Source organism: Neisseria sp. S1, from assembly GCF_048060015.1.
In the GTDB taxonomy this organism is placed as follows: Bacteria; Pseudomonadota; Gammaproteobacteria; order Burkholderiales; family Neisseriaceae; genus Neisseria; species Neisseria arctica.
In genome coordinates, this window is sequence record NZ_JBLUPI010000003.1 from 173,015 (window position 1) to 230,179 (window position 57,165).

General features: G+C 44.6%; 52 protein-coding genes, 3 tRNA genes and 1 CRISPR repeat array (2 of these 56 only partly in view). Of the genes, 28 read left to right on the forward strand and 27 right to left on the reverse strand.

The genetic code is table 11. The features are described from left to right. On the reverse strand, window positions 1–385 hold the 5' portion of the coding sequence (locus ACEPPX_RS03590) for a GNAT family N-acetyltransferase (RefSeq protein ID WP_416622967.1). Its footprint begins 461 nt before the window's first position; only the first 385 of its 846 coding nucleotides appear in the window; its start codon is at window positions 383–385; its stop codon lies beyond the left edge, outside the window. Between the two features lie 462 nt (window positions 386–847). On the opposite strand from ACEPPX_RS03590, the gene ACEPPX_RS03595 reads away from it, so the two are divergent. The 9 genes from ACEPPX_RS03595 (at window position 848) to csm6 (ending at window position 8,714) form a co-directional block, all read left to right on the forward strand. After that, a complete protein-coding gene (locus ACEPPX_RS03595; protein ID WP_047761390.1) occupies window positions 848–1,186 on the forward strand; it encodes a P-II family nitrogen regulator in 339 nt (112 codons plus the stop codon). Between the two features lie 53 nt (window positions 1,187–1,239). Further along, complete coding sequence (locus tag ACEPPX_RS03600; protein ID WP_416622968.1) at window positions 1,240–2,559, forward strand: ammonium transporter; 1,320 nt, start codon at window positions 1,240–1,242, stop codon at window positions 2,557–2,559. A gap of 243 nt (window positions 2,560–2,802) precedes the next feature. Continuing rightward, on the forward strand, window positions 2,803–3,816 hold the full coding sequence (locus ACEPPX_RS03605) for a hypothetical protein (protein ID WP_416622969.1): 1,014 nt from the start codon (window positions 2,803–2,805) through the stop codon (window positions 3,814–3,816). A 55-nt stretch (window positions 3,817–3,871) separates the two neighbouring features. Further along, window positions 3,872–4,465: direct repeats of the CRISPR family, unit length 36 nt; unit sequence GTTTAAAAAAAGCCCCATAAAATCGGGGATTAAGAC. A gap of 24 nt (window positions 4,466–4,489) precedes the next feature. After that, window positions 4,490–4,768: a CRISPR-associated endonuclease Cas2 gene (cas2, locus tag ACEPPX_RS03610; RefSeq protein WP_416622970.1), complete on the forward strand. Its 279-nt coding sequence runs from the start codon at window positions 4,490–4,492 to the stop codon at window positions 4,766–4,768. Next, complete coding sequence (cas1, locus tag ACEPPX_RS03615) at window positions 4,768–5,772, forward strand: CRISPR-associated endonuclease Cas1 (protein ID WP_416622971.1); 1,005 nt, start codon at window positions 4,768–4,770, stop codon at window positions 5,770–5,772. The genes cas2 and cas1 overlap by 1 nt, the downstream gene beginning before the upstream one ends. Continuing rightward, window positions 5,750–6,028, forward strand: a complete 279-nt coding sequence (locus tag ACEPPX_RS03620) for a hypothetical protein (protein WP_416622972.1) — start codon at window positions 5,750–5,752, stop codon at window positions 6,026–6,028. The genes cas1 and ACEPPX_RS03620 overlap by 23 nt, the downstream gene beginning before the upstream one ends. Window positions 6,029–6,147: 119 nt before the next feature. Continuing rightward, complete coding sequence (csx16, locus tag ACEPPX_RS03625; RefSeq protein WP_416622973.1) at window positions 6,148–6,438, forward strand: CRISPR-associated protein Csx16; 291 nt, start codon at window positions 6,148–6,150, stop codon at window positions 6,436–6,438. A 28-nt stretch (window positions 6,439–6,466) separates the two neighbouring features. Then, on the forward strand, window positions 6,467–7,600 hold the full coding sequence (locus tag ACEPPX_RS03630; RefSeq protein WP_416622974.1) for a Card1-like endonuclease domain-containing protein: 1,134 nt from the start codon (window positions 6,467–6,469) through the stop codon (window positions 7,598–7,600). After that, window positions 7,593–8,714 (forward strand): CRISPR-associated ring nuclease Csm6, encoded by a 1,122-nt coding sequence (gene csm6, locus ACEPPX_RS03635; protein ID WP_416622975.1) that lies wholly within the window; start codon window positions 7,593–7,595, stop codon window positions 8,712–8,714. Before ACEPPX_RS03630 ends, csm6 begins: the two co-directional genes overlap by 8 nt. Window positions 8,715–8,794: 80 nt before the next feature. Here csm6 and ACEPPX_RS03640 read toward each other — a convergent pair whose 3' ends face one another. Further along, complete coding sequence (locus tag ACEPPX_RS03640) at window positions 8,795–9,910, reverse strand: methyltransferase (protein ID WP_416622976.1); 1,116 nt, start codon at window positions 9,908–9,910, stop codon at window positions 8,795–8,797. A 300-nt stretch (window positions 9,911–10,210) separates the two neighbouring features. On the opposite strand from ACEPPX_RS03640, the gene ACEPPX_RS03645 reads away from it, so the two are divergent. After that, complete coding sequence (locus ACEPPX_RS03645) at window positions 10,211–12,001, forward strand: 2-isopropylmalate synthase (protein ID WP_416622977.1); 1,791 nt, start codon at window positions 10,211–10,213, stop codon at window positions 11,999–12,001. Window positions 12,002–12,325: 324 nt separating this feature from the next. Here ACEPPX_RS03645 and ACEPPX_RS03650 read toward each other — a convergent pair whose 3' ends face one another. The 6 genes from ACEPPX_RS03650 to zwf all read right to left on the reverse strand — a co-directional run bounded on the left by ACEPPX_RS03650 (window position 12,326) and on the right by zwf (window position 19,784). Then, window positions 12,326–13,546 (reverse strand): sugar MFS transporter, encoded by a 1,221-nt coding sequence (locus ACEPPX_RS03650; RefSeq protein ID WP_416622978.1) that lies wholly within the window; start codon window positions 13,544–13,546, stop codon window positions 12,326–12,328. A 254-nt stretch (window positions 13,547–13,800) separates the two neighbouring features. Next, complete coding sequence (gene pgi / locus ACEPPX_RS03655; RefSeq protein ID WP_416622979.1) at window positions 13,801–15,468, reverse strand: glucose-6-phosphate isomerase; 1,668 nt, start codon at window positions 15,466–15,468, stop codon at window positions 13,801–13,803. Then, window positions 15,468–16,334 (reverse strand): MurR/RpiR family transcriptional regulator, encoded by an 867-nt coding sequence (locus tag ACEPPX_RS03660; RefSeq protein WP_047761441.1) that lies wholly within the window; start codon window positions 16,332–16,334, stop codon window positions 15,468–15,470. Before ACEPPX_RS03660 ends, pgi begins: the two co-directional genes overlap by 1 nt. Window positions 16,335–16,554: 220 nt before the next feature. Further along, a complete protein-coding gene (locus tag ACEPPX_RS03665) occupies window positions 16,555–17,562 on the reverse strand; it encodes a glucokinase (RefSeq protein WP_416622980.1) in 1,008 nt (335 codons plus the stop codon). Then, the gene (gene pgl, locus ACEPPX_RS03670) at window positions 17,543–18,241 is read right to left on the reverse strand and encodes a 6-phosphogluconolactonase (protein WP_416622981.1); all 699 of its coding nucleotides are present in this window, start codon (window positions 18,239–18,241) and stop codon (window positions 17,543–17,545) included. Before pgl ends, ACEPPX_RS03665 begins: the two co-directional genes overlap by 20 nt. Before the next feature lie 85 nt (window positions 18,242–18,326). Then, window positions 18,327–19,784: a glucose-6-phosphate dehydrogenase gene (gene zwf / locus ACEPPX_RS03675; RefSeq protein ID WP_416622982.1), complete on the reverse strand. Its 1,458-nt coding sequence runs from the start codon at window positions 19,782–19,784 to the stop codon at window positions 18,327–18,329. Window positions 19,785–20,191: 407 nt separating this feature from the next. On the opposite strand from zwf, the gene edd reads away from it, so the two are divergent. Together edd and ACEPPX_RS03685 are read left to right on the forward strand one after the other, a co-directional pair. After that, window positions 20,192–22,030, forward strand: a complete 1,839-nt coding sequence (gene edd, locus ACEPPX_RS03680; protein WP_416622983.1) for a phosphogluconate dehydratase — start codon at window positions 20,192–20,194, stop codon at window positions 22,028–22,030. Window positions 22,031–22,112: 82 nt separating this feature from the next. Then, window positions 22,113–22,739: a bifunctional 4-hydroxy-2-oxoglutarate aldolase/2-dehydro-3-deoxy-phosphogluconate aldolase gene (locus ACEPPX_RS03685; RefSeq protein WP_047761380.1), complete on the forward strand. Its 627-nt coding sequence runs from the start codon at window positions 22,113–22,115 to the stop codon at window positions 22,737–22,739. A 105-nt stretch (window positions 22,740–22,844) separates the two neighbouring features. Here the strand turns inward: ACEPPX_RS03685 and hemH are convergent, their stop codons facing one another. Then, entirely contained in the window at window positions 22,845–23,861 is a 1,017-nt protein-coding gene (gene hemH / locus ACEPPX_RS03690) for a ferrochelatase (protein WP_416622984.1), read from the reverse strand. A 239-nt stretch (window positions 23,862–24,100) separates the two neighbouring features. Further along, a complete protein-coding gene (locus ACEPPX_RS03695; RefSeq protein WP_416622985.1) occupies window positions 24,101–24,949 on the reverse strand; it encodes a c-type cytochrome in 849 nt (282 codons plus the stop codon). 274 nt (window positions 24,950–25,223) lie between these two features. Here ACEPPX_RS03695 and ACEPPX_RS03700 point away from each other — a divergent pair. The 5 genes from ACEPPX_RS03700 (at window position 25,224) to porB (ending at window position 30,859) form a co-directional block, all read left to right on the forward strand. Continuing rightward, window positions 25,224–25,299: transfer RNA gene (locus tag ACEPPX_RS03700), tRNA-Arg, on the forward strand. 376 nt (window positions 25,300–25,675) lie between these two features. Then, on the forward strand, window positions 25,676–27,457 hold the full coding sequence (ilvB, locus tag ACEPPX_RS03705) for a biosynthetic-type acetolactate synthase large subunit (RefSeq protein ID WP_416622986.1): 1,782 nt from the start codon (window positions 25,676–25,678) through the stop codon (window positions 27,455–27,457). Then, on the forward strand, window positions 27,454–27,945 hold the full coding sequence (gene ilvN / locus ACEPPX_RS03710; protein WP_047761376.1) for an acetolactate synthase small subunit: 492 nt from the start codon (window positions 27,454–27,456) through the stop codon (window positions 27,943–27,945). The genes ilvB and ilvN overlap by 4 nt, the downstream gene beginning before the upstream one ends. Before the next feature lie 201 nt (window positions 27,946–28,146). Then, window positions 28,147–29,160 carry a ketol-acid reductoisomerase gene (ilvC, locus tag ACEPPX_RS03715; protein WP_416622987.1) on the forward strand — a complete coding sequence of 338 codons (1,014 nt, stop codon included), beginning with the start codon at window positions 28,147–28,149 and terminating at the stop codon, window positions 29,158–29,160. A 604-nt stretch (window positions 29,161–29,764) separates the two neighbouring features. Next, window positions 29,765–30,859, forward strand: coding sequence for a trimeric porin PorB (gene porB, locus ACEPPX_RS03720; protein ID WP_416622988.1), 1,095 nt, complete (start codon window positions 29,765–29,767; stop codon window positions 30,857–30,859). Window positions 30,860–31,621: 762 nt separating this feature from the next. On the opposite strand, the gene pnp is transcribed toward porB, so the two are convergent. The 4 genes from pnp to ACEPPX_RS03740 form a co-directional block, all read right to left on the reverse strand. Continuing rightward, window positions 31,622–33,748: a polyribonucleotide nucleotidyltransferase gene (gene pnp / locus ACEPPX_RS03725; RefSeq protein ID WP_416622989.1), complete on the reverse strand. Its 2,127-nt coding sequence runs from the start codon at window positions 33,746–33,748 to the stop codon at window positions 31,622–31,624. A 359-nt stretch (window positions 33,749–34,107) separates the two neighbouring features. Then, entirely contained in the window at window positions 34,108–34,644 is a 537-nt protein-coding gene (locus tag ACEPPX_RS03730; RefSeq protein ID WP_416622990.1) for a glutathione peroxidase, read from the reverse strand. 196 nt (window positions 34,645–34,840) lie between these two features. Continuing rightward, window positions 34,841–35,497 carry a protein-L-isoaspartate O-methyltransferase family protein gene (locus tag ACEPPX_RS03735; protein WP_416622991.1) on the reverse strand — a complete coding sequence of 219 codons (657 nt, stop codon included), beginning with the start codon at window positions 35,495–35,497 and terminating at the stop codon, window positions 34,841–34,843. Window positions 35,498–35,548: 51 nt separating this feature from the next. Next, window positions 35,549–36,085, reverse strand: a complete 537-nt coding sequence (locus tag ACEPPX_RS03740; protein WP_416622992.1) for a GAF domain-containing protein — start codon at window positions 36,083–36,085, stop codon at window positions 35,549–35,551. Window positions 36,086–36,448: 363 nt separating this feature from the next. Between ACEPPX_RS03740 and tpiA the strand changes: the two genes are divergently transcribed. The 4 genes from tpiA to ACEPPX_RS03760 all read left to right on the forward strand — a co-directional run bounded on the left by tpiA (window position 36,449) and on the right by ACEPPX_RS03760 (window position 38,186). Beyond that, the gene (tpiA, locus tag ACEPPX_RS03745) at window positions 36,449–37,213 is read left to right on the forward strand and encodes a triose-phosphate isomerase (protein ID WP_047761861.1); all 765 of its coding nucleotides are present in this window, start codon (window positions 36,449–36,451) and stop codon (window positions 37,211–37,213) included. Between the two features lie 6 nt (window positions 37,214–37,219). Continuing rightward, complete coding sequence (gene secG, locus ACEPPX_RS03750) at window positions 37,220–37,570, forward strand: preprotein translocase subunit SecG (RefSeq protein ID WP_047761862.1); 351 nt, start codon at window positions 37,220–37,222, stop codon at window positions 37,568–37,570. Between the two features lie 19 nt (window positions 37,571–37,589). Beyond that, a tRNA-Leu gene (locus tag ACEPPX_RS03755) sits at window positions 37,590–37,675 on the forward strand. Window positions 37,676–38,000: 325 nt separating this feature from the next. Continuing rightward, window positions 38,001–38,186, forward strand: a complete 186-nt coding sequence (locus ACEPPX_RS03760; protein ID WP_416622993.1) for a hypothetical protein — start codon at window positions 38,001–38,003, stop codon at window positions 38,184–38,186. Between the two features lie 161 nt (window positions 38,187–38,347). On the opposite strand, the gene ACEPPX_RS03765 is transcribed toward ACEPPX_RS03760, so the two are convergent. The 3 genes from ACEPPX_RS03765 to ACEPPX_RS03775 all read right to left on the reverse strand — a co-directional run bounded on the left by ACEPPX_RS03765 (window position 38,348) and on the right by ACEPPX_RS03775 (window position 42,771). Continuing rightward, a complete protein-coding gene (locus ACEPPX_RS03765; RefSeq protein ID WP_416622994.1) occupies window positions 38,348–40,738 on the reverse strand; it encodes a DNA translocase FtsK in 2,391 nt (796 codons plus the stop codon). 426 nt (window positions 40,739–41,164) lie between these two features. After that, window positions 41,165–42,268, reverse strand: coding sequence for an anhydro-N-acetylmuramic acid kinase (locus tag ACEPPX_RS03770; protein WP_416622995.1), 1,104 nt, complete (start codon window positions 42,266–42,268; stop codon window positions 41,165–41,167). A 179-nt stretch (window positions 42,269–42,447) separates the two neighbouring features. Then, window positions 42,448–42,771 carry a rhodanese-like domain-containing protein gene (locus ACEPPX_RS03775; RefSeq protein WP_416622996.1) on the reverse strand — a complete coding sequence of 108 codons (324 nt, stop codon included), beginning with the start codon at window positions 42,769–42,771 and terminating at the stop codon, window positions 42,448–42,450. A gap of 140 nt (window positions 42,772–42,911) precedes the next feature. On the opposite strand from ACEPPX_RS03775, the gene ACEPPX_RS03780 reads away from it, so the two are divergent. Beyond that, a complete protein-coding gene (locus tag ACEPPX_RS03780; RefSeq protein WP_047761866.1) occupies window positions 42,912–43,115 on the forward strand; it encodes a hypothetical protein in 204 nt (67 codons plus the stop codon). Between the two features lie 101 nt (window positions 43,116–43,216). Here ACEPPX_RS03780 and ACEPPX_RS03785 read toward each other — a convergent pair whose 3' ends face one another. Continuing rightward, entirely contained in the window at window positions 43,217–44,656 is a 1,440-nt protein-coding gene (locus ACEPPX_RS03785) for a phospholipase D-like domain-containing protein (protein ID WP_416622997.1), read from the reverse strand. A 257-nt stretch (window positions 44,657–44,913) separates the two neighbouring features. Between ACEPPX_RS03785 and trpA the strand changes: the two genes are divergently transcribed. Next, complete coding sequence (trpA, locus tag ACEPPX_RS03790) at window positions 44,914–45,699, forward strand: tryptophan synthase subunit alpha (RefSeq protein ID WP_416622998.1); 786 nt, start codon at window positions 44,914–44,916, stop codon at window positions 45,697–45,699. Window positions 45,700–45,777: 78 nt separating this feature from the next. Then, a complete protein-coding gene (gene accD, locus ACEPPX_RS03795; RefSeq protein WP_047761869.1) occupies window positions 45,778–46,641 on the forward strand; it encodes an acetyl-CoA carboxylase, carboxyltransferase subunit beta in 864 nt (287 codons plus the stop codon). A 457-nt stretch (window positions 46,642–47,098) separates the two neighbouring features. On the opposite strand, the gene ACEPPX_RS03800 is transcribed toward accD, so the two are convergent. The 3 genes from ACEPPX_RS03800 to ACEPPX_RS03810 all read right to left on the reverse strand — a co-directional run bounded on the left by ACEPPX_RS03800 (window position 47,099) and on the right by ACEPPX_RS03810 (window position 49,241). Next, window positions 47,099–47,773 carry a hypothetical protein gene (locus tag ACEPPX_RS03800; RefSeq protein ID WP_047761870.1) on the reverse strand — a complete coding sequence of 225 codons (675 nt, stop codon included), beginning with the start codon at window positions 47,771–47,773 and terminating at the stop codon, window positions 47,099–47,101. Between the two features lie 300 nt (window positions 47,774–48,073). After that, window positions 48,074–48,412, reverse strand: coding sequence for an iron-sulfur cluster insertion protein ErpA (erpA, locus tag ACEPPX_RS03805; protein ID WP_416622999.1), 339 nt, complete (start codon window positions 48,410–48,412; stop codon window positions 48,074–48,076). A gap of 142 nt (window positions 48,413–48,554) precedes the next feature. Continuing rightward, window positions 48,555–49,241: a S24 family peptidase gene (locus ACEPPX_RS03810; protein WP_416623000.1), complete on the reverse strand. Its 687-nt coding sequence runs from the start codon at window positions 49,239–49,241 to the stop codon at window positions 48,555–48,557. A 369-nt stretch (window positions 49,242–49,610) separates the two neighbouring features. Between ACEPPX_RS03810 and ACEPPX_RS03815 the strand changes: the two genes are divergently transcribed. Continuing rightward, the gene (locus tag ACEPPX_RS03815; RefSeq protein WP_416623001.1) at window positions 49,611–49,736 is read left to right on the forward strand and encodes a hypothetical protein; all 126 of its coding nucleotides are present in this window, start codon (window positions 49,611–49,613) and stop codon (window positions 49,734–49,736) included. A 151-nt stretch (window positions 49,737–49,887) separates the two neighbouring features. On the opposite strand, the gene argC is transcribed toward ACEPPX_RS03815, so the two are convergent. From argC to ACEPPX_RS03835, 4 genes are all read right to left on the reverse strand, one after another. After that, window positions 49,888–50,931, reverse strand: coding sequence for an N-acetyl-gamma-glutamyl-phosphate reductase (argC, locus tag ACEPPX_RS03820; RefSeq protein ID WP_416623002.1), 1,044 nt, complete (start codon window positions 50,929–50,931; stop codon window positions 49,888–49,890). Between the two features lie 117 nt (window positions 50,932–51,048). Next, window positions 51,049–52,917 (reverse strand): potassium transporter Kup, encoded by a 1,869-nt coding sequence (locus tag ACEPPX_RS03825; protein ID WP_416623003.1) that lies wholly within the window; start codon window positions 52,915–52,917, stop codon window positions 51,049–51,051. 124 nt (window positions 52,918–53,041) lie between these two features. Next, the gene (locus tag ACEPPX_RS03830; RefSeq protein ID WP_416623004.1) at window positions 53,042–54,199 is read right to left on the reverse strand and encodes an NnrS family protein; all 1,158 of its coding nucleotides are present in this window, start codon (window positions 54,197–54,199) and stop codon (window positions 53,042–53,044) included. A gap of 99 nt (window positions 54,200–54,298) precedes the next feature. Then, a complete protein-coding gene (locus ACEPPX_RS03835) occupies window positions 54,299–54,682 on the reverse strand; it encodes a hypothetical protein (protein ID WP_075968096.1) in 384 nt (127 codons plus the stop codon). 200 nt (window positions 54,683–54,882) lie between these two features. Here ACEPPX_RS03835 and ACEPPX_RS03840 point away from each other — a divergent pair, with 200 nt between their 5' ends. After that, window positions 54,883–55,311: an RrF2 family transcriptional regulator gene (locus tag ACEPPX_RS03840; protein WP_047761877.1), complete on the forward strand. Its 429-nt coding sequence runs from the start codon at window positions 54,883–54,885 to the stop codon at window positions 55,309–55,311. Between the two features lie 149 nt (window positions 55,312–55,460). Here the strand turns inward: ACEPPX_RS03840 and ACEPPX_RS03845 are convergent. Then, window positions 55,461–55,535, reverse strand: a tRNA-Arg gene (locus tag ACEPPX_RS03845). 43 nt (window positions 55,536–55,578) lie between these two features. Then, on the reverse strand, window positions 55,579–56,550 hold the full coding sequence (locus ACEPPX_RS03850) for a polyprenyl synthetase family protein (protein ID WP_047761878.1): 972 nt from the start codon (window positions 56,548–56,550) through the stop codon (window positions 55,579–55,581). Window positions 56,551–56,819: 269 nt separating this feature from the next. Here ACEPPX_RS03850 and rplU point away from each other — a divergent pair, with 269 nt between their 5' ends. Continuing rightward, window positions 56,820–57,128: a 50S ribosomal protein L21 gene (gene rplU, locus ACEPPX_RS03855; RefSeq protein ID WP_152667084.1), complete on the forward strand. Its 309-nt coding sequence runs from the start codon at window positions 56,820–56,822 to the stop codon at window positions 57,126–57,128. 26 nt (window positions 57,129–57,154) lie between these two features. Beyond that, window positions 57,155–57,165, forward strand: partial view of a 50S ribosomal protein L27 gene (gene rpmA, locus ACEPPX_RS03860; RefSeq protein WP_416623005.1) — the beginning only. It continues 262 nt past the right edge of the window; only the first 11 of its 273 coding nucleotides appear in the window; it begins with the start codon at window positions 57,155–57,157; its stop codon lies off the right edge, out of view.

Below are 57,165 nucleotides of genomic sequence, written 5' to 3' on the forward strand. Positions count from 1 at the left end.
CTTCTTCTTTGGCGGGCATTGCTTCGGCGGCTTGCTTTTCCTGAATGGCCTTAGCCAAAGACAGCTCTGCTTCTGCTGAGGCTTGTTGGTCCCGCTCTGCCATCAGAGCTTGGCAATCCATAACCCGCAAGTCATTATCGGCTGCGAAGTCCATCAAAAAGCGGAACATGGCCGGATTGATTTCTTCCAATTTTTTATCCACTGCTACGCAGCGGACTTTATCAACCAAAATCGGGCGCACCCATTGGTGATATGACAGCCGGTTGCCTTTGTCGAATGAAGACAAAATACCGCACAAGCGTTCGGCCCAATCACTGGGGCGGAACGTTTTGCCCTTACTGGTGGTGCCGTGAATCACAATTTCATACGGATTGCAGACTAACATAGCAGGTTCTCTGATAAAGGAAATGAGAATAGTGTGCCAAAGCGCACAAGGCTGAAATGTTGATTATACCTGAGTGCCGCCTTACTCCAAAATATTGTATGAATATGTATTTGACTATGTTGTTTTCCAACATTGTGATACTGCAAACATTTTAAAAATAGAAAATAAATTTTGAAATTTTTATTTACTATAATGAAAAATCATAATGTTATTTTCCATTTGTTCGTCTGTTCAAAAGAATATTCATTCAAAAAAATATAAAAACAGACAGATAAATTTATATTTTTGCTTGATGAAATTATTTAACAAAAGGCGTGGGTGAAATTTAACGCATAATCCTGCTAAATAGTTTTTTAATGATGAAAATTGTCAACAATACTCTTGCGAAAAAATAACTTTGGCAGTAATGTTCGAGGCATGGATTTTCGTAAAAATTGTCAACATTTTTAAAAGGAGAGGGCAATGAAAAAAATTACTGCGATGATCAAGCCGTTTAAACTTGATGATGTGCGCGAGGCCTTGAGTGATATAGGAATTCAGGGGATGACGGTGAGTGAGGTGAAAGGTTTTGGCCGCCAGAAAGGCCATACCGAAGTTTATCGTGGTGCAGAATATGCAGTCGATTTTTTACCTAAAATCCAGCTTGATATCGTGTTGCCTGATGAGCAGGTGGAACGGGCGGTAGAGGCGATTATTGAAACGGCGCGCACAGGAAAAGTAGGTGACGGTAAGATTTTTGTAACACCGGTAGAGCAGGTGATACGCATCCGAACGGGAGAAACGGGCGAAGTTGCTGTGTAATTAAATTTCATTTTATTGTGTGGGCGTTAGGCGGTTGTTAAAAGGAAAATATCATGAGAATAATTCGACAAATCCCGGTAGTGGCTTTCTCTCTGCTGCCGGCAGCGGCAATGGCGCAGAATACGGCAGATTGGTGGAAGCCTTTTTCTGCCATTAATTCAGGTGATACCGCCTGGATTATGACTTCCTCCGCTTTGGTGTTATTTATGACATTACCGGGCTTGGCTTTGTTTTACGGTGGTATGGTGCGTAAGAAAAATCTGCTTTCCACTATGATGCACAGTTTTTCAATTGCGGCTTTGGTAAGCGTGTTGTGGATGGTGGCGGGTTATTCGTTGGCATTTACACCCGGCAATGCTTTTATCGGCGGTTTCGAACGGTTGTTTTTAAACGGTATGAGTGTGGATATACACAAAGAAATGCTGACGGTATCGCCTAATGCGGGAACCATACCGGAAACCGTATTTATGTTTTTTCAGATGACGTTTGCTATTATTTCAACCGCCATCATTACGGGTGCATTTGCCGAGCGTATGAAGTATTCGGCCATGATGCTTTTTTCAGGTTTATGGATGATGCTGGTGTATGTGCCGACGGCTCACTGGGTATGGGGCGGTGGTTTTATGGGTGAGGGCGGGGTACTTGACTACGCGGGCGGTACGGTAGTGCATATCAACGCCGGTATTGCAGGTTTGGTTGCCGCCGTGGTTTTGGGTAAACGTGTCGGTTACGGTAAAGAAGCCATGCCTCCGCATAATATGGCTTTAACTCTTACCGGTGCGGCCATGTTGTGGGTAGGCTGGTTTGGTTTTAACGCTGGTTCTGCAGTGGCTGCCAATGCTTCGGCGGGAATGGCGATGGCGGTTACCCAAATCGCTGCCGCATTTGCAGCATTGGCTTGGCTGGTATGTGAAAAAATTGCCGGTAACCGTCCATCAGCTTTGGGATTGGCATCAGGTGCTGTAGCCGGCTTGGTGGGCATTACCCCGGCCGCCGGTTTTGTTGATCCGCAAGGAGCTATGTGGATTGGTATATTGACCGCAATTGCCTGTTATTTTTCATCAGTTGTATTGAAACACAAATTGGGCTATGACGATTCGCTTGATGCTTTTGGCATTCATGGTTTCGGTGGCTTAGTGGGTGCCGTATTAACAGGTATATTTTTTAGTAACCAAATTTTTGGCGGAGACACGACCATAGGCAGCCAGTTGTTTATCCAAGTAAAAGATGCGCTGACTACCGTTATATACAGCGGCGTGATGAGCTTGATCATTTTGAAGGCAGTCGGTTTGGTATGCGGAGGACTGCGTGTCGAGCGAGATGTTGAGCGTGAAGGGTTGGATTTGAATGTACACGGCGAGCGTGTCGAATAAATAACATTAATTAATAGTGCTGATTTTTGGGTTTGTTTGAAGAAGAGGCCGTCTGAAAAATTTCAGACGGCCTCTGATATCATACGGAACAATTAGTCTATAAATAGGTAGTATTTGCATATAGGTTTATCAGCGTTATACTCTTTTATGAAAATAAACAAAATAATGATTTTTCAGTAAGTAGCAAGATAAAAACGATATGTTCTACACTGTGAATCAAAATAATAGGCAGAGGGTGCAACTATGAAGGCAAAAGTAAAAATATTACCGTCTTTTTCTTTGGGTTTAGTGTTGTGCAGTATGACCGCATGGGCTGAAAATACTCCTGTCAAGGGCATTGATACCGTTTCCAATCCGATCGAGCAGCAAAAGAGCAACTGGGTTGATAAACAACATGATGGCATCAGTAAAGGAGTAGACCGTATCGCAGAGAAAATGGACGGTTGGTTTGGAGCACCGGATCCGAATAATCCCGCTACGGCTACTCTGCGGATACTTGTGGATACCGAATGGAATAAATACGATGATTTTTCGGTAAAGCCGCGGATTAGAGGCCGTGTCAAGCTGCCCGTGTTGGAGAGAAAACTAAGCGTAGTGTTCGGTGATGATGAATTAGATAATCAAATGGCCGACAATGCCCATTTAGGTAAAGATGGTTTGCAAAACAATGATCCGGATAAAACTTTCAACGGCAGCCGTACACGGGAAAATAATTCTTCCTTAGCATTACGGTGGTCGGACATATCTAGGCTTACAGGGTTGGACACGGATTTTGACATAGGTATCCGCTCCGGTGATGATCTTTATGCGCGTGTAAAGGCAGGGAAAAATTGGCAGTTGGCGAATAACTATACTACTTCGGTCGAGCAGATTTACCGTTATGGAATTGACAGCGAGCATTATGCCCGTACCAATTTCGAAATACGTAAAGCTCCACCGGGCAAACCTTTTATTGCAAACCATTTGCACACCCAATATACCCATACCGATGGTAATGAAGCATGGAGTTGGGGCAATAGTCTGTACCGCCAGCATGATTTGGCACCCGGTAAATGGTTTAATTACGGGCTTTACGCAGGTGGCCCAATTAAAAGTAAAAAAGCCGATATTAATAGCTATGGCCCCTTTGCAGGTTACCGTCAGCCTATTTACCGCGATTGGTTGTATGCACAAACCGAAGTAAATTATTACAATGACCGAAGTGCCAAACGAGATCACCATATAGGTGCTTTGTTTAGACTGGAAGCTTTGTTTTAAATAGGACGGATCAACGGCGAGAGCGTATGCGACGGTATCTTGGGCAAAAGTAAAAGTTTAAAAAAAGCCCCATAAAATCGGGGATTAAGACGCAAAAGAATTTTCTCTTCTAGCAGCTTTTGAACGTTTAAAAAAAGCCCCATAAAATCGGGGATTAAGACCGTCCACCGTGATACTAAGTGGGTATCGTTCACTGTTTAAAAAAAGCCCCATAAAATCGGGGATTAAGACTTACTTCAGGTTTTCTTGATTTAAATGCAGCATGGGTTTAAAAAAAGCCCCATAAAATCGGGGATTAAGACAGTTCTGTACCGTCAGCATATTGTTCCGTTACAAGTTTAAAAAAAGCCCCATAAAATCGGGGATTAAGACATTTTCGAGGCACTCTCTGTAGAGATGATACCTGTTTAAAAAAAGCCCCATAAAATCGGGGATTAAGACGCCTTTCAGCTTGCTGTACAGGCTTTTCATTTTGTTTAAAAAAAGCCCCATAAAATCGGGGATTAAGACTTTTAATCCTTTTTATATTTATCAAGGCGTATTGAGTTTAAAAAAAGCCCCATAAAATCGGGGATTAAGACGCATTTGGTTTTCAGATTTCATTTTTTTCGACGTTTAAAAAAAGCCCCATAAAATCGGGGTCTGAATCTTTAAAACTTAACAAGGGGAAATGATGGCTAAACGGCATTTATATTTATTTGCCTATGATATTTCGGATGCACGCATGCGGCGCCGGGTAAGGGAGATACTGCGCGGTTATGCCGTAGGCGGACAAAAATCGTTATTCGAGTGTTGGCTCACGGCAGGCGAGTTGGCAGATTTGTGCCGGCGCTTGCCTAATATGATTGCCAGTGGGGATAAATTGCAGGTGGTTCGTTTGTCTGAAAGCGAGCCGCCTGTTTTGTTTGGTATTGCGAAACCTTTGGCTTTTGATGTCTTTATGGTGGTGTGATGACTGTTTTGTTTATCGATCGAAAGGGTTTGACTTTACGGGCCGATGGGGCGGCTTTGGTGTTGTACGATGGTGATGAAAGGGTGGCGACGGTACCTTTACGGATTCTGGAAAGGGTATGCATCAGGGGAAACGTTTTACTGTCTGCTGCGGTATTGGGCAAGTTGGGCGAGCAGGGGGTGGGTGTATTGGTATTGGGAGGGCGTAAGCGCGAACCTGTATTGATGATGCCCAGCTTGAGGGTAGATGTGAAGCGGCGCGCGGCTCAATTTGCTTTGGCACAGGATACGGCGTTTTGTTTGAAGATGGCGCGCTTATGGGTGGCGGCAAAGGTGGGGCGGCAGCTGGCCTTATTGGAAAAGTTTGCGGCGGAAAACGAAAGCTGGCGGGCACGGCTGCACAATATGATTGAGACATTGCGTACGGTTGCCGCTCAAACGGAGCGGGCGTCGGATATCGGAGCTTTACGCGGTTTGGAGGGTGCGGCCGCGGCACATTATTTTGCTGCTTTGGCTGTGGTGTTGCCGCCTTCTTTGGGCTTTTCGGGCAGAAACCGCCGTCCGCCGAAAGATGCTTTCAATGTGGTGCTTTCGTTGGGTTATACGATGTTGCATTTTGAGCTGGTGCGGCAGATTTATTTGGTTGGGTTGGATCCTTTTTTGGGCTTTTACCATACGGTGGCTCATGGGCGGGAGTCGTTGGCCAGTGATTTGCTTGAGTCTGTCCGCCCACTTTATGATGAGTGGGCGGCGGGCTTGTTTGCCGGAGGCGTGCTGAGGCCGGAGGATTTTTTGATGCGCGGCGAGGCATGCGAAATGGGGAAAGCAGGAAGAATGCGTTTTTATCCGGCTTATGAGAGGGCAGCCAAGGAATGGCGGCCTTTGCTTTATAGTTTGTGCGTAGGGCTTTTGCGTGATTTGGGATATGCCGCCGAAGGTAATGAAGCGGTGTTGGTGCCGTCTGAAATATATCGGGTGGATGATGCGGTGGCTGATTGCGTATGATGTTGCCTGCCCGCGCCGTTTGCTGCGTGTTTACCGTTTTGTGTGCGGCTATGCTTTGCCGTTGCAAAACAGTGTGTTTTTGCTGGTCGGACATCGTGAGGATTTTGAATGTTGTATGCAGGGCTTGATGTCGTTACTGGATCCGAAGGAGGATGATTTGCGGGCGTATTGCTTGCCTCAGGGCGGTGTGTGCCGTGCTTTGGGAGGGGATTGGATGCCGGAAGGGGTTTGGTTGTCGATAGTTGATTCGGGCTGAGGGTTGTTTCAGACGGCCTGTGTAGACGATTGGTATCGGTGTCACAAATTTGTCTGTGCTGTTTTTGGCAATTTTGCCGGGTAGAATATGTTTTTATTTTCAGTAGATACATAAGGGCTATGATTTATTTTGTATCCCGTCATGAGGGAGCCATTGAGTGGATGAAGCAGCAGCCGGAATGGCGTGTGGATCGTTTTGTGCGCCATTTGGATCCGGTGTATGTGCGGCCGGGCGACGTGGTATTGGGTACGCTGCCGTTGCATTTGGCAGCCGAAGTATGCGCGCGCGGTGCGGCTTTTTATTTTTTAACCCTGCCTCAAACGGAATCAAGGCGTGGTTCGGAATATTCCGTTGAGGAGATGGAGCGTTTGGGCTGCCGTTTGCAGCGGTTTGATGTACGGGCTTTATAAGGCCGTCTGAAAAAGGAAAATAGAGATTATGAAGAAGTTTGATGTACATGTGTGTTTGGTATCCGATCAAGCTGTGCCGAATTTTGTGCCCGTGCTGGATAAAGATTTCCGCCCGGGCAAGGTATTGTTGCTGGTAACGGAAAAAATGCAAGCAAAGGCAGATGCTTTGGCGGGTGCTTTAAAGAAGCGTTGCCCAGAGGTGCAAGTGGAGAAAATTGCTTTGCCGAGCGAATATGATATGGCCGGTGTTGAGGAGCGTTTGTTGGAGTTGTTGTGCGATGTAGAGAATGATCAGATTGCTTTGAATGTTACCGGCGGCACCAAGTTGATGGCTATTGCAGCTTATGGCATGTTTAAAGAGGTAGGAAGGTCTGCTTTTTACTTTACTGCTGATAGTAATGAGGTATTGTTGCTTGGTGCGGGAGATAAGGAGCGTTTTACTTTGCAGCCTCCGAAAATGAAAATTGAGGATTATTTGGCCTTACATGGCTATCCGGCCAAGGCTCCTTTGCAAAAGCAGGTAAGTCATAAAACATGGCTGCCTTTTGCCCAGGATTTGGTCAGGCATACGATTTTGGCAGAAGGTTTGCCGGCATTGAATTATGCAATTTCAAAGGCGATAAAGGAGAAAAAAGAGTATGTAACAGTATGTGATATACCCAAGAGCGAGGAGAGAGAGCAGTTGTTGGATCTTTTGGAAAAACACGGGTTGGCTGAGGTGGATGATGGCAAGCTGTGTTTTCCCGATGAGGATGCTCTCCGCTATGTAGCAGGAGGCTGGTTTGAGGATTATGTATTTGATATCGCCAAATCGTTGCCGGGTGTGCAGGATATCGCTATAAACGTGCAGATTGTTAATGCCAAGGCTGGTATTGAGGCGCACAATGAATTGGATGTTGTATTGTTGGCGAATAATGTTTTACATGTGATTGAATGTAAAACGGCTAATTTTGCCAAGAGGGAGGAGAAGGCCGAAGATGCTCTGTATAAGCTGGAGTCATTAAAAAAACTTGGCGGATTGCGCACACGGGCCATGTTTGTTTCTTATCACGGGCTTCCGTCTCATTCTCGCGACCGTGCCCTTAGCTCACAGATTGATGTGATTGAGAAAAGTAACCTGACGGGCATGAAAACTATAATGGAAAAGTGGATTTATGGTTGAACGGCGTAAAATTTTGGTAGCGGTAACGGGTATGTCGCCGCAAATCGTTACGGAAACGATATATGCTTTATATTGCCGGGATGGCTGGCTGCCTGAAAAAGTATATGTTCTGACCACACAAACGGGAGCCGATAATATCTCAGCTTCATTATTGGGTAGGGAAGGTTTTTTTGAAAATCTCTGTGCGGAATATGGGTTGGGGAATATTGATTTTAATGCGGATAATATCCGGGTGATCCGTGATGCTTTGGGGCAGCCTCTAGTTGATATCCGAACTCCCGAGGAAAACAGCTTGGCGGCCGATCAGATTGTGCGCTTCATTCATGATTTGTGTGCCGATGAATATACGGAGCTGCATGTATCAATAGCAGGCGGGCGTAAGTCGATGGGCTTTTATATAGGTTATGCGTTGTCTCTTTTCGGGCGAAGGTGGGATAAATTATCACATGTATTGGTAGAAGAGGCTTTTGAGCAGAACCGTGATTTTTTCTACCCGCCGAAAAGTTCGCGGATTTTGGATACGCCTTTAGGTCTGCGTGATGCCGCTGCGGCTAAAGTGATGTTGGCAGATATTCCTTTTGTACGGATGCGGGAGGGGATGCCGCAATTGGCTTTGGATGAGGAGTGGAGTTTTTCCCAAGCGGTGGCGTTAACCCAACAAAACTTGGCTGATTTCCGTTTGGTGATTAATTGTGCCGATTTAAGCATAGTGTGTCATGGTACGGAGCCAATCAAATTGCCTGTGAGGGAATTTTGTTTTTATTTGGCTATGGCTGAATTCAAATTGGATGGCAAGATATTGGTGAAGAAACGAACTCATCAAGATTATGAGCTGTTAAAGAAAAAATATTGGCATCACTACCAGAATTTGAATAAAAAATTTAAGGGAAAGGGCCGAGCAGCCGTGCAAGCCAGGGAAGAGGAATGGGAAAGATTGGATAAGGCAGATAAAATACATGATATTTGGAAAGAGGTGCCCAGTACAATTAAGAAAAAATTGAAAAAGCGATTGGGGGATTTTTCTAAGTATTTTGAAATTACCAGTAGCGGAAAGCGCAATAAAATGGAATATCAACTTGCCGCGGATAAGGAAAATATCGAAATCAGATATTAGGTTTTGTTTGAGGTTGTGGATAAGAGAAAAGCCGGAGTGGAATATCGCTCCGGCTTTTGTGTTTTGCAGGCCATTTTTTGTTAAGTAAGGCTAAGCCGGTACAGATAGGTAGTTTCTTGGTTGCGGGCAAAGGAAAGCGGGTCGGTTGTATCAGCTGCTTTAGCGTGCCGGGGTTTGATGCTGTGCACTGCAAGCAGTTTTAGAGAGGCCGTCTGAAAGGATTGGTGTAAAAATTGGGGTGTGCGTAGCCCCAGATGTTCGGCAAGGTCGGAAATAATCAGCCATGCTTCACCTTGCGGATTAAGGTGTTTTCCAATTCCGGCCAAAAAGCCTTTCAGCATTTGGTGGTCTGGATCGTATAGGGCGGTTTCTATTGCGGAGGTAGGTTTGGCAGGCAGCCAGGGTGGGTTGCAGATAATTAAATCTGCTTTTCCTTCCGGAAATAAATCAGTTTGCTGCAAGGTGATTTGCCGGGCGGTGCCGGATTGTTCGATGTTACGGCGGGCGCAGTTGATAGCATTCGGATTAGTATCTGTAGCGGTAATATGCGGGATGCCGCGCTTGGCTAGTAGAATTGCTAAAACGCCGCTGCCTGTGCCGATATCAAATGCGGTTTGGCATTGGTTGGGCAATGGAGCTTCTGCTGCAAGTTGCAGGTATTCGCCACGTAGTGGCGAGAATACGCCGAAGGGAACATGGATTTTGCCTCCGATTTGGGCAATATCGACACCTTTTTTGTGCCACTCGTGCGCGCCGATTAGGCCGAGTAATAAATTAAGCGGCATGGCGAAAGGCTGTTCATTTGGGTGCGGATAAATATCGGTTAGGGCGGCGTGGATATCGGGTGCCCGCGGCAAATCGAGTTGGAAACCGGGTTGTATTTCTATTGCCAGCATGTTTAGTAAGCGGCTTTGTTGTGCTTGCTGCATGCGGTGGTGATGAAATGCGATGGCGGGAGCTTGTTGGATTATTGTGGATTTAGCGGGTTTGCGTATGCGCTTTTTGATGGCGGATAAAACCTGTTTGGCATTATGGAAATCCCCCTGCCAAATGCTGGCGGTATTTGTATATGCGTTTTTTAAAATGGTTGCGGCGCTTTGTTCGCGGATATAAACGGCATGTACGGGCGGTTTTTGCAGGCTTTCGGTGCGCCATTCGATAGTAGTGTTCTGATCGGTAGGAATATAGGTAGGCATTGTGTTTTTATAAGGTATGGAATAAATATTAAGAGGCAGTTTACTATAAATCTATGGAAGCCTTACATAAAAGGATAAGTGTGAAGAGGATTGGCGAATAAGGCGGTATGGTTTGGAGCATGCAGTCGAATTGCTAAGGCCGTCTGAAAATTTTACCCAAATTGGACAAAATGTATATTTATGATTAAATAATTTGGAGTGTTTTTTATTTTTTCTAAAAAATATTGCCGTTTTGTCTGATTTGCGTATAATCAGTGGTTATCAACGTTGAAAATTATTTATAAAGATTAAAGGTGCATCATGCAATTGGACATTGACCGCTTAATTGCTTTTTTCGGTGGCGTTAATGCCTTGGCCGAGGCATTGAAGAAGTTTGACCCGCAAAATGCAGCCAGCACGGCAGCTATTTATAAATGGCGTGCCCGTGGCTCACTGCCGTTGAGCCAATTGCAGAAGCTTAGTGCTTTGGCTGATGCACAAGGACGACCGTTGGACTTGAATGCTTTTATGCAACAGCATTCTTCATTGGAGAAACAAACTATGCCTACCGATAACCGTATTATCATTTTCGATACCACTTTGCGTGATGGAGAACAGTCGCCGGGTGCGGCAATGACCAAAGAGGAAAAAATCCGTGTGGCACGCCAGCTGGAAAAATTAGGTGTCGATGTGATTGAGGCAGGCTTTGCTGCGGCCAGCCCGGGTGATTTCGAAGCGGTAAATGAAATTGCCAAAACGCTGACTACGGCAACCGTATGTTCCTTAAGCCGTGCGGTAGAACGTGATATCCGGGCAGCGGGAGAGGCGGTGGCTCCGGCTGCCAAGCGACGCATCCACACTTTTATCGCTACCAGCCCGATTCATATGGAATATAAACTGAAGATGAAGCCGAAGCAGGTGATTGAGGCGGCTGTTAAGGCGGTAAGCATTGCTAAAGAATATACCGATGACGTAGAGTTTTCGTGTGAGGATGCGTTACGTTCCGAAATCAGTTTTCTGGCGGAAATCTGCGGAGCCGTTATCGAAGCAGGAGCGACGACTATCAATATTCCGGATACGGTGGGATATTCTGTGCCACACCGCACCGAGGCTTTTTTCCGTGAGTTAATTGCGAAAACGCCGGGTGGCGACAAAGTGGTATGGTCGGCACACTGCCACAATGATTTGGGCTTGGCCGTTGCAAATTCCTTGGCTGCCGTACAAGGCGGTGCGCGCCAAGTGGAATGTACGATCAACGGCTTGGGCGAGCGTGCAGGCAATGCTAGCTTGGAAGAAATCGTGATGGCGTTTAAAACCCGTCATGATGTTTTCGGCTTGGACACCGGTATTGATACGGTGCAAATTGTGCCGACTTCCAAACTGGTGTCTACTGTTACCGGTTATCCGGTACAACCTAATAAAGCAATTGTGGGTGCCAATGCTTTTGCCCACGAATCAGGAATTCACCAAGACGGGGTGTTAAAGCACCGGGAAACATATGAAATTATGTCGGCAGAATCGGTAGGGTGGGCGGCAAACCGTTTGAGTTTGGGTAAGCTTTCAGGTCGTAATGCTTTTAAAACCAAGTTGGCTGACTTGGGAATCCAGTTGGAAAGCGAAGAGGCATTAAATGCTGCATTTGCCCGTTTTAAAGAGCTGGCCGATAAAAAGCGCGAAATCTTTGATGAAGACTTGCATGTGTTGGTATCAGATGAACTGGCTACCCTTTCACAAGACCACTATAAATTTATTTCACAAAAAATCTCTACCGAAACAGGCGAATTGCCGACGGCTGAAGTGGTATTCAGCGTAGGTGGACAGGAGCATCGCGCCGTCGCCAACGGCTCTGGCCCTGTTGATGCCATTTTCAGGGCTATTGAGAGTATGGCAAATAGTGGCGCGGTATTGCAGCTTTATTCAGTTAATGCTGTTACCGAAGGTACGGAAAGTCAAGGTGAGACTTCTGTACGCTTGGTTCGTAATGGTCGGGTAGTGAGTGGTCAAGGTGCGGATACGGATGTATTGGTAGCGACGGCAAAAGCGTATTTGTCTGCTTTGAGCAAGTTGGAGTTTGGTACGGAAAAAATTAAAGCCCAAGGCGGCGGTATTTGATTTTAGTTTGAAAAGGGGCGGCTATCCGATATGGTAGCCGCCCCTTTTTATTTTGATATTGTACGATTTGCAATATGGCGCTTAAGTTTAAAGATGCCGGTAAGATCAGATTTATGTAAAAAGATGGGATAAGGTTATTTTATTTGGTATAGAGTTTGCGGATTGAACTCGGGTGAAAAAGGCCATCTGAATTGTTTTCAGACGGCCTTATTGTAGATGGGGAATATTGTCGGTTCTGTTGAAAAAATATTTGGAAAAGCAATAAAAAAACACCGCCCGAATATACTCGGGTGGTGTTTTTAAACTGGCAAAAGATTAATTTTATCAGTATGCACGATCTGCTTTGTAACCTTTTACAGCGAAGAATACGATGTAGAGGTAGCAAAGGGCAGATACGATAAATGATAACAACAGGCCAACATGGTCGGCAGCAAAGCCTTGGATCAAGGGAACCACGGCACCACCTACGATAGCGGTACAGATAATGCCTGATGCCGTACTGGTGAATTTACCCAAACCTTTGGTTGCCAAAGAGAAGATAGTTGGGAACATGATTGAGTTAAAGAAGCCGATTGCCAGCAAGGCCCACATAGAAACTGCGCCGCCGTTTGCCAAAATGGCAATAGTAATCAGGCTGATGGCCATCACGGAGTTGAACGCCAAGTATTTGTTGGGCGCAATTTTGTTCATTACGGCAGAACCCAAGAAACGGCCTACCATTGCACCGCCCCAGTAGAGAGCCAGATATTTGGCACCGGTAGAGTGGCTGAGACCTGCGGTTTCTTCCATAACACTTACTAAAAGCGAACCGATGGATACTTCGGCACCTACATAGCAGAAGATTGCGATGGCACCTAATACCAAGTGTTTGTATTGCCAAACGCTGGTTTTACCATCCGGGTTGTGTTCGGTTTCTGCCTCGGCGATTTTACGCGCGTCGGGCAATTTGATCATTTTGACAAAAATCGCCAGCAATACCAGTAAGCCGGCCAAGCCGAGATAGGGGATTTGTACGGATTCTACTTCTTGGGCTTTAGTGAGTTGCTGGGTTGCGTCTGTCAAAATCAGTAAAGAGCCGAAAAGCGGAGCAATAGTGGTACCCAGAGAGTTGAATGCCTGCACCAAGGTCAGGGTAGAAGATTCTTTGCCAGGTTTGGCCAGTAAGGTTACATAGGGGTTACCGGCCACTTGCAGCAGAGTAACGCCGGAAGCAAGAATAAATAATGCGCCTAAGAAAATCGGATAAGACGCGCTGCCGGCAGCCGGGTAAAACAGCAAGCAACCTACAGCAGTCAGCAAAAAGCCGCCGATTACGCCGTTTTTATAACCGAGTTTTTCAACTAATTTGCCCATGGGAATCGACATGATGGCATAGGCGGTAAAGAAGCAGAATTGAATCAGCATCGCTTGCGCGTAGGTGAGTTCAAAAATCGCTTTCAGGTGTGGAATCAGGATATCGTTCATGCAGGTAATAAAACCCATCATGAAGAATAACGCGGTCAATACCGATAAGGCGGTATTGTTATTTTGTGATTGCGTAGACATGATTTCGTCCTTTAGTTGAGATATATAATATATTAATGTTTGTTAAGAAAGGTATGAAATGATACTGCTAAAAAAGTATCTTGCCTATCATTATTTACTGCTATAGCATAAATTAATCAAATAATCGGCCGGTATAAATAATCCGATTTTTATAAACATTCGGCGTTTTCATTGAAAAATGCCGTCTGAAATTTTCAGACGGCATCAGGTAATGGCTTATGCGGCATTTTATGCTGTATAAGTAAAACTGCGCTTTAGCATCCGCAGTCTTTATCTTTGTCACAGTTGGCATTACGGTAGAGGCGTACCAAACGCTCGGTAGAGCTGTCGTGTTTCTGAACCGGGGTTTCTCCGGTGAGCTCTGCCAAAATCGTTTTGGCCAGTTGTTTGCCCAATTCGACACCCCATTGGTCGAAACTATTGATGCCCCAAATGATGCCTTGCACAAACGTTTTATGTTCGTAAAGTGCGATCAGGCTGCCCATATTACGCGGATTTATTTTATCCATCAGAATCATATTGCTGGGGCGGTTGCCTGAAAAAGTTTTATGCGGTACCAATTCTTCGATACGGTTGTTGTCTACTCCTTGGGCGGTTAGCTCCGCACGTACTTCGTCGGGTGTTTTGCCGCGCATGAAAGCTTCTGCTTGGGCGAAAACATTGGCCAAAAGGATTTCATGATGGCCGGGCAGATTACTGCGTTTTTCCAGTGAGGCAATCAAATCGATAGGGGTGATGTGTGTGCCTTGGTGCAGTAGTTGGAAAAAGGCATGTTGGCCGTTGATGCCTGTTTCACCCCAAATAATCGGTGCGGTTTCATGTTCTACCGGCATGCCGTCGAGGGTAACTTGTTTGCCGTTGCTTTCCATATCAAGTTGCTGGATAAATTTGGGCAATCGGTGCAAGTGTTGGTCGTAGGGGGCGATAATATGGCTGCCGCCGCCATAGTAGTTGATATACCAAACGCCTATCATGGCGAGTAATACGGGCATATTGGCTTCAAGCGGCGCATTAATGAAATGTTGATCCATCAGGTGTGCGCCGTTGAGCATCTCAATAAAATTCTCTTCGCCCAAATAAAGCATAATGGGCAGGCCGATGGCCGACCACAGGCTGTAGCGTCCACCTACCCAATCCCAAAATTCAAACATATTGGCTGTGTCGATACCGAAGTCGGCAACCGCTTTTTTATTGGTGGAAACGGCAACAAAATGTTGGGCAACCGCGGCCTCATCATTGGCGTGTTTTAGAAACCACTCGCGTGCAGTAAGGGCGTTGGTAAGCGTTTCCTGAGTGGTAAAGGTTTTGGAGGCGACAATGAATAGAGTGGTTTCGGGGTGCACTTTTTCCAATACGTCACGCAGTTGGGAACCGTCAACATTAGAAACAAAGTGCATATTCAGCCGCGGATGGCCGAATGGTTTGAGTGCGGTACACATCATTAAAGGGCCCAAATCCGAGCCGCCGATACCGATATTTACAACATCGGTAATCACTTGGTTGGTATAGCCCAACCATTCTCCGCTGCGTACTTCGTGTGCAAACTCGCCCATGCGGTGGAGAACGTGGTTGACTTTGGGCATAACGTCTTCGCCGTCTACAATAATTGGGGCGTTGGTACGGTTGCGTAAGGCGATATGAAGTACGGCACGGTTTTCAGTAGTATTGATTTTTTCGCCGTGAAACATTTGTTTCATACGCTCGGGTACACCGGCTTCCCGCGCCAGCTGCATCAATAGGGCTAAAGTTTCATCGGTGATGCGGTTTTTAGAGTAATCGAGTTTGATGCCCCCTACCTCCAGCCAATAGCGTTCTGCACGGCCGGGGTCGGTAGCGAATAATTGGCGCATATGGTCGCTTTTGGTTGCATCGAAGTGTTGCCAAAGCCGCCGCCATGAAGGTAAATCTTGAAGGTGTTTCATTATTGAGGATCCTTTTGGTTTTCTTGTTCTTTGCGTTTATGTTTGTTGTGAATGCTACGTTTGCTTTTTTCCAATTGCAGACTGGCGGTTTCGCCTAAACGTAAGGCAAGGCCGATGGCGAGAATATCGATGACAACCAATTGCAGCAGGCGTGAGATCATAGGGGTATAACGTTCGCTATCTTCTTGGGCGACAACGCTCAATACACAATCGGCCAGTTGTGCCAACGGCGAATCGCTGCGGGTGATGGCGATGACTTGGGCGCCGTTTTCTTTGGCGATGCTGACCGCATCCAATACTTCGATGGAGGAACCGGAATTGGAAATCACGACCAGTACGTCCTGGTCGCTTAAGACGGAAGCGGCCATCAGTTGGATATGGGTATCAACATAAGCAACGGTGGAGATACCGAAGCGGAAGAATTTATGTTGGGCATCTTGTGCCACGATGCCTGAGTTACCTACGCCGTAAAATTCAATCCGGCGGGCATGCGTAAGCATGGCGATGGCGTTTTCGAGATCGGTTTCCTTCAAGGCGCGGCGCGCTCCCAAAATGGAAGCTGCAGTGTTACCGAGCACTTTTTCCATCACATCGTTCATATCGTCGTCTGCATTGAGCTCCTCGTGGACGTAAGGCATGCCTTCGTGGCCGATACTGGCAGACAGTGCGAGTTTGAATTCGGGTAGCCCTTTATAGCCCAAGCTTCGGCAAAAGCGGATAACTGTAGGCTGGCTGACTGATGCATGTTCGGCAATTTCGGCTACGGCAGCATGCACAAACCATTTGGGTTCGGCCAATGCGCATTCGGCCACTTTACGTTCTGCACCGGAAAGATTATTTAGAGATTCGCTGATTTTGCTTAACATCATGTTGTATTCCATGGCGGTTAAATCAACCGGGCGGCTTTGCGGTGGATATTTGTTTGCAGGCCGTCTGAAAGCTTTGCCGGTATGATGGTTTGTCGTTTTCCCTAACTATACGGCAGCGCGCCCGGCTACCGCAGTTAAGTCTATATTATAGTTGTGAAACAAGAATAAAACAGCCTGCCCGGATGACGTTTTTCACAATTGGGCAGGCTGTTGTCTGTTAGGAAGAAGCTGTGGCGTCGGTTTCGCCCAAATGGTTGGACAGGGCCACCGCGGCTCCCGAAATGCCCGGATATTCGCTTAAGACCACGTACACTGGAATGGCAGCCAAATAGGCATCAAACCTTCCTTTGCTTTCGAAGCGGTTACGGAATGGGGAACTTTTAAAGTAATTAATGAAGCGCGGGATAATGCCGCCGCATAAGTATACGCCCCCACTGGCTCCCAAAGTTAATGCTAAGTTTGAGGATACTGTTCCAAGCATGGCGCAGAAAATATCTAATGTTAAGCGGCAAAGGGGCGAGGTACCGCTCAAAGCGCGCTCGCTGATTTCTGAAGGAGAAAGTTTGTCGCGTTTCACACCTTCCCGATAAGCCAGAGCTTCGTGAATGAGTGTGAGGCCGGCGCCGCTAAGAAAGCGTTCAGCGGAAACATGACCGTATTTCTTTTTGGCGTATTGCCAAATCAGCATCTCGGCATCATCAAATGGAGAAAAGCTGACATGCCCGCCTTCGCCGGCAAGGGGCACCCAGCCTGCTTTGCTGTGAATCAGGCCGCTTACTCCCAATCCTGTTCCCGGCCCGATAACGGCTTTGGGCGCGTTTTCAACTGCTTGGGAACCGCCGATTTGAATCAGATCTTCTTTCGGCATTTTAGTAATTGCCAAAGCTTGGGCGGTAAAGTCATTGAGAAGAATCAGTGTTTCCAAACCGAGTGCTTGGCGGGTAGTTTCAATGGAAAATGCCCAATGGTGGTTGGTCATCTGAACCCAGTCACCCAAAATAGGGTTGGCGATGGCAATGGCCGCGTGGCTGATTTTAGGGTTGCCGCAGCGGTTGAGATACTCACGGGCTGCATCTACGATGGTGTTGTAGTCGTTGCAAGCGAGCACTTCCACTTTTTCGATTTTTTGCGGTGCGCTTTCAAGGGCGAAGCGGGCGTTTGTACCGCCGATATCGGCCACTAGGCGCGGCCAGGCTGTTGGAGGGTTAGTTTGCGTAGTAGACATGGCAAGTAGCCTCTTGTGCGTTGAGAATATAACTGATTGGGTAGGTTTTATTGATATCGGTTGCGGCGGCATCATATACCGCTTTTTTTTCTTCACCTTGAATGGCCAGAAATACTGCCGGAGTGTTGAGAATGGCTGGTAGGGTCATTGAAATACGTTCATGGGGAGCTGTAACGGGTGAGGTGTGTAGTAAGGGAACGGTATTATTCATATCCAATCCCCGGTCAAGTTGGGGCGCTTGCGGAAATAGGGAGGCGGTGTGGCCGTCTCCGCCCATACCTAATATCAATATATCGGGCTGAACGAAGTGGGTTAGGGCGGTTTTGACGGCACTTTCAGGTTGCAGATCCATATCTTTTTTACCGTCTTCAATCATCGGAATCCAGTGTGCGGCGGCGGCATGGTTTTTCAGTAGGTATTGTTTGACCAATCCGGTATTGCTGTCGGGATGGTTGGTCGGGACGATGCGTTCGTCAACCAAGGTAATGCCTGTGTTGTGCCAATCCAATGCTTTTCGAGAGAGGGCTTCGAAAAAGGCAATAGGCGAGCGGCCGCCCGACACGGCCAAGACAGCCCGTCCTTTTTGATCCAAGGTATTGCGCAGTGTTGTAGCTACGGCGTCGGCTAATGCGGCTGCGGCTTCGGAGGGTGAGTTGTAGGAGTGCCATTGCACGCTCATGATTTATTCCTCTTTTGCTCAATCTGGTATTTTTGATGCTTTCAGACGGCCTTCCGATTGGGAAAGGCCGTCTGAAAATGAAGTATTATTGCTCTTCATGCCAAAGGTTACCGTCGCGTGCCAACAATGCGCGTGCAGCTTCGGGGCCCCAGCTGTTGGCGGTATAGCCGTGTGGGGGTACCGGGCTTTGCGACCAATTTTCCATAATCGGCATCACCCATGCCCAAGCGGCTTCCAGCTCGTCACGACGGTTAAAGAGTGCCAGTTTGCCATTAATCACATCAAGTAATAGGCGCTCGTATGCTTCGGCCCGCCGGCCCTCGATGGCTTGACCCATGTCCACGCTTAAAGCGGTAGTTTCTACACGGTTGCCTGCGCCGGGAGTTTTGACTTGGGTATAGAGGCGGATAGATTCTGTCGGTTGCAGTTCGATTACCAGACGGTTGGGGGCAGTTTGGCTGTTTTCAAAAATATGGTTATCTAAGTCGCGGAAGTTCAAAACGATTTCCGCAACTTTTCCGGTCATACGCTTTCCGGTACGCAGGTAAAACGGAACGCCAGCCCAACGTTGGTTTTGGATTTCGGCTTTGATGGCTACATAGGTTTCGGTGCAGCTTTCCGGCGGCACTTGGTGTTCTTCAAGGTAGCCGTTTAAGCGCATACTGTCTTTTTCGCCCGGGGTATATTGGCCGCGGACAACATTTTGGTCTACATCTTGTAGGCTTAGTGGTTTTAGTGATTTGATTACCTTCAGCTTTTCATCGCGTACAGCATCGGCGTCAAGGCTTGCGGGTTTTTCCATGGCTGTCATACACAGCATCTGCATCAGATGGTTTTGTACCATATCGCGTAAGGCGCCGGTAATGTCATAAAACTCACCCCTCTCTTCTACGCCGAGTTGTTCTGCAATGGTCAGCTGGACGCTTTTTACATATTTGTTGTTCCATAACGGCTCGAACATGATGTTGGCAAAACGTAATGCAAGCAAATTTTGCAGGGACTCTTTTCCCAGATAATGGTCGATACGGTAAATTTGTTTTTCTTGATAAAAAGCGCCTACGGCCGCATTGATTTCTTGCGAGGATTTTAAATCGGTTCCCAGGGGCTTTTCTAAAACTATGCGTACTTTTTCGTTATTTAACCCGATAGCGGCCAAATTCTCACAAATCGGTGTGAAAAATTTAGGTGCCGTTGAAAGGTAAACAATTACGTTGTCAGTATTTTCCCGAGCATTAACGGTTTCGCCCAAGGCAAGGAAGGTTTCCGGGCGGGTAGCGTCAACGGTGAGATATTGGATGCGGGCAACGAATGTTTTCCATAGTTCATCGCTAAAGTGGTTTTTGATATGGATTTTTGAGTCGCTCTCTACTTTTTTTAGAAAAGCGGCGGTATCGAATTTGCTGCGGCTTACGCCCAAAATACGGCCTTCGGGGTGTAGCAAGCCGGCGGCGTGTGCCTGATAAAGGCAGGGAATCAGTTTGCGCATGGCCAGATCGCCGGTGGCGCCAAACAAGATCAAGTCAAAGTTTGTTTGTGTATTCATTGCGTTATCTTTCATATTCCACAAAAGGTTTGTGCTTGCTGACCCTCGGGCTGTAATGAGACCGGAAATATTTTATTTTATAACAACACTATTATAATAATATTGTATGACGGTGGGAATGTTTGGACATGCACCACAATGATTCGTAGCAATCCTACACGCCACTACAGTTTTTGTCTATGTTGTTTTGGGTAAAATATTTGATTTAGGTAAAGACCAGCCCATCTTTCGGTGATATCATGTTATAAAACTACATATTAAAGTGCCGATTGCTAATTCGGTTGTATGTAGCCAAATTACATGGGTCATTATTTTACATGGTATGGCAAAGCATTTTTCAGACGGCCTGTTTCCATCCTCATATATAACGTAATGCTTTGATTGTCCAGCCAGAAAGGCAGAATAAAATGAGCACGACTACCGCCATTCATCCTACGATTAATGTAGTTACCCAGCGTATAACCGAGCGTAGTAAGCCCACCAGAACAGCTTATTTGCAGCGTATCCGTGCGGCTGCCGGAAAAGGCAGGCTGCAGCGCAGTAATTTGGGTTGTACAAACTTGGCACACGCTTTCGCGGCAGCTCCCTCAGCTGTAAAAATCGAGTTAAAACAAGAAGAGGTTCCTAATTTTGGCATCGTATCGTCATATAACGATATGGTATCTGCCCATCAGCCGTTTGAAGAATTTCCAGTTTGGTTGAAGGAAGAATGCTTTAAGCACGGCACAACAGTTCAGTTTGCAGGTGGCACTCCCGCTATGTGCGACGGCATTACCCAGGGATACGAAGGGATGGAGCTTTCCTTGTTTTCCCGTGATGTTATTGCCATGAGCACGGCGGTAGCTTTGTCGCACCAAATGTTTGACGGGGTATTTTATCTCGGAGTGTGCGACAAAATCGTACCCGGTTTGCTGATAGGTGCATTGAGTTTCGGCCACTTGCCGGCTTTGTTTGTGCCGGCAGGTCCGATGACCAGCGGCTTGGCAAATAATGAAAAAGCGAAAATCCGCCAGTTGTTTGCCGAAGGGAAAGTAGGGCGGGATGTTTTGCTTGAGAGTGAAATGGCTTCTTATCACAGCCCGGGCACTTGTACTTTTTACGGTACGGCCAATTCCAACCAAATGATGATGGAAATGATGGGGCTGCATTTGCCTAATTCGGCGTTCGTAAATCCGAATACGCCAATGCGCGAGGCTTTGACACGGGCGGCTGGCGAGCATATGGCCGAAGCGGTGAAAAAAGGCGGGATTTTGCCCGTGGGCGAGATGATCACTGAAAAATCAATTGTGAATGCAATTGTTGGTTTAATGGCAACGGGCGGCTCTACCAATCATACTATGCATTTGATTGCATTTGCCCGTGCGGCGGGAATTATCGTTAATTGGGATGATTTTGATGATATTTCCAATATTGTGCCGTTGTTGGCCAGGGTTTATCCAAACGGCAAGGCGGATGTCAATCATTTTGCGGCGGCCGGAGGCTTGGCATTTGTGATTCGCGAGCTTCTGGATGCGGGCTTGCTGCATGAAGATGTGGATACTGTGGTTGGCCGCGGTATGCGTGCCTATACGCGTGAACCGTTTTTAGTGGACGGGAAGGTGCAATGGCGGGATGCGGTGGCAGTGAGCCAAGATGACAGCGTTTTACGACCGGCATCGGCTCCGTTTTCTCCTGATGGTGGGTTGCGTTTGATGAAGGGTAATATCGGCCGTAGCGTAATTAAGGTGTCGGCGGTTATGCCCGAGCACCGCGTGATCGAAGCGCCTGCAATTGTTTTTGACGATCAGCGTGAGGTGTTGGCTGCCTTTGACCGAGGTGAGTTGGAACGTGATTTTATCGCCGTTGTACGCTTTCAGGGGCCGCGAGCCAACGGTATGCCTGAATTGCACAAGTTAACACCACAGCTGAGTGTATTGCAGGGGCGCGGTTTTAAAGTTGCTTTGGTAACCGACGGGCGTATGTCGGGAGCTTCGGGTAAAGTTCCGGCAGCCATTCATATGAGCCCTGAAGCTTTGTTGGGCGGGGCAATCGGTAAAATCCGTACCGGTGACATGTTGCGCTTTGATGCTGAGACGGGCGAATTGAATGTGTTGATGGATGAAGCCGAATTTAATGCGCGAGAGATTCCGATTCCGGACTTGTCTGCCCGTAGTCACGGCATTGGCCGGGAACTCTTTGCTGGTTTCCGTAGTTTGTCCAGCAGTGCAGAAACCGGAGCCATGAGTTTCGGCGGTGATTTCGTTTAATGCCTTTCAGACGGCCTAAAAATTCTAATATGAATTAGGCCGTCTGAAAAAGATATGTGATTTTTGTGGAGCATACAATTTTATGAATGCACGTGAAATTTTAAGTGCTGGTGCGGTTGTTCCGGTAATGGCAATTGATGATTTGTCGACTGCCGTAGATTTGGCTCATGCGCTGGTAGAGGGCGGTATTCCAACATTGGAGATTACTTTGCGTACGCCGGTTGGAATTGATGCTATCCGATTGATTAAAAAAGAAGTGCCGGGAGCAATTGTGGGTGCCGGTACGGTTGTTAACAGCAAACAGTTAAAAGCAGTAGAAGATGCGGGGGCGGCATTTGCCATCAGCCCGGGTTTGAACGGCGAATTTGTTAAAGCGGCTCAGCAAAGTAGTACGGTCGTGATTCCGGGAGTGGCTACCCCGGGGGAGCTTATGCTGGCTTTGGAGTACGGTATTGATACGTTGAAGCTGTTTCCTGCCGAGGTTGTGGGTGGAACGGAGATGTTAAAGGCACTTTACGGCCCGTTTGCCGATGTGCGCTTCTGTCCGACAGGCGGCATCAGCTTGAAAACCGCTCCCGAATATTTGGCGTTGCCGAACGTATTATGTGTGGGCGGTTCATGGTTGACGCCGAAAGAGGCGGTAAAAAATAAAGATTGGGATACCATTACCCGTTTGGCTAAAGAGGCGGCTGCCCTAAAGAGAGTTTGAGTCTGGTAAATCTTGCCGATTAGGTAAATTTTGCAGTAGCCCGCATTGGAAATTTAAGGCCGTCTGAATATATTCAGACGGCCTTATTTAACATGAAAACTTTAACTAATGCGGCCAACCTTGAAGGTTTTGCAAAACTAAGTCTGCCAGTGCGTTTATCCAGTTTGCGTTGGTGTTGAGGCAGGGAATATAGTGATATTGTGTACCACCGGCTTCATGGAACTGTTCCCGTCCGGCAATAGCGATTTCTTCCATAGTCTCCAAGCAATCGCTGACAAAACCCGGGCAGAATATATCCAGTTTGTTAACCCCTTGCTTGGGAAGCGTATCAAATAAATCCTGCGTGCTGGGTCCGATCCATTTGGCTTTGCCGAATTGGCTTTGGAAAGAAACGATATAATCATTTTCTTTCAAATTCAAGGCAGCTGCCAGCAGTCGGGCTGTTTCCCTGCATTCATATTGATAGGGATCGCCTTTTTCCTCATTAGCTTGCGGAATACCGTGAAAACTAAGCATCAGTTTGTCGCCGCGTCCATATTCTTGCCAATACGCTTCAATATGTTGTTTCATGGCTGCAATATAGCCGGGGTGATCATAAAAGCGCGCAACAGTACGTAAGCTCATTTGATTTCTCTGTTGCAATAAAACTTGAAATACTTTATCCAATGCCGCGCCTGTGCTTGAGGCAGCATATTGGGGATAGAGTGGTATTGCAAAGAGGCGGCATACACCTTGGGCTTTCAATTCGTTTATAACCCGGGATACGGAAGGCTCGCCGTATGTCATAGCATGACGGACAATAACTGTGTTGCCTAATTTGGCAGATAAAGCCTCAGCCTGCCGTTCGGTGTAAACAGCCAGTGGAGAGCCTTCAGGAAACCAAACTTTTTCATAACCGTGTGCGCTTTTTTTAGGCCGTAATGTCAATACCAAACCGTGCAATACGGGCTGCCATAGAGCTTTAGGTAGCTCAACTACCCGCTGGTCTGATAAGAAGTCTCGCAGATACGGGCGGACTGCCTCTGAGGTGGGGGCAGAAGGTGTGCCGAGGTTAATGAGTATAACGGCAGTCTGGTCCTGCAGATTATGGGAGATGGCGGGTTCTGGTAGGAAGCGAGGCATGATTATCCTTGTTCATAAAGGTTTTGATGCAGTTTCAGACGGCATCTTACGTTATTTTTAAAGGTAGGGAAATGCGAACACAAAGGTTTTAATCTCTAACAATCACGGTCATTAATTGAATATTGGTAAGCAAAAATGGCCAGGGAGTTTTTTAGATGGCGATGTCGAATATACTTTTCAGAAAGAGTAAATAAAAAAGCGTATCTATACAAAGATACGCTTTTTTAATTGAAGAAATTTTAGAAATTACCGCCGGATTGGTTAGCCATGTAAACCACTGCGGCTTCTACTTCGGCATCAGTTAAGTTGGCATTGCCGCCTTTGGGAGGCATTACGCCGCCTTTGGGGTTGGTAAAGCCTTCGATAGCATGTTTTACCAAGGTGGCTTTGCCTTGTTTCAAGCGCTCAGTCCAATCGGCATTATGTGTGATTTTGGGGGAGAACGGAATAGCGGAGTCTGCACCGTGGCAAGCCATGCACAATCCTTCAAATACTTTTTTGCCATCTGCACCGCCGGCAACTGCTACCGGAGCAGCTGCAGGGGCTGCGGCAGTATCTGATGCTGCAGCACCAGAAGCATCAGCCGTAGCTGCATCGGAAGCGGCACCTACCGCCGGAGCTTCGAAGTTGCCGCCAGATTGGTTGGTCATGTAAACGATCGCGCGTTTTAGCTCGTCGTCGGTCAGATCTGCAGCCCCACCTTTTGCGGGCATGGCTTTAAAGCCATTCAGAGCATGGGTGAAGAGGATATCAAAGCCTTGTGCAATGCGTGGAGCCCATTCGTTATTATGGGTAATTTTAGGCGAGTTGGGCACTAAGCTGTCGGCCGCGTGACATTGAATACAGATTTTATTGAAAATTTGTTCGCCGGTACGCTCGCCCACCGGTGTACCGTCACCCATGGCAATACTGCCGGCCGGCATAATACGGGTTTCGGTAGCAGATTGGCTGCTTTCTTGAACATCGCTGTAATAGCCGCTGGTTGCCAGTTTCACCAGTAAAAACAATACCGCAAGCAGGATAACGATACCGCCCACGAAAGTGGTGATTGCAGAGCCATGGGCTTTATTGTTGTTCGGTTGATTCATTTGGTTGGCCTCGCCGTTTTTGGTAGTTGTGACGAAAATATTATGAAAAAAGTATTTTGTTAAATTGAATTAACAATAATTTGCTGGATTATACTGAATTCGCGGTGTCTTTCCAATCTTTAAAGTTTAGTTTAGCTCAAAAAACGGTCGATTTGTAGGGAAAAGGCTGATTGGGCCTCATGTAGAAAAAAAGCGAGAATAGTCAGGGCAGGAAGAGTGGATCGTTAAAATATTGTGCTTATTTGTACATTATGCAATAATAGCCAGCTTATATGCACCCATAGCTCAGTTGGAAGAGCGTCAGTTTCCGAAGCTGGAGGCCACAGGTTCGATCCCTGTTGGGTGCGCCAGAATTGTGATTTGAAAAAGCAGCCGGTGGGGCTGCTTTTTTATTATCTTCACATTTGATTTGTTGTTTAATACCTTAAGTATCGGCTGTAATTATATTTGTTTTTCTTTTAAGAATCATAGGTTAATTGCTTTATGAATAATTTGTGTTAAATTATGAAAGTTTTTACCTTGCTTGGTATTGAGCTTTCAGTTATTGTATCTTTTCTTTACTCGATAAACTCTCAAGCGTCTAAGTCAATTGATTGGGTTGCTTGGTTGTCGCCGGATTTTTGCAGTGCGCGTACCCTAAATCGCTGCCTGTGAAAATAGCATTACAGGTGCGGTGGCGAAACCGGCGGTTCCTATTGGTTTACGCGCAACACAAAAGAGGTAGCCATGCAATTATCAGGTGCGCAAATCCTTGTGCAAAGTCTCAAGGCCGAGGGCGTTGAATACGTTTTCGGTTATCCCGGCGGCGCAGTTCTTGAAATTTACGACGCGCTTTTCCAACTTAATAAATTCCAGCATATTTTAGTACGCCATGAACAGGCAGCGGTACATGCCGCCGATGCTTATGCACGAACCAGCGGAAAGGTTGGTGTGGCATTGGTTACTTCAGGTCCCGGCGCTACTAATGCGATTACCGGTATTGCTACTGCTTATGCGGATTCGATTCCGCTTGTGGTGATTTCCGGTCAGGTAGGAACGCCTGCTATCGGTTCGGATGCCTTTCAAGAAATTGATATGATCGGTGTGTCACGTCCGTGTGTGAAACATAACTTTTTGGTAACCAGTATCCACGAATTGGCGGAAACGGTTAAAAAAGCGTTTCAAATTGCTAAAACGGGGCGGCCGGGGCCGGTAGTAATTGATATTGCCAAAGATGTCACCCAGGCAATGGCAAAATTCAGTTATCCGCAGGAAGATATTTTTATCCGCTCTTACCAACCGGTTACTCACGGTCATACTGGTCAGATTAAAAAAGCCATTCAAATGTTGGCTGCCGCCAAGCGTCCGCTTATTTATTTCGGCGGCGGTGCTGTGTTAGGTAATGCTTCAGAAGAGTTGGTGGAGTTCGTGCAGCTTACGGGAGCACCTTGTACCGGTACGCTGATGGGTTTGGGAGCTTATCCTTCTACAAACAAACAGTTTCTCGGCATGCTCGGCATGCACGGTACCTATGAGGCCAACCTTGCTATGCATAATGCGGATATCGTATTGGCAGTAGGTGCGCGGTTTGATGACCGTGTAGTATCAGTGCCGGCAAAGTTTACGGAGAAGCCTAAAAAAATCATTCATATAGATATCGATCCTTCAAGCATTTCCAAACGTGTGAAAGCCGACATTCCGATTGTGGGAGACGTGAAAAATGTTTTGCGTGAAATGATCGGTATTTGGAAAAAGCAGGAGCTGTCATTTAATGAGGCGCTGCTGGGTAAATGGTGGGAAACGGTCGAATCTTGGCGCAGTCGTGACTGTTTGCGCATTCCTCAGATGGAGGGAGATATCATATTGCCGCAAATGGTGATACAAACATTGGCGGAGGTAACCAATAACGAAGCCATTATCACCTCGGATGTCGGCCAACATCAAATGTTTACTGCGCAATATTACCCGTTTATCCGGCCGCGCCAATGGTTGAATTCAGGCGGTTTGGGTACGATGGGAGTAGGTTTGCCTTACGCAATGGGGGCTTATCTTGCAGATCCGAGCAAAGATGTTTGCTGTATTACCGGCGAAGGTTCTATTCAGATGAATATCCAAGAGCTTTCTACTTGCTTGCAATACAAGCTGCCTATTAAAACCATTTGCTTGAATAACGGTTACTTGGGAATGGTGCGCCAATGGCAGGAGCTTTATTACAGTAATCGTGAATCAGAAACCTATTTCGATTCTCTTCCCGATTTTGTCAAATTGGCCGAAGCCTATGGTCATGTAGGTATGCGTATAGAAAAAGCTTCGGATGTAGAAGGTGCATTGCGAGAGGCATTGGCACTAAAAGATCGTTTCGTATTCATGGATTTCATTACCGATAAAAAACAAAATGTTTTCCCGATGGTAGGTAACGGTAAAGGCTTAGATGAAATGGTACTGCCGCCGCATATGCGTGAAACACCGCAAGATAGTGATGTAAACGATGTAAACGATCGTGATTACGATACAAGGAGCGTACCATGAGACACATCTTATCTATCCTATTGGAAAACGAATCGGGTGCGATGAGCAGGGTGGTCGGATTGTTTTCTGCCCGCGACTATAATATCGATTCACTTTCTGTTGCAGCTACCGAAGATAAAACACTCTCCCGCATGACTATTGTTACTCACGGCGATGATGCCGTGATAGAGCAGATAACCAAACAGCTCAATAAACTGATTGAAGTGGTGAAAGTAGTTGATTTGAATGAAAGCCGTTTTGTCGAGCGCGAGCTGATGTTGGTGAAAATCCGTGCAGTAGGTAAAGACCGTGATGAAATATTACGGTTGGCCGAAATTTATCGGGGGCATATAGTAGATGTTACTGATAAAAGTTATACGGTTGAAGTAACGGGTACAAGCGATAAACTTGATGCGTTTTTAGAAACCATCAATAAAAGCCTGATTCTCGAAACCGTTCGTACCGGGGCCGCAGGTATTGGGCGCGGTGAACGGATTTTAAAAGTCTGATGTTTTCAGACGGCTTTAAAACTTTAAAAGTAGATTTAGGCCGTCTGAAAAATTAACAACCGTATACTTATATATAAGTATATTATTTGTTGGTATTGAAGTTTTGAAATAGTAAGAGGTAGGTGAAGGTGATATACCCAGCCTACCGATTTAAAAATAAACCGGATAATCCCTCATCCATCATTCATAAGGAATGTAAACATGCAAGTATTTTACGATAAAGATGCAGACCTCTCCCTGATTAAAGGTAAAACCGTTGCCATTATCGGTTACGGCTCTCAAGGACATGCGCATGCAGCGAATCTGAAAGATTCGGGTGTCAATGTAGTGATTGGTCTACGTCCGGGCAGCTCATGGAAAAAAGCCGAGGCAGCGGGTCACAAAGTATTGAGCGTTGCCGAGGCAACCAAAGCAGCCGACGTAGTGATGATCTTGCTGCCGGATGAAAATCAGCCGTTCGTTTACAAAAATGAGATTGAAGCCAATTTGAAACAAGGTGCCGTATTGGCGTTTGCACATGGCTTTAACGTGCATTACAACCAAATCGTACCTCGTGAAGACTTAGACGTTATCATGATTGCCCCCAAAGGGCCGGGTCACACTGTGCGCAGTGAGTACAAAAAAGGCGGCGGTGTTCCGACTTTGATTGCCGTTTACCAAGACAAATCAGGCAAAGCCCGTGATATCGCCTTGTCTTACGCAGCCGCTAACGGCGGAACTAAAGGTGGTGTAATCGAAACCAACTTCCGTGAAGAAACCGAAACCGATTTGTTCGGTGAGCAAGCCGTATTGTGCGGTGGCGCAGTGGAGCTAGTAAAATGCGGTTTCGAAACCTTGGTTGAAGCCGGTTACGCACCCGAAATGGCTTATTTTGAATGCTTGCATGAGCTGAAATTGATTGTAGATCTGATGTATGAGGGCGGCATTGCAAATATGAACTATTCTATTTCCAATAATGCGGAATACGGCGAATATGTAACCGGCCCCGAGGTGGTGACTGCTGCAACCAAAGATGCCATGCGTAAGGCTTTGAAACGTATTCAAACCGGCGAATACGCAAAAATGTTTATCCAAGAGGGTGCGACAAATTATCCTGCTATGACGGCTCGCCGCCGCATTAATGCCGAACATCCGATCGAGGTGGTAGGTAAACAGTTGCGCGGCATGATGCCATGGATTGCTCAAAATAAATTAGTTGATTTGGATAAAAACTAATTCATAAATACTGTATTTTAAGTATAGGAAAGGCCGTCTGAATTTTCAGATGGCCTTTTTATTTTTCATAAAATGCGCACATAAGAAGATGGTTTTTAATTTTGTAACTATTGTAAATACATCAAGATTGGGTGGAGAGTTATTAAATTAAGAAAGAGAAAATCTTCTTTTTATGCTAATTGCATTAAATGCCTAAGCAAATGATACAGATATAAACAATCATTAAAATACTGCAAAATTACCCTATTTAAGCCTTTGAAATCGGTCTAATTTAGTGCTTTCAACAGATATTAGAAAGCTCTAAATCAGATCCCTCTTAACAAAATTGCAACAAATCCGATTAAGTGTTGTAAACCTGCACATATGTCTTGTTATTTTTTCAATATTTTGATTTTTATGGATTTTATAAAAAAGTGTAGGTTAAACCCTACACTTTTCGGAGTCCGATAGGACGGTAACTGGTGATAAAGTTTGTTTTTTTACAACGAAGCAATTATATTAGCAGACATGAAATCGCTAACGTTGCGATGAATGCAAAAGCTTGGATGGATTTCATACACCCCATTTAAGTTTGTTTTCTTAAAACTAGAAAAGGAATACAGCAATGAAAAAAACCCTGATTGCTTTGACTCTGGCAGCTTTGCCTGTAGCAGCTTCTGCTGACGTTATCCTGTACGGCCAAATCAAAGCCGGTGTTGAGGTTGCTCAAACTAAAACTACTAAAGCTGGTGTTGAAACTAAAAACGACACCACTACTGCACTGACCGACTTAGGTTCTCGCATCGGTTTCAAAGGTCACGAGCACTTGGGTTCTGGTCTGAACGCTATTTGGCAAGTTGAAAACAATGTTTCTGTTGCTGGCGGCGGTGAGTGGGCTGCACGTGATTCATTCATCGGCTTGGAAGGCAACTTCGGTAAAATCCGTGCCGGTAAATTGAGCACTCAATTGAACGATATGGGTACTGTTGATCCTTGGGAATACAGCAACAATGCTTTGGGCTTGGGTATGTTCACTCGCACTGGTAAGCGTGTAACATCTGTACGTTACGATTCACCTGTATTTGCTGGTTTCAGTGCTAACGTACAATATGCTCCTCGTGACAATAAGGCCATCGTACGTGGTGCAGGTGAAACTACTGGTCGCGCTGACAATGCTAGCGATACTTCAAGCTACTACGGTGGTTTGAACTATGAAAATGCTGGTTTCTTCGCTCAATACGGCGTAGGTTACAAAAAATCAGCTTATGTAACTACTGACGGTAAGAGCAAATCTGGTCAAGCTCACCGTGTAGAAGCTGGTTACGATGCTAACAACCTGTTTGCTGCTTTGGGTTACCAATACACTAACGGTTGGGATAGCGCAGAAAGCTATGATGCTGCTTTGTCTGATAAAGAATACAAAGTAGATAATGCTAAAGCCGATAAGAGCGCTGGTGTGAAAACCCACGAAGTTGCCGCTACTGCTGCTTACCGCTTCGGTAATGTAACTCCTCGTGTATCTTATGCTCATGGTTTTGACGTGAAAACTAAAGATGGTACTCAAAAAGGTACTAAATACGACCAAGTTGTTTTGGGTGCCGATTACGACTTCTCTAAACGCACTACTGCTATGGTTTCTGCCGGTTGGTTGAAAGCTGGTAGCGGTAAAGACAAAACCCAAACTACTGCTGGTTTGGTTGGTCTGCGCCACAAATTCTAATCTATACGGTTAGTCTTAAAAAAGAGCCTGCTTTGCAGGCTCTTTTTGTATTAAGTTGAAATATACTGCTCGGATTGTAGTGTTGTTGTGTAGTATGAGGGAAGGGTGTACTGGATTAGCATTACTATTTAAAGAGTGGAGAATGTATCTGCTTTGGGGTAGTCATAATAATAGTGCCTTTGGTTCTTGATATGTAGATAGAGATAAGATATTTCTGAAAAAGGTCTGGAAGCAAAGTAGATTAGTTGATTTATGCTTTTGTAATAAAGTATATGGCTATTGATTAATGGTGGATTCAGGCCGTCTGAAAAAATATATTTCAATAGCGGATATTGTTTAAGGCTCCCTAATTATTTCAAATGATGAAATTTTATTCAAATCAGCCTGATGAGATTTTTGTGAAGATCATATATGTATAAGAAATGATGAGAAAATATAGTGAGTGCTAGTTGATTGGTGCAGTAGCAAACTTATGAAATCTTCGTAGGGAAGCGGCATCAAATTACTTTTCAAGATAAAAGAGTGGCTTTTTCTTACATGAAAACTTGTTGTAGATTAATTAGCAAATAAGCAGTTCTGAATCAGGTTTAAGAAGATAAATAGTGAGCTTGATGATCAGTTGATCTTGTTGGGAAATGGGGTTGGGAGTCAGTGTACCGGGCGGTTGTAGATATAAAAACTGCACTATCGGATTGTCCGGTAGTGCAGTTTACTTTGGTATGATCCTGTTGTGATAGGTCTTATAACAGGCCGTGGCAGGATTTATTCTGCTTCAGGTTTACGCTCTTCCCGTTCTGGAGCTTCAATCAAAGCCTTCATAGATAGGCGTACACGACCGCGATCGTCCACTTCCAAAGCTTTCACTTGAACGGTTTGGCCTACTTGAAGATAATCGCTTACGTTTTTCACGCGTTCATGTGCAATTTGGCTGATGTGTACCAAACCATCTTTACCTGGCATAATAGAGACGATGGCGCCAACGTTGTTATCCAGAAGTTTAACTACGGTACCTTCATATACTTTGCCAACTTCTACTTCGGCAGTGATAGCTTCAATGCGTCGTTTTGCCGCATCTCCCGCTTCTTGTGTGGTGGCAGCAATGGTAATCGTACCATCTTCTGCAATGTTGATCTCGGTGCCGGTTTCGGCTGTTAGAGCACGGATGGTTTCACCGCCTTTGCCGATGACATCGCGAATCTTGTCTTGGTTGATCTTCATTGTAAACAGACGGGGAGCGTGTTGCGACAGCTCTTGAGGGCCTTCTACTGCTTCTTTCATTTGGCCGAGAATATGGAAGCGTGCTTCTTTGGCTTGTTCCAAAGCAATTTGCATGATTTCTTTGGTAATGCCTTGGATTTTAATATCCATTTGTAGGGCAGTGACACCATTGGTTGTGCCGGCTACTTTGAAATCCATATCGCCGAGGTGGTCTTCATCACCGAGAATATCGGTTAATACGGCGAATTTGTTACCTTCTAAAATCAAGCCCATGGCGATACCGGCTACATGAGCCTTCAGTGGTACGCCGGCTGACAGCAAGCTCAGGCAGCCGCCGCACACGGAAGCCATCGATGAAGAGCCGTTAGATTCGGTAATCTCTGATACAACGCGCATGGTGTAGCTGAATTCTTCGGGTGAGGGCAGTACTGCAACCAATGCACGTTTTGCCAAGCGGCCATGTCCGATTTCGCGGCGTTTTGGCGCTCCCATGCGACCTACTTCACCGGTTGAGTAGGGCGGAAAGTTGTAGTGCAGCATGAAGCGGTCGGTATATTCGCCGCTTAAGGCATCGATAATTTGCTCGTCACGCGATGTGCCTAGTGTTGCGATTGCCAACGCTTGGGTTTCGCCGCGGGTAAACAGGGCGGAACCGTGGGTGCGTGGCAATACGTTGGTTTGGATATTAATCGGACGTACGGTGCGGGTATCGCGGCCGTCAATACGGGGTTGGCCGTCAAGAATTTGACTGCGTACTACGTCGGCTTCTAATTGTTTAAAGATGCCTTTGATTTGATTTGCCGTCAGAGTGTCGGTTTCTTCGGTAATCAATGCTTCTTTTACGGCACTCCATGCTTCATCCAGCTTGGTGCTGCGGGCTTGTTTTTGGCGGATTTTAAATGCCTCACTAATAGCATTGCCGGCAATTTCACGGATTTGGCTAACCAAAGCTTCATTGGTTTCCGGAGCTTTCCAATCCCATACTTCAGGATTGACTTCATCTGCCAATTCATTAATGGCGGTGATGGCTGCCTGCATTTGTTCGTGACCGAAAACAACGGCACCGAGCATGACGCTTTCAGATAATTCTTGCGCCTCCGATTCCACCATCAGAACGGCTTTTTGTGTGCCGGCCACGACTAAGTCCATTTTGGATTGGGTTAATTGGGCTTTAGTCGGATTTAGCACATATTGGTCGTTGATATAGCCTACACGTGCGGCACCAATAGGCCCGGCAAAGGGGACGCCGCTCAATACCAGAGCGGCAGATGCGCCAATCATCGCAGGGATGTCTGAATCGATTTCCGGATCAACGGAAACTACCATAGCAACAATTTGGATATCGTGGTAGAAACCTTCGGGGAACAACGGGCGAATGGGGCGATCGATCAGGCGGCTGGTCAGGATTTCTTTTTCGCTTTGCTTGCCTTCTCGTTTGAAGAAACCACCGGGGATTTTGCCGGCTGCATAGGTGCGCTCGAGATAATCAACGGTAAGCGGGAAGAAATCTTGTCCGGCTTTGACTTCTTTTGCGGCGGTTACGGCAACCAAAACAACGGTATCGCCCATTGATACTTTAACCGCTGATGCGGCTTGGCGTGCAATTTCGCCGGTTTCCAAGGTAACGGTTTGGTTACCGTATTGGAAGGTTTTTACGTGTTTATTGAACATAATTGTTCCTTTCGGTTGATGCCGTACCGCTAAAACACTAATGATGCACACGATTTTCATGCGCATGGTTAGGGTTTCAGACAGGTACGGCTAAATATAGTAGGACTTTCAGACGGCCTTGAATAACAGCTGCCTGAAAGCCGATTATAGCAAACAATCGCTATTTTTAGAGAGCTATGTTAATCAAGAATCGAGCTGGGATGGTAGGCTGCTGGGTATCAGGTAGGTTGAGTTATAGGTGTATTTGTTTAAAAATTATTTCAATAAGGTTTGGTTCAAAATAGGAGATGGTTATGCCGTCTGAAAATTTTATTTCTCATAAATTTCAGATGACTGAAGGGATATGCAGGATAGTTGTGTTATAGCAGTGCCTCTATGTGTGGTGCAATTTTACTTGGGGGCATGCTGGGAGCGAAACGAGCCACAACATCGCCTTGGCGATTAACTAGGAATTTGGTGAAGTTCCATTTGATATCGCCGTTTTCTCGCTTTGCTCCCAATGCAGCCAGCTTGAGCAACACGTCTTTAAATTTTAGACCGCCTTTATCTTGAGGCTGCTGAGATTTCAGGTAATGATAAATGGGGTGTGTATCGGGGCCGTTTACTTCGATTTTGTCGAATATTTTGAATTCAGTGCCGAATTTTGTTTGGCATATTTGTACGATTTCTTTGCTTGATTCGGGTGCTTGCGTGCGAAATTGGTTGCAGGGGAAGTCTAGAATTTCAAAACCTTGGTCTGTATAGCGGCTATATAGTGCTTGTAATTCCTGGTATTGCGGCGTTAAACCGCAGCGTGTAGCAGTGTTAACGATCAGCAAAACCTTGCCTTCATAGTCCGTCATGTTGATGGTTTGCCCTGAAGAATCTTGTGCGCTAAAGCTGTATAGTTGTTCCATAATCTTTGATTTTTATATAGTGGGTGTAAGTAGCCATTATAGTCTGAGATTTGGTGACGCGACTTGCGTATGTGGTAATTGGGCCTGAAATCAGTTTAAGTATATAGGCTGGATAACTGTTATTTAACGAAAAGGCCGTCTGAAAATTTTCAGACGGCCTCTTAAATTTGCTTTGGTATTTTGTTTAGGCTCAGGCTTAAAAACTGAATTTATCTGCCGGAGCGTCAGTTTTACTTGATAATTTCGGAATCAAAGTATCAAATAAAGTGGCTTCGGTAAATTTATCACCTTTACGAACAATCAGGCGGGCTCGTTGCACGGGGGCATCGCCTGTAACGACTACCATTCGGCCACCGTCTTTTAATTGTTGTTTTAAGATTTCGGGTACACTATTAACCGCGCCACCGATATAAATGGCATCAAATGGCGAACCGCCTGCTTCTCCGCTTAGGCCGTCACCGATTTGATAGGTAATATTGTTCAACGCTAATCCATCTAACACTTCTTTGGCGCGGGCTTGTTGTTCGGCGTCGATGTCAATCGTAACAACCTCTCCTGCCATTTTGCGTAAAACAGCGGTAGCGTAGCCCGAACCGGTGCCGACCTCCAAAACTTTGTCCAGCGATGTCAAATCCAAACCTTGGATCATACGTGCAACGATTTTAGGCTCAAGCATACTGCCGCCGTTGGGTAAAGGGAGAGCCGTGTCCGAATAAGCATAGGGCTTGTGGGATTCGCTCACAAAGGCTTCACGGGGAATCTCACTCAAGGCATCTAAAATGTCGAAGTCCAACACGTCCCATGGACGGATTTGTTGTTCTACCATATTGAAACGTGCTTTTTCGAAATTCATTTTTTGCTCCGCTATATTGTGTTATTCGGGTGTTTTATAGGTTATGCGCGATTATAATGGTTTTACGTCTGCTTTAATAGTATCGGTTGTTTCGCTTTTGCTGTGCTGTTGGGCAATCAGTGCAGCTAATTTGCCGAGGTAGGCGGAGTCGGTATCATCGAATCGGTTTAGAGTGTCGGCATCAACATCCAATACGGCGATTAGGCTGTCATGTTGCATATCAAAAATAGGGACGACAATTTCCGATTGGGAAAGGGAGGAGCAGGCAATATGATCGGGGTAGGCATTAACATCACTGACAACAATGGTTTTTCGGCCAGCCCACGCTTGCCCGCATACCCCACGACCATACGGGATGCGCGTACATGCCACAGGGCCTTGGAACGGGCCCAGTACAAGCTCATGCCGTTGTGCGTCTTCTAGGTAAAAACCTACCCAGAGCCAGTCGAAGGCTGTTTTTAAAACCGCAGCAATATTGGCCAAATTGGCAATCAAGCTCAGCTCTTCGCTGATCAGGCTTTCGATTTGTGGTAATAACTGTTGGTAAATAGCTTCTTTGTTGCCGTGGGTAAGATGGATTTCATGCATGGTTTAAAGGTTTGGAATAACTGGAAATCAAAGCGGTATAATTGTTACTGTTTCAGTGTTTCGGGTCAAGCAAATATAGGCAGAGAAGGGGATATTGCATGCTTGCAGCTTTTAACTCGGAGCAAATATCATAGATACCGCAACAGTATTGCTAATTTATTCATAATTTACTACACTTGCCTACATTAAAATCAGCTGTAATTCTTTAAAAATATAGTTGGAAAATAAAGCTAGTCATTAATGTTTATCGTTTGTAACACTTGTTTGTGTTGGATAGCGAATTATTATATGTGCGTGTGTGATTTATTTTCTTAGCTACTATTTTTTATATAAAGTGCGCCAAGGTCATTTGGGATATTTGTTATGGAAAGTTTGTGGAATCAAAAATGGGTTATCGGCAATTGGAAAATGAACGGCCGTTTACAGAACAATAATGCCTTGATGCACCGTTTCCGTATTTTGCCTCAAGTTGACCGGGTATGTATCGGCTTGGCAGCGCCAACTGTTTATTTGCTGCAACTGCATAATGCTATGCAAATAGTGCTGAATAACCGGATTTTGACTTGTGCTCAAGACGTCAGCCGCTTTGCGGGCAATGGTGCTTACACAGGGGAAGTATCTGCCGAAATGATGGCTGATATTGGTGTTGATATCGTATTAATCGGCCATTCTGAGAGAAGTTTGTATTTCGGTGAAAAAAATGAAATACAACGTCAGAAAATCGAAAATGTATTGAATGTCGGCTTACTTCCGCTGTTATGCGTAGGTGAGAGCTTGGAAGAGCGGGAGGCCGGTAAAGAGAAAGAAGTGATTGCCCATCAATTGAGTGTTTTGGAAGGTTTGGATACTAAGCACATAGCAGTAGCTTATGAACCGGTATGGGCAATTGGTACCGGTAAAGTGGCTACGGTAGAGCAGATTGCAGAAATGCATCAATTTATTTATGAACAGATCTTGTCAATGCACGGTAATGATGCTAAGATTCGCGTTCTTTACGGCGGTAGTGTGAATGCCAATAACGCCACCGATATTTTTGCCGTACCCTATGTGGATGGCGCTTTGGTTGGCGGCGCATCTTTGGCATATGATTCATTTACTTCAATCATCAATGCCGCACAAGAATCGTAGAAATTTATGGAAGCATTTAAAACCATTATTTGGATTATCAACATCTTTGCAGCCTTATCTGTGATCATTTTGGTATTGATGCAGCAAGGTAAGGGTGCTGATGCCGGTGCAACCTTCGGCTCTGGCAGCGGTAGCGCACAAGGTGTGTTTGGTTCAAGTGGTAATGCAAACTTTTTAAGCCGAAGTACTGCGATTGCAGCAACTGTATTCTTTGCAAGCTGCATGGCAATGGTTTACATTTATAGTAATTCAACTTCGCATGGTTTGGATTTTACTAATGTGCAGCAAAGTCAGCCGGCAAATGTTCAGCCAGTACAACAGGCTCCTGCTGTAGCAAGTTCTCAACCTCAGCAGTAAGACTAAAATTTAAGTATATGCCGACATGGTGGAATTGGTAGACACGCTATCTTGAGGGGGTAGTGACCCTAGGTCGTATGAGTTCAAGTCTCATTGTCGGCACCATTAAAAGAAAACAGTCCAATTTTTGGGCTGTTTTTTTACACTCTATATCATCCGGTAACATCCGCAAGATTAAATAAAGATACGGCGTTCAGCTGATTTTTATATTTTTCACTGCTGATTTTATATCCGATAGCATTTGATCCAATCCTATCAAATTAATTAAGGAGAGGTATATTGTGGGATCGTTCAAGTGCCTTGGAAAAATATCCCCAAAGTGCCGCCCAACCACTGCCAAATTAAAAATGCCAAGCCAACAAATAAGCTCTTAAGCCTTCAAATGGAAGATGAGACTGCATTTAGCTGTTATCCTGCAGGTAGATAAATTATGGTTAAGTACCGCCCTAACGAAAAAGAAAAGTTGTTTTCAATAGGCAAATACCTTGTTGTATCACTCGTGGTAGGCTGCGGTGCTACTGAAATACTCTTTGAGCTGGCGGAAGGTAAAGCCCTCGGTTTATTGCAAGGCAATAGTATAGGCGGGCTTGGGAACGGCTTTATTTTGCAGAGTTAGTTGTTTGGGTTTTGCAACCGCATCAAGTAAAAAAGATTCTTTACTGATGCTTAGATCTAGAATTTTTTAGATATGTAAATGTAATGCCGTCTGAAAAGTTTTCAGACGGCATTTGTTGTTTACAGCAATGATTTGGTTAATGTCCTGATTGGAATAGGTTTTTACAAGTTATCCTTCTGTGCAAGAATACGGCGGCTACCACCGACATCAGCGGGAGAAACGACACCTGCATCTTCGAGTGCCTGCATCAGATTAGCAGCGCGGTTGTAGCCGATACGAAGTTGGCGTTGCAGAGAAGAAATAGAAGTTTTACGAGATTCCAATACGAAAGCTACTGCTTGATCAAATAGTTCGTCACTGTTGGCATTGGGATTGACAACATTAGTAGTTTCCAATGCGGCCTCGCCCGTCAGTATGCCATCAATATAATTGGCCGGGGCTTGACGCTTGATATGGGCAACGATTTGATGGACTTCGTCATCGGATACAAATGCGCCTTGCAAGCGTGTCGGTTCTGCATTGCCGGGTTGGAGGAATAATAAATCACCGTATTTCAGTAATTCTTCCGCCCCCATTTGATCGAGAATGGTGCGGCTGTCAATCTTACTTTGTACGGTAAAGGCCATGCGTGTGGGAATATTGGCTTTAATCAGGCCGGTAACGACATCTACGCTGGGTCGTTGGGTTGCGACTATCATGTGGATGCCTGCAGCGCGTGCTTTTTGGGCAAGACGGGCGATTTGTTGTTCGACAGATTTGCGCTCGGTCATCATTAAGTCTGCCAATTCGTCGATAACAACGACAATCATCGGTAGGGCTTCAAGCGGTTCTGGATTGTCAGGATTCAGGCTGAAGGGGTTGAGTAACGGTTTGCCGGCCTCTTTGGCTTCGCGTACTTTTTTATTAAATCCTTCCAGATTGCGCACACCGGCATGCGAAAGGAGCCGATAGCGCTTTTCCATTTCGGCTACACACCAGTTGAGTGCCTGGCCTGCTTCACGCATATCGGTAACCACAGGGCAAAGCAGGTGGGGAATGCCGTCGTAAATGCTAAGTTCAAGCATTTTGGGATCGATCATGATGAAGCGGACTTCTTCGGGTGTGGCTTTGAACAGCATCGACATAATCATGCCGTTTACGCCAACGGACTTCCCCGATCCTGTCATACCTGCTACCAAAAGGTGCGGCATTTTGGCTAAGTCACCTACAACCGGAATGCCGGCTATATCTTTTCCAAGGGCGACGGTTAGCTTGGATTTGGCTTCGGTAAAAACCGGTGATGAGAGTATTTCGCTCAGCATAACGTCTTGGCGGCGTTCGTTTGGTAGTTCGATACCCATCGTATTTTTACCGGCAATGGTTTCAACGATGCGTACGGCTTGTAAGGACATCGAACGGGCCAAGTCTTTGGATAGGCCAACAATTTGGCTGCCTTTAACGCCTTGGGCAGGCTCGATTTCGAAACGGGTGATAACAGGACCGGCTGTGGCGGAAACAACTTGAACGCTAATGCCGAATTCGGCAAGTTTAGCCTCGATGCGTTCCGCAGTCTGCTGTAACACTTCAGGATTGATAACAGGGGCTTCGCCTTGAGGTTGGCGCAACAAACCTAGTGAGGGCTTGCTGTATTCTCCTTGCGGCAACGGTTCGGCGGCTTGGCCTTTTTCATCAAAGAGAGGAGCTTGGACAGGAGTGGGAGGAGGTGCAACGGATACCGATACGGTTTTGCGGTTGCTTGTGGTGCCTTCGATTGTTTCTAGCGGTTCGGCAGTGATGTTTTTGGCTTCGCGTACCATGCGGCGGGTGGTTTTGGCATCTGGTAAATCTTTGATAAATTTTTCTTGCTTGCGGGTCAGTTTCATCCATAGCCACTCAAGTTTGGCACCGGTTTTTTCAAGAATATCAAGCCATGAAATTTGTGCGACCAGCGATAATGCGAGAAGAAGGATAACAAGTAAAATGAGAAGGCTGCCTGAAGTGCCCAATAGCCAGCTCATACCTTGGGCGGCAAATGTACCGATTAAGCCGCCTGCACCTACGGGCAGGGTGTTTTCTAAACGTTCTTGGAAGGCGAAAACTTCTAATACGGGGCTGCAAATCAGCAGGATCAGTAAACCGGTAAAGGCTACGGCAGTATTGTAGGGTTTGCTTTCTTCGGTTTGTATCAGGCGGAAGTTTTTATACAGATAAATACTGGCGGCAATTACCCACCACCAAAACGATAAGCCGAATAAATAGTAGCCGACATCGGCCAAGTATGCACCGAAGAGCCCGCCGAGATTGCGCACTTGTTCTGTAGCGGGCACACTGCGCGACCATGCAGGATCAGTCATGGTAAAACTGGCGAGAGCAAGGGCTATATAAACGGTTACGGCCAATCCCAAAAGCCATAAAGTGTCGTTTATCAGTTTGACGGCATGTGCGGAACGAGCCGGACGCTTCGTCGTATTCTTCACAACGCCTTTAGGTTTGCGCGGTGGCGTCGCGGCCTGTTTTTTAACAGTTTTGGTATTGGATGCGGGATGGTTTTTTTTAGAGGGTTTGGTAGCCATAAGTTGTCATATCAAGAGCATTCACAAATAGAGCCGGTAATAACCGTAGCCTTGTTTTTTCTATTGCCTCTTTGAAAGTTGTATTCTTTTCAGTATTTTCTGTTTGTCGGGTAGCGTAGGCCGTCTGAAAGGTTTTTGGACGGTGCGGTTTGTTGAAAGCCTTTCTTGGGATAAAGGCCAAAATCTTTAAATTATATAGTATAGCTATTCAAAATAAAAACGATGTATTGTCCGATGGTGTTTTAAATTGCAGATTATCTTTATTGGTATTGGTTTTCCTGTAGTTCGTCTGAATTCGGGTGATTGTATTTTCAGACGGCCTATATGTGGGGAAACCGGAAATATTAGAAGAATATTTGCACATTTCGTTTATGATTTTGCAGCTGATGGTGTTATTTGAGTTTTTGGCTGCTATTTGGTTTCGTTTTAGGCCGGGTAGCAGGCACCGAGAATACGCGGTCCTGATGCTCCGGTGGCATTAGCGGGGTTGCCGGGTAGTTGATCGTACCAGCGCGAGGCTAACCAGCCGAATGCGGCAGCCTCTACCCATTGTGGATTGAGATTAAGTGCTTCAGTGCTGTGGTAGTTGAATTCGGCTGAGTCACCTAAGGTTTGTAGCCGTTTAACCAGCATATCATTTTGAATACCTCCGCCGCACAAATAAATATTACGGGCTTGGGGGGAAAAACGGGTAAGAGCGTTGTGTATGGTGAGTGCGGTGTATTCCAATAGAGTGCGCAAAACATCATGTGCGTTTGCATCCTTTTGAATTTTCGGCATCAGCCATTCTAATGAAAATAAGTCACGCCCGGTACTTTTAGGCGGTGTTAATTGGAAATAAGGATGTTGCATCAGGCAATCGAGAAGCTCGGGTAATATTGTGCCTTGGGCAGCTTTTTCTCCATTTTTGTCATAGGCTTGGTGCCATTGATGTTGGACCCATGCGTCCATCAACATATTACCGGGGCCGGTGTCGAAGCCGAATTCAGGTGTTTGGGGAGGTAGGATGCTGATATTGGCGATACCGCCGATATTTAAAACGGCACGCGTTTCGTCAGGTGAGGCAAATAAGGCGCGGTGAAATGCGGGTACTAAGGGTGCTCCTTGCCCTCCGGCAGCTAAATCGCGACTACGGAAGTCGCCTATTACACTGATTTGGCAAAGCTCGGCTAATAAAGCCCAATCTGCGAGTTGGATACTGTATCTATATTCGGGCGCGTGGCGGATAGTTTGGCCGTGGCAGCCGACGGCGCGTATATCGGTTGGAGAGAGCTTTTGTTGTTCAAGCAGCAGCTCAACGGTGTCGGCATAGAGGCGGGACAGCTTTTGTGCCAGCAAACGGCTGCGGTGGAGTTCGTCGTAGCCGTTGTGTTGCAGAGCCAGTAGTTCTTGTTTGAGAGTATCTGAATAAGGCAGGAAAGCGTGGCCTTCGGCGCATTGCCATTGGCTGCCGTTGGTGCGGATAAGGACGGCATCTACACCGTCCATGCTGGTGCCGGACATGATACCGATATAAAGGTGCTGGCTCATAAGAAAAGTCGGTTTGATATAAAACGGTTATTTTAGCGCGATTGGCTTGGTTGTTACATAGTTGGACTTTTGATTGGCATTTAGATCTACTTCTTTATCAGCGCTAGGATTAGCCGGGTTTCAGACGGCCTGAAAGTACTTTGGGGAGTGGAAAGGGAGGGTCGTCTGAATGTGTTTGATTAATAACGAGGGGTAGTCGGATCAACCTGTTGAGACCATGCATCTATTCCGCCTTGCAGGTTGTATAGTGATTCGAATCCTGCCTCGGCAAGATACATAGCGCTATAAAGGCTTCTCATGCCGTGGTGACAGTAAACTACGATAGGAAGCCCGTCAGGTAATTCGTTTTGGCGTAGGGGAAGCATATTCATCGGGATATGCGTGTGGCCGGGTAGGGCGCAGAAAGCGACTTCTTCGTCTTCACGCACATCCAGCAGAATGATTTTTCGGCCGTCATCAAGCCATTGTTTAAGTTCTGTCGGAGAGAGTTGGGGAATGCTCATGATGATGTGTTCCGAAAATGTAGAGGTTTTACTGTATGCTGTCGGCTAATTTATTTTGATTAATATTTGAATTATCCGGCATCAAAAATATGTTTGGATAAATTTTAAAACTGATACGGTAAAACTTCTAGCCTAATGAAATGATGCCGTCTGAAAAACTTTCAGACGGCATCATTTCATTATTTCGGCATTTTGTCGAATTTTGGCGTGAGCAAATGCTCATAGCTGAAAAATTGATGCAGTTTTGCTTCAATGTGGGGATTGTTTTGTATGTAGTATATGCCGCCGACAAGAAGAGCCGCCGTTATGATAACGCTAATACGCATATTGCCTTCCTTTCCTGACTTTACCGTTTGTTTTATTAATTATTTTTTATTTTGGTAATAGCTTAAGCGAAAGAAGGGCAATTGCGTATCAAGATAATTCAAGCGGCATTTTTTTGTGCTCAGCGGTGTTTGTTTTGTTTGAATTTCCGTAATTGTTTGATTGCATGTAGTGCAGTACCGCTGCCTCCGATAATAAGTAACAGCAGCAGCGGCCAAATAATGATTTGCGGTATGAAATATATTGTAACCGCCAGTAGGAGGATGGTAATACCGATGGTAAGAAAGGCCCATGCTTCTGATTCGTCTACTAATCGGGTGCCGGAAAAGCCGATATCAAACGCATGGCTGAGCTGTATGGCCTGGCGCATAACGGCTTTTGTGCGGCCCCGCTGCATGAGTTTGAATTTTTTACGCCGTGCTTCTTTAAATTCGGTATGTGCTCCTTCATTAAGGATAACTTCTGTTGCATGGTTGAGATCGTTTAAGAAAATGCGTTCTAGTAAATAAACCGTAGAAGAATCTTCTATCGATATATCCAGCTCGCGGTTTACATACCAGCTAGACATATTCAAATTGGTGCTACCCACACGTGCCCATTGACCGTCAATTAAGGCACATTTCGCATGAATCATCGTGCCGTTCCATTCGAATACGCGTACACCCGCTTCGAGCAATGGCCGGTATTGTGTGCGTGATACAGTGCCTATCCATTTGATATCAGATGTCCGTGGGACCAAAATGCGTACATCAACTCCGGCCTTGGCCGCGTTAATTAAAGTCTGTACGTACATTCGTGTCGGCATAAAATATGCATCGGTAATCCATAGGTTTTGGCTGGACAGCCCGATAACATTTAAATCGAAACGTAGGGTATTGATATTTTCAGGAGTGGTTGCCAAAACACGCGCACGTACACTACCGGCAGGAGGGGTATCTTCGCGGGCATAGCGCTTAAGCTTCAGAGGTGTGCCGCCGGCAGCGATAAGGGTATCTTCGAATGCATCCAATATATCTTGCACAATGGGGCCTTCGAGCCTGAGGCCAGTGTCTCGCCAAGCTTCTATCCCTTTTTCTGGTTTGCCTTTCCAAGCATTTGAAATACATAGGCCACTAACGAATGCAATTTGTTCATCAATTATGATGGATTTGCGATGATTTCTCGAGAAAATGCCGACACCGCTAGTCCATTTGGGAGGGTTATAGGAGCGGATTTCGGCTCCAGCTGCCTTCAGCGGTTTGAAAAAACCTCGAAGGTGGGCATTCAAGCTTCCCAGCCAGTCATATACCAAGGCTACATGTATACCTTCTGCAAGCTTAGTTAGCAAAATATCACGTAGGCGTTTACCGAAACTATCTGGGGCAAAGATATACATTTCAATACAAATGGATTCTTTAGCTTCCAGCAGTGCCGCCTCCCATTCGGTAAAATTTTCAGAGCAATTAAGCAATACTTTGATACGATTACCATAACGAGGAGGTAAGCCTGATGCACGAAGCATCATTTGTTCGGTGAGTTCGCCGGAGGTTCCGACAATCGGGATTGCAGAATGAATATCCATAGATGGTTGGGGGATGAAGAACCGGTTTAAAGATAGTTTGCATATCATATATGGAATGATGAAGGACCAAACCAATCATTAAGCTGGTAACATAGAATGTTGTATGTTAAGTATTAAATTATAGGAAATAGGTCAAACGGCTTTTTACCTTCTTAAAATTATCATTCAGGCGCTTTGAAAGCAATGCTATACTAGTACGCTTGTAAAAGTGGCGGCAGAAATTGTTGCAGGCCATCTGAATAATAAAGAGCATACCGATGAGCAGAATACAGTCTACCTTCAAAGTCCTAAATGGTTCCAAAGCACTTATCCCTTATATAACCGTGGGCGACCCGGATAGTTCCACCACTTTACAATTAATGCATAGCATGGTGGCAAACGGTGCCGATATTATTGAATTGGGCGTGCCTTTTTCTGATCCTATGGCAGACGGACCGGTTATACAACGTGCGGCAGAACGTGCTTTAGCCAATGGAATATCGTTGAAAACTGTATTGGAAATAGTAGGCGAATTTCGCCGTTCTAATCAAGAAACTCCGATTGTATTGATGGGCTATCTCAACCCGATACACAAAATGGGTTATGAGGTTTTTGCACAAGCTGCGGCAGAAGTGGGAGTAGATGGCGTATTGACTGTTGATTCGCCGGTGGAAACTATAGGCCCTTTACATGGGGCCTTGAAGCGAAATGGGATAGACAGTATTTTTTTAATTGCACCTACAACGACAGAGGCGCGCATTCAAACAATTGCTGAGTTGGCAAGTGGCTTTATTTACTATGTATCTCTTAAAGGCGTAACAGGTTCGGCACAGTTGGATACTGAAGCCGTTTCGCGTAAAATTGAGCTTTTACGTAAATATACAACACTACCTATCGGTGTGGGATTCGGCATCAATAACGCCGACAGTGCGTACAAAATCAGTATTGTTGCTGATGCCGTTATCGTGGGCAGCCGTATTGTAAAAGAAATAGAAGATCATGCAGGCAGTGAAGCGGAAGCTGTCGGCAGATTGGTAAATGAATTAAAAAATGCTATCCGTTGATTCTCACGGAATTACCAGAAATAAAATACACCGTCTGTGATTTTTCAGACGGCTAAAACTCAAATTAAGGAGCAATCCATGAGCTGGTTAGATAAAATTCTGCCTCCTAAAATTAAGAGAGAGGATAAAAGCACCTCTGTAGTGCCGGAAGGACTATGGAGCAAATGTCCTTCTTGTTCGGCTACGCTTTACTCTACTGATTTGCAACAAAATGCCCAAGTATGCCCAAAATGTGGGCACCACAATGCATTAAATGCCAGAGAGCGGTTAAATTTGCTGTTGGATGAAAATGGCCGTGAAGAAATCGGTTCTAATGTAAAACCGGTAGACATGCTTAAATTTAAAGACAGCAAAAAATACCCAGACCGCCTTTCGGCAGCACGTAAATTAACCGGTGAAGAAGATGCATTGGTTGTTATGAAAGGTACTATGAATGGCTTGCCTGTGGTTGTGGCGGCATTTGAGTTCCGTTTTATTGGTGGGTCAATGGGTTCTGTTGTCGGAGAGCGTTTTGTACAAGGTGTGCGTCGTGCTGTTGCTGATAACTGTAGTTTCATTTGTGTGGCGGCATCAGGCGGAGCCCGTATGCAGGAGGGGTTGAACTCATTAATGCAGATGACGAAAACCAGTGCATCACTGCATCTTTTGAGCGAAAAGGGCTTACCTTTTATTTCGGTATTGACTGATCCTACAATGGGAGGGGTATCTGCCAGTTTTGCTTTTTTAGGCGATATTGTATTGGCTGAGCCAAATGCTTTAATTGGTTTCGCCGGCCCTCGTGTGATTGAGCAAACAGTACGTGAGACCCTTCCTGAAGGCTTTCAGCGGGCTGAGTTTCTATTGGAAAAAGGTGCGATAGACCAAATTGTCGATCGTCGTGAAATGAAGCAGCGTATCTGCAATCTGATTACGTTATTGCGTCGTCGGGATAAGGTAGAGTAAAAATATTTTTTAGTAAAATTTATTTGATTTAAATAGGATTGCCCTATTTGTGTCATAAGCTGCGTTATTATGAGATTGAATTTTCAAAATCCAAATAACGCAGCTTATTTATATTTTAAAAATTAATTTTTAACTAGTAGAAAAAAATTAGAGCTTCTATCTTAAAATATTGTAAGTATCATTTTGAGATAAATATTTGATATTTAATGTTAAATATTTTTAAATCAAGTTTTATGTTAAGAATTTGGTGAATGATGAGATAGAGTGATAGTTAGAAGGTGAATAGTATTTTTCTCTCTTGTAGGATTGAGCAATAGTGATTCTGGAGAAAATTATTTAGAATAGGGGCTTATGAATATATCTAATATAACAACGAAAATGATTAAGAGAACTTTGGAGGGTATCTAAAGATTTAATTTCTATATAATTTGATACCGTCTCAATAACATAAGAGAGGTTATAAAATTTTTGCAATAATATACCCTACACCAATCAGCAAAATTGCTAAAAGGCAGCCTAATATAATAATTAAATTTGAATTTTTATGTGAGGATTTTAATTGCGATAGTTTTTTATCATCTAATTCTTGACGTAATTTCTTTTCTAATTCTGCACGAATCTGTTTTCTAAGACGGGCTTCTTCTTCTTGTTTTTGTTGTTCTAATTTATAAGCAATTTCTTGTTGCTTCAGTGACTCGAAGGCGATACGCTCTTGCCATTCGATACGTTTATGTTGAATAGTGCTTTCTGAGGCTGTTTTCAATAGCAGACTGCATGTTGGGCATTCGTCAGTATGTTCAATATTTTCAATTAAAGTATGGCAAACCGGGCAATCAATACGTGTTTCATTACCAATAGTATGCAGCTCTTCAGTGTGGTTCTGTTCTAATTCTAGGGATTGCCGAGTGATAACATCCAAGCCCAAGTAACTAAAATATTGTTGAGCATTTTCCCATTCGTCACGAGTACACCATTCGGCAATAATGACTTGCTTTTTCTCTGCAAGGCCTTTGATAAGTTCTTCTGCTTCAGAATCCGAAAGGTTGTCTCGGATACAAGCATTGATTTTATTTTGATCTATATTTGGGGGATAAGAAACATAGACATCATAAAGAGGCTGTTGCTTATTCATTTTGATTTAATTTCGTTAAGCAGATAAAAGGGAAAGTGTGTGTATGCTATAGGTTCTTAATAGTATCACATTAGTTTAAATTAGAGTATTATAAAGCACGGCAGTTAATTTAAATTAGATATTAGTGGCTAATTTTTAAGATAAACGGTATTTTATTTAAATAATTTTAGAAAGCTACTGCTTGCTGATAGTTGGGTGATTCTTGCAGCAATTATAAGATAAACATTTAAACTTATGAAGTAATAAGGAGCCTTTTAAGAGGCCCCTCTATGGATACAAATGATGTCGGTTAATTTTAATCTAAACGGAAAAAGATGACCCGCATCCGCATATAGTGGTTGCATTTGGATTTCGGATCACAAATTGAGAACCTTGAAGACTTTCGGTGTAATCAATTTCAGCACCGATCAAATACTGGTAACTCATAGGATCAACTAAGAAAGTAAGGCCATTTTTAGTTATTTCGAAATCATCTTCATTTTTGATTTCGTCAAATGTGAATCCGTATTGGAAGCCTGAACAACCACCTCCATTTACAAAAACCCGTAATTTTAGGTCTGGGTTATTTTCTTCTGCGATAAGGTCTGCTACTTTGTTACAGCAGCTGTCTGTAAAGGTAATCGGATTTTCTTCAGACATGATGTGATTCCTCGTTGATTAAGTGGTGTATTCTCAGTTTGAGAAATATTTCGTTGCTGATTGATAAATAGGGTTCTGTATGGATGTTTCAAGTTTATTTTTGGAAATTTACATACGGCATATGTAACTTACTAGGCAAGCCTCAAATATTGCGGCCAAACCATTCTACCCGCCCGATAATGGCAATTTCATCATTTATCTGACTCAAATGTATTTCAAAAGTTGGGTAGGCATCATTTGCAGATATGACGTTAATGATACCACCCGGCATAAGCTGTAGGCGTTTTACAAGAAGGTTTTCATTAATTCTTAATACATATAAGCCGTCGCGGGGTATGGTTTCCGAGTGGTTGATGAGAATCGAGTCCCCGTCATTCAGAACTCCTTCCATGGAATCCCCTTTGACTGAGATAACGGATAGATTTTTAATATCACGGGTAATATAGTTTTCTATCCAGTAGCGTCTGAATGCCATAGAAAATTCAGGCTTTTCATTACCTACCAGTTGTCCGTGTCCTGCAGCAGCTTGGATATTATACCTTGGCACAAAGATAAATTCATCCATATCTACTGGATTGCCCAATGTATCATATGCGATTGCTGTACTGGTTCGTTTGTTTGGGAAAGGCTCTCCTTCCCCCGTAAGAAGCCAGTCAATACTACAACCTTTAAGTTGTTTGATTTTTTTTAATGTTTCTGCCTTGGGAAGTCCCCCTTCATTCCAAATGCGGCTAAAGCCTGCAATTGTCATATCTATATCTGCGGCGATTTTTGCTTGTTTGGCTTCATCTTGCCAGAGATATGCCAATCGTTCTTTAAAAGAGTTCATGTTGTAAGCTTTCTAGTACAGAGAAGTGGTAGAGAGCTTTATATCTCTAACCATGGCTTCGATTTAAAATAAGTTTCAATTATGTAAATATTAATTTATTTTTTATTATAATTCAAGATTATTGTTTAGTTTTTATTTAAAAAAAGATAAAAAAAGTTGAAATTTTAGTTTTTTCTTACTATTATTAAGAAAAATTAAAGTTTTGGGAGGGTCATGGTGAAAGTAAGAAAGTTGCGTATGTTGGTTTTTGTTGTTTTTCTTTCCCTGGTTTTTATGGGATTTTTTGCAGGGAACTCAACAGCCCAATCGGCAGAGGTGTCCTTTTCGGATTTACGCTGTGAAACGCTAAATAATTTAGCTTGGCACGTTATGAGTCACAAGCAGGTGGTTTATGCTCGGCAATGTGATGTTTTGGATGCGGCTCGTCAGTGGGAAGTATATTATGGAAATCTAGATGAAGAGGGTATGGCTGCTGCAGTAGTTCACGAGCCTTAAACTTTGAATTGGTGTGTCGCATTAGGCTTAGGCCGTCTGAAATTCAGACGGCCTAAGTTTATCAGATGTGAATTAAGGCTAATAGACTGATATACAGGCTTTTTAATAAGTATCTTAGTATTTATTTTGGTATAGGGAAATTCGGTTGAGTTTATGGCAATAAAGGCGGCAGGTCCAAGCCAAAGGTTTCTGGAAAGTTAAACATGATGTTCATATTTTGTATGGCTTGGCCTGCTGCTCCTTTGACCAAGTTATCAATGACAGACAGGATGATCCATAGATCACTTTCGGGAGCTTTTTGAATGCTAATACGGCATACGTTGGCTCCTCGAACTGTGCGTGTTTCGGGGCTGCTACCTGGCGGCATAATATCAATGAATGGGCTGTTGTGATAAAAATCACATAATATCGAATAAGGATCGACATCATCATTTAAGTAGATATATTGGGTAGCCTGCATACCTCTAATTAATGGTGTGAGATGAGGAACAAATACAAAGCCTTTTTCTGCTCCGTTTTGCAGGGTGCTGATAGTTTGTTTTATTTCCGGTAGGTGGCGATGGCCAGTAACGCCATAGGCTTTGAAATTATCTGCTGCTTCACAGAATAAAGTACCGATGCTTGCTTTACGGCCTGCTCCTGATACGCCTGACTTACAATCTGCAATTAAAGGCATATCTGTATTGATCAGGTGGTTTTTCAGTAGAGGAATCAAGGGGAGTGAAACACAGGTAGGATAGCAGCCCGGATTGGCAACTAGCCGGGCATGTTGGATTTGCTCGCGATTAAGTTCGCATAAGCCGTAAACAGCTTCTTTTAGCGTATCAGCTGCGGTGAAGGGCATTCCGTACCATTGTTCCCATGTGGGGATATCTTTTAGCCTAAAGTCAGCTGATAAATCAATTACTTTTACTCCTCGCTCTAGTAGTGCAGGGGCATCTCGCATAGCTACGCCATGGGGTGTGGCGAAGAAAACCACGTTGCATTGTTCTAAAGATGCCTCTTCTGGTAAAAGAAATTTTAGATCGTAGGTTCCGCGTAGGCTGGGGAAGTAGTCAGAAATCGCTATCCCGGCTTCACTGCGGCTGGTTACGGCTGTTACTTCGGCTTTGGGATGAGAGGCAAGTAGGCGGAGTAACTCAACTCCTGTATAGCCGGTAGCGCCTACAATACCTATTTTAATATGGTTGGCCATGAGAATACTCCTGCTTGTTTAGAATCGTATAGCTGCAATTATGGTGTAGTGTAAGTGTATTGTAGTTGTTTGAAAAGGTTGATAGCCAAGCTGTGAGGCTTGGCTATCATTTTTAATTTATAAGGTGACTTGTGAACCCATTTCTACAACTCGATTACTTGGAATCCGATAATAGTCGGTGGGAGGGGTGCTGTTTTTGTACAGCCATTTAAAAAAGCGCGTACGTAGCCTGCCCATACCTTTAGGTGGCGTATGGCTACTAGTGCGTATACTGTCTCGAGACAGAAAAAAAGAAGTTTCCATTATTTCCAGCGTAATTCCTTTTTTTTGGGCAAGCCGGATAATTTGGTTGACCCGGGGGGTTTCCTGAAAACCGTAATGTGCAATAATTCGGGTAAATCTAGTATTTAGTTTTTCAATAGAGATTCGCTCTGTTTCGGGAACCTTGGGGACATCTTGGGTTTGTATGGTTAGGAGAATATTATTTTCGTGTAATACTTTGTTGTGTTTCAAATTGTGCAACAAGGCTTTGGGTACTATGAAGGGATTGCTAACCATAAATACGGCATTGCCCGGAACAGTTTGAGGTGGGTAATCATCCAAGTTGTCAATAAAGGAGGATAAATCCAACTCGTGTTCGGCAGAGGTTTTATTAAGAAGGTCCCGACCGCGACGCCAAGTACTGAAAATAAATACTAAAATAATGGCAATCATCACGGGAAACCAGCCGCCGGTAGGTATTTTTAGTAGATTAGATGAGAAAAATGCCAAATCGAAACATAAGAAAATTGCTGTTAGGCCGAACGCGGCAAGCTTGGGCCAACGCCATTTTTTGATCATGACAATACAGAACATTAACGTGGTCAGTACCATGGTTCCGGTAGCGGCTATGCCGTAAGCGGAGGCAAGGTTAGTAGAGTTCTTAAATCCGAGTACGACTAAGATAACTACGCCTAGGAGCATCCAATTGATAGAGGGAATGTATATTTGGCCAATCTCCGTTTCACTGGTGTGATTGATTTGCATGCGAGGAGTAAAGCCAAGTTGGATTGCTTGCCGGGTAAGCGAGTATGCACCGGATATCACGGCTTGGCTGGCAATAATAGTTGCTAAAGTGGCTAGGATAATCAAAGGAACCAGCCCCCATTCCGGTACGCTTAAGAAAAAAGGATTTTGAATGGCTTCCGGTTTACGAAGCAGCAGTGCTCCTTGGCCTATATAGTTAAGTGCTAAAGCAGGTAAAACCATTGCAATCCAAGCCGTCTGAATCGGGCGGCGTCCGAAATGCCCCATGTCGGCATATAAGGCTTCGGCACCAGTAACGGCTAAAACTACTGCTCCTAAGCTGACAAATCCGCCCCAACCGTGGTGAGTAGCAAAATATAAGCCGTAATAAGGGTTTAGAGCGCGTAATACTGAAGTATTTTGTGTGATTTGATATAGGCCGATTAGAGCGAGGCAGGAAAACCAAAGCAGCATAATCGGGCCAAAAAAATTGCCGATATGTTGTGTACCTTTACGCTGGATGATAAATAATGCTACTAATACTGTCAGCGCGATCGGTAATACGAAATGCTCTAACTGGGGACTTATAACAGTCAGGCCTTCGGCAGCAGATAAGACTGAAATAGCCGGAGTAATCATGGCGTCGCCAAAAAACATGGCCGTTCCGGTCAGCCCCATCATCATTACAATCCAAGCCGGCTTGCCCTGTAGAAATTGAAGGGCTTGCTGCATCAGAATGACTACCCCGCCTTCTCCTTTATTATCTGCATGCAGTATGAAGAATACATACTTAAGGGTAACAATTAAAATCAGAGCCCATATGATTAATGAGACAAAACCTAAAACACCCGTTTCTCCCACTTGCATATGTGACGCTAAAAAAGTTTCTTTAAGAGTATAAAGCGGACTGGTGCCAATATCGCCATAAACGATACCTAAAGCAGCCAAAACCATGGCGGGGGCGGAGCGATGATGTTGCATTTTATATTTGTCATATACATATTGAAAGATGATAGTGAGTGTACGCCCACACTGTGTAAAGTTAAACAATTCATGTGTGGAATGATGTTTTTTTTTAATAAGTAATTATATTAAAAAATAATTATTAGCCAGGCTTATTGTCTCCTCGAGGTGAAATAAGCCAAGGAATATATTGCCACGCATAAAGTAGCAGGGCTAGAGCGAAGAGGCAGGCTGATATCCGTATGCTATGGAAATAAGCTGTTTTATTTGTAAAAAATATTGCGAGGATGCGGACTAGGGTGGCTAGCAGCATGGCTACAAAGGAGTAGCGAGCGAGTGTGGGAGCAGGGTAAATTGCACGCCCAGTATGTCCAAGTGCTGTACGTGCCATCATGCCGATGGTAAGTAAACCAATCCCGCCGACACCAATTAGGTGTATACCTAAGCTTAAATATGCCGGCAACCATTGTGCTGTCGCGATAACTATTAATCCTAGTGCAGCAAAGAGATAACCGGCAAATAAAACTAGCAGCATAGGTTCATGCCATACTTTTTTATGCCACCAGCGGAAAGTTTGGATAAGATTGATAAGGCCTGTCAGTAGGCCCAAAATACCGAGAATCGCCGAGAATTTTCCGGTAAGTATTAGTATGGACATTATTATAGGAAGTGCTAAAACGGAGAACGTCACCCATGTAGGAGTGGGTTGGGCAGATATATTTAATCTTTTTGCAGTGAAAAAAGGAATTACCCGCATACCGATCAAGCCGATAAATCCGGCGATTATTATTAGCCCGGCAGTCAGTGCTTTTAATATAGAGGCCGTCTGAAATTGATATATATGCCAATGAAAAGCTGCATGGCTGAAGCCAAATAAAAATAATGTAAATACAGTAATATAGTTTCGATTATTATGGCTTCGGATCACAGGAAGAGCCATATATGCCGCCGCCAGCCAGAAAAATAAAGTGCCTGTGATACCGCTGAATGTTGCGTAACCCGGTAATAGTGCAAACAAGCGTGCAAATAACCATAAACATACTAAGATGACTAAAGATAGTCCCCGTACAGGAGGCTGTTGGGTCCATGTGGCTACGGCCGTCAGGAGAAATCCAACAACAATCGCTCCGGTGTAACCCCAAATCATTTCGTGGGCGTGCCAATAAAATGATGGCATTTCAGTTGTACCGGAGTAGCCGAATCCCCATAACAGTATAGAAACTATGCCGAATAAGGAAGCTGCTACATATAATGGGCGAAATGCCATTGCCCAAATAGGCTGTTTAAACAGCGTCGTCATTATGATTTCCTTGTTGTCTAAATTAAGTTTGATCTATATTCATTCGTTATAGAGGCATGAGGCTGGATTAAGGAGATAAAGTTTCAGGCAGTCTGAATGTTAATATGATTTTTCTGAAGTGCTAACACAACGTTCAATGGCGGGAAATAATTCTCTTTCTTCAAAACGGATATGATCTCGTAATGAGCTTGCAAAGCAATTATTCCAATCACTATTCGTATAATCAGGCTTTGTGAGTAGTTGACGAAGCACTGTATGGTCTTGTTCAAATCGTTGGCGAAAACTAATGGGAAGCTTTTGCCATAACGGCTTGAATTGAATTTCTTCTTGCTGGAAATGATGCAGTAAGTCTGGCCGATGTGCTTCTATTTCCTGTTGGTGATTGGATGTTGGATTACGCAGAACATGTAGACATAAGGTTAGAGTGTGATGATGTTCGCGTGAGTAGAAGATTAAGTCGGAGTGGCGATTTTGGGGTTTCATAGCAGTTAGCTTTGCTTTATTTGTTTATAAGTTTCATATATTATGAAACTTATAAACAAATAAAGCAAATGCCAAATAATTAATTTGCTGTGCTGAATGATTATTTGGCTCGCGCTGCTTGTGTTTTGAGTTATTTAGAAAATTAAATATATTTTGTTTCAATTGCTTAGATTAATGTTTATGTCAATATCGAGGTTGTTATGTATCTAACTCAGCATACAGACTATGCATTGCGTGTTTTGATTTACACAGCCATTAATAATGATGGTTTGGTAAATATAGCTACAATAGCTAATAAATATGACATTTCTAAGAGCCATTTGATGAAGGTAGTAACGGCTCTGGTAAAAGGAGGATTTTTAGAAAGTGTGAGGGGGAAAGGAGGGGGGTTACGTTTGGCCAGGCCCGCTGAAAAAATTAATGTAGGAGAGGTGGTGCGTTATATGGAACCGATGCAATTAGTGGAATGTATGGGTAAGGGAAATATGTGTTTGATTACTCCGGGATGTCGTTTAATTGATATTATCGGAGGGGGAATAAAAGCTTTTTTAAATTATTTGGATGGATTCACTTTGGCGGATTTGGTTAATAAACCAACTTATGAGATATTGTACTTTAAAGAGGAATGATTAATATGGGAAGTTGCAAAGGAAAGAAGAAGTTAGAGTGGGGCGTAGCTTGAGGAGAAGCTATATTCAAAATATTCAAAACTACTTTGGGCGTTAGGAATTTTATTTTAAGTTATTGAGTTTATTTTTAAATATATTTTCTGAATATGTGGCCTCGCCGACAGGAATCGAACCTGTATTTTACGCTTAGGAGGCATACGTTCTATCCGTTGAACTACGGCGAGGTTTTATTTTTATAAGTATTGTGCTGCGCTGTGTATCCTTATTCTAGGATACTCGGGCTAAAGATTCTTTGGCTAATTGGTGCATCGCTTGGACAGTTTCGTTATCAGGTAGAATATCCAAGCAGTTTAGCGCATTTTGTACCGCTACTTTTGCTTGTTCGGTTGCGTAAGCTAAGGCATCTGAATTAGTAATGTGTTTATGGATAATCGCAAAATAACTGCGGTCGGCATTTTCAAGTGCGTGGCGCACATCTTTTGATGCCTCTCCCCCATGCTGCATTAGATAAATTAAAGGTAAGGTAGGCTTGCCTTCTGCCAGATCATCACCGACATTTTTACCGATTTCATCGGGATTGCCGGAGTAGTCAAGAATGTCATCAATTATTTGAAATGCAGTACCTACATACATGCCGTAGTTTTTTAGTGCGGTTTCTTGTTCCAGTGTTGCTCCTGCCAAGATAGCTCCTACTTGAGCGGCTGCTTCAAATAGTTTTGCTGTCTTGTATTGTATAACCTGTAGATATTCATTTTCAGTAATCTCAGTATTACCAATATTCATCAATTGCAGCACTTCGCCTTCAGCGATAATATTAGTAGCATCCGCCATAATCTCTAAAATTCGCATATTGCCTGACTCTACCATCAGTTGAAATGCGCGAGTATATAAAAAATCACCTACCAAAACTGCAGCAGCGTTCCCGAAAAGGTTATTGGCAGTTTTTCGACCTCGACGCAAGTCACTTTCATCTACTACATCATCATGTAACAGCGTAGATGTATGGATAAACTCAACCATAGCGGCTAAAGAGTAAAGTTTTTGCTCATCATATCCTAATGCTTTACCTGCCAAAATAGTGATAATGGGGCGCAGACGTTTGCCTCCGGCACTAATGATATATGTGCCGATTTGGGAAATTAAAGCTACCTCGGATTGAACAGCTTGGTTAATGACAACATTTACTCTGGCAAGGTCATCGGGTAGGTGACGTTGGAAATAAGGCAAGTTTTCAAGCATGGGAGAACCCAGAATGGATGGAATTGTTGTATGGTAAGCTTTGTTGTATATTCAACACTGCAATAATTTAGTCAACGATTATAGCAGTAATGTTGTATATATGCATGGATTCCGTGAATATTTTAAAGTTGATGTAGGGTGTTGACTATAAGGATGGCAATGCATATGCTCAAATAAGTTTTTGACAGATTTAAGTGTATTGTTTAAAATTTATAGTTTCGTACAGGGTGTACGAAAAGATTTAACTAAAAATTCTCATGGAGTTGAGTATGTACGCGGTCGTAAAAACTGGCGGTAAACAATATAAGGTTACCGTTGGCGAAAAATTGAAAGTAGAACAGATACCAGCCGAACTCGACAGTCAAATCGAACTGAATGAAGTTTTGATGATTGCTGACGGTGAGTCTGTAAAAGTAGGTGCTCCGTTTATTGAGGGCGCTAAGGTAACTGCTAAAGTAGTTGCTCATGGTCGTGGTGAAAAAATACGCATTTTCAAAATGCGCCGCCGTAAGCATTATCAAAAGCGCCAAGGGCACCGTCAAAATTTCACCCAAATCGAAATCGTAGCAATCGCTTAATTTAATCAGTTTAGGAGTAACGTAAAATGGCAACCAA

What these genes read in the sequence shown, in the direction of transcription:
- ACEPPX_RS03595 (WP_047761390.1), top strand. Translation starts at nt 848, where the DNA reads ATGAAAAAAATTACTGCGATGATCAAGCCGTTTAAACTTGATGATGTG.
- ACEPPX_RS03600 (WP_416622968.1), top strand. Translation starts at nt 1,240, where the DNA reads ATGAGAATAATTCGACAAATCCCGGTAGTGGCTTTCTCTCTGCTGCCG.
- ACEPPX_RS03605 (WP_416622969.1), top strand. Translation starts at nt 2,803, where the DNA reads ATGAAGGCAAAAGTAAAAATATTACCGTCTTTTTCTTTGGGTTTAGTG.
- cas2 (WP_416622970.1), top strand. Translation starts at nt 4,490, where the DNA reads ATGGCTAAACGGCATTTATATTTATTTGCCTATGATATTTCGGATGCA.
- cas1 (WP_416622971.1), top strand. Translation starts at nt 4,768, where the DNA reads ATGACTGTTTTGTTTATCGATCGAAAGGGTTTGACTTTACGGGCCGAT.
- ACEPPX_RS03620 (WP_416622972.1), top strand. Translation starts at nt 5,750, where the DNA reads ATGCGGTGGCTGATTGCGTATGATGTTGCCTGCCCGCGCCGTTTGCTG.
- csx16 (WP_416622973.1), top strand. Translation starts at nt 6,148, where the DNA reads ATGATTTATTTTGTATCCCGTCATGAGGGAGCCATTGAGTGGATGAAG.
- ACEPPX_RS03630 (WP_416622974.1), top strand. Translation starts at nt 6,467, where the DNA reads ATGAAGAAGTTTGATGTACATGTGTGTTTGGTATCCGATCAAGCTGTG.
- csm6 (WP_416622975.1), top strand. Translation starts at nt 7,593, where the DNA reads ATGGTTGAACGGCGTAAAATTTTGGTAGCGGTAACGGGTATGTCGCCG.
- ACEPPX_RS03640 (WP_416622976.1), bottom strand. Translation starts at nt 9,910, where the DNA reads ATGCCTACCTATATTCCTACCGATCAGAACACTACTATCGAATGGCGC.
- ACEPPX_RS03645 (WP_416622977.1), top strand. Translation starts at nt 10,211, where the DNA reads ATGCAATTGGACATTGACCGCTTAATTGCTTTTTTCGGTGGCGTTAAT.
- ACEPPX_RS03650 (WP_416622978.1), bottom strand. Translation starts at nt 13,546, where the DNA reads ATGTCTACGCAATCACAAAATAACAATACCGCCTTATCGGTATTGACC.
- pgi (WP_416622979.1), bottom strand. Translation starts at nt 15,468, where the DNA reads ATGAAACACCTTCAAGATTTACCTTCATGGCGGCGGCTTTGGCAACAC.
- ACEPPX_RS03660 (WP_047761441.1), bottom strand. Translation starts at nt 16,334, where the DNA reads ATGTTAAGCAAAATCAGCGAATCTCTAAATAATCTTTCCGGTGCAGAA.
- ACEPPX_RS03665 (WP_416622980.1), bottom strand. Translation starts at nt 17,562, where the DNA reads ATGTCTACTACGCAAACTAACCCTCCAACAGCCTGGCCGCGCCTAGTG.
- pgl (WP_416622981.1), bottom strand. Translation starts at nt 18,241, where the DNA reads ATGAGCGTGCAATGGCACTCCTACAACTCACCCTCCGAAGCCGCAGCC.
- zwf (WP_416622982.1), bottom strand. Translation starts at nt 19,784, where the DNA reads ATGAATACACAAACAAACTTTGACTTGATCTTGTTTGGCGCCACCGGC.
- edd (WP_416622983.1), top strand. Translation starts at nt 20,192, where the DNA reads ATGAGCACGACTACCGCCATTCATCCTACGATTAATGTAGTTACCCAG.
- ACEPPX_RS03685 (WP_047761380.1), top strand. Translation starts at nt 22,113, where the DNA reads ATGAATGCACGTGAAATTTTAAGTGCTGGTGCGGTTGTTCCGGTAATG.
- hemH (WP_416622984.1), bottom strand. Translation starts at nt 23,861, where the DNA reads ATGCCTCGCTTCCTACCAGAACCCGCCATCTCCCATAATCTGCAGGAC.
- ACEPPX_RS03695 (WP_416622985.1), bottom strand. Translation starts at nt 24,949, where the DNA reads ATGAATCAACCGAACAACAATAAAGCCCATGGCTCTGCAATCACCACT.
- ilvB (WP_416622986.1), top strand. Translation starts at nt 25,676, where the DNA reads ATGCAATTATCAGGTGCGCAAATCCTTGTGCAAAGTCTCAAGGCCGAG.
- ilvN (WP_047761376.1), top strand. Translation starts at nt 27,454, where the DNA reads ATGAGACACATCTTATCTATCCTATTGGAAAACGAATCGGGTGCGATG.
- ilvC (WP_416622987.1), top strand. Translation starts at nt 28,147, where the DNA reads ATGCAAGTATTTTACGATAAAGATGCAGACCTCTCCCTGATTAAAGGT.
- porB (WP_416622988.1), top strand. Translation starts at nt 29,765, where the DNA reads ATGAAAAAAACCCTGATTGCTTTGACTCTGGCAGCTTTGCCTGTAGCA.
- pnp (WP_416622989.1), bottom strand. Translation starts at nt 33,748, where the DNA reads ATGTTCAATAAACACGTAAAAACCTTCCAATACGGTAACCAAACCGTT.
- ACEPPX_RS03730 (WP_416622990.1), bottom strand. Translation starts at nt 34,644, where the DNA reads ATGGAACAACTATACAGCTTTAGCGCACAAGATTCTTCAGGGCAAACC.
- ACEPPX_RS03735 (WP_416622991.1), bottom strand. Translation starts at nt 35,497, where the DNA reads ATGAATTTCGAAAAAGCACGTTTCAATATGGTAGAACAACAAATCCGT.
- ACEPPX_RS03740 (WP_416622992.1), bottom strand. Translation starts at nt 36,085, where the DNA reads ATGCATGAAATCCATCTTACCCACGGCAACAAAGAAGCTATTTACCAA.
- tpiA (WP_047761861.1), top strand. Translation starts at nt 36,449, where the DNA reads ATGGAAAGTTTGTGGAATCAAAAATGGGTTATCGGCAATTGGAAAATG.
- secG (WP_047761862.1), top strand. Translation starts at nt 37,220, where the DNA reads ATGGAAGCATTTAAAACCATTATTTGGATTATCAACATCTTTGCAGCC.
- ACEPPX_RS03760 (WP_416622993.1), top strand. Translation starts at nt 38,001, where the DNA reads ATGGTTAAGTACCGCCCTAACGAAAAAGAAAAGTTGTTTTCAATAGGC.
- ACEPPX_RS03765 (WP_416622994.1), bottom strand. Translation starts at nt 40,738, where the DNA reads ATGGCTACCAAACCCTCTAAAAAAAACCATCCCGCATCCAATACCAAA.
- ACEPPX_RS03770 (WP_416622995.1), bottom strand. Translation starts at nt 42,268, where the DNA reads ATGAGCCAGCACCTTTATATCGGTATCATGTCCGGCACCAGCATGGAC.
- ACEPPX_RS03775 (WP_416622996.1), bottom strand. Translation starts at nt 42,771, where the DNA reads ATGAGCATTCCCCAACTCTCTCCGACAGAACTTAAACAATGGCTTGAT.
- ACEPPX_RS03780 (WP_047761866.1), top strand. Translation starts at nt 42,912, where the DNA reads ATGATGCCGTCTGAAAAACTTTCAGACGGCATCATTTCATTATTTCGG.
- ACEPPX_RS03785 (WP_416622997.1), bottom strand. Translation starts at nt 44,656, where the DNA reads ATGGATATTCATTCTGCAATCCCGATTGTCGGAACCTCCGGCGAACTC.
- trpA (WP_416622998.1), top strand. Translation starts at nt 44,914, where the DNA reads ATGAGCAGAATACAGTCTACCTTCAAAGTCCTAAATGGTTCCAAAGCA.
- accD (WP_047761869.1), top strand. Translation starts at nt 45,778, where the DNA reads ATGAGCTGGTTAGATAAAATTCTGCCTCCTAAAATTAAGAGAGAGGAT.
- ACEPPX_RS03800 (WP_047761870.1), bottom strand. Translation starts at nt 47,773, where the DNA reads ATGAATAAGCAACAGCCTCTTTATGATGTCTATGTTTCTTATCCCCCA.
- erpA (WP_416622999.1), bottom strand. Translation starts at nt 48,412, where the DNA reads ATGTCTGAAGAAAATCCGATTACCTTTACAGACAGCTGCTGTAACAAA.
- ACEPPX_RS03810 (WP_416623000.1), bottom strand. Translation starts at nt 49,241, where the DNA reads ATGAACTCTTTTAAAGAACGATTGGCATATCTCTGGCAAGATGAAGCC.
- ACEPPX_RS03815 (WP_416623001.1), top strand. Translation starts at nt 49,611, where the DNA reads ATGAGTCACAAGCAGGTGGTTTATGCTCGGCAATGTGATGTTTTGGAT.
- argC (WP_416623002.1), bottom strand. Translation starts at nt 50,931, where the DNA reads ATGGCCAACCATATTAAAATAGGTATTGTAGGCGCTACCGGCTATACA.
- ACEPPX_RS03825 (WP_416623003.1), bottom strand. Translation starts at nt 52,917, where the DNA reads ATGCAACATCATCGCTCCGCCCCCGCCATGGTTTTGGCTGCTTTAGGT.
- ACEPPX_RS03830 (WP_416623004.1), bottom strand. Translation starts at nt 54,199, where the DNA reads ATGACGACGCTGTTTAAACAGCCTATTTGGGCAATGGCATTTCGCCCA.
- ACEPPX_RS03835 (WP_075968096.1), bottom strand. Translation starts at nt 54,682, where the DNA reads ATGAAACCCCAAAATCGCCACTCCGACTTAATCTTCTACTCACGCGAA.
- ACEPPX_RS03840 (WP_047761877.1), top strand. Translation starts at nt 54,883, where the DNA reads ATGTATCTAACTCAGCATACAGACTATGCATTGCGTGTTTTGATTTAC.
- ACEPPX_RS03850 (WP_047761878.1), bottom strand. Translation starts at nt 56,550, where the DNA reads ATGCTTGAAAACTTGCCTTATTTCCAACGTCACCTACCCGATGACCTT.
- rplU (WP_152667084.1), top strand. Translation starts at nt 56,820, where the DNA reads ATGTACGCGGTCGTAAAAACTGGCGGTAAACAATATAAGGTTACCGTT.